The organism is Nostoc sp. (genome assembly GCF_036917395.1).
Taxonomy (GTDB): Bacteria; Cyanobacteriota; Cyanobacteriia; order Cyanobacteriales; family Nostocaceae; genus Nostoc.
Genome location: NZ_JBALDI010000070.1, coordinates 115,343 through 173,013 on the forward strand (window position 1 = coordinate 115,343; position 57,671 = coordinate 173,013).

A 57,671-nucleotide genomic window follows, 5' to 3' on the forward strand; every position below is an offset into this window, starting at 1 on the left:
TCTTCTAAAATTGAACCACCGCAAAAGTGCCGCTCTGGAAACTGAAATACCAACCCAGCCAATTGTTGTAGCTGTTCGGCTATCAGTTCTTGTTCCCGCCAGAAGAGTGCGCCAGTAGTAGGTTCGGCTAGTCCCGACAAAATTTCTAGTAAGGTACTTTTTCCCGAACCACTCGGGCCAATAATCAGACCTAACTGCTGGGGTGCTAATTCCAAGTTGATCGATTTGAGAATCGCTGTTGGGCACGCTGTCGGGTGATAAACTACATTTCGGAGATAGAGCATTTGTTAAAATTACCAAAAAGTCAGCAAATTACTGATTAGCTACACTGAGAGCATCTGGAAAATTCTGGAAAAATTTCTAGCGCATTACCCGGATTAACACCTTAATTTAGCAGCAAGAATAATCCACTTTTTCTCCATTGTGGCAGACTCACCCTTAAACAATGGCTACAACAAGCCTGGGAACATGGAAAAATTACCAAAGTCAACCTTTATATAAAAAAATTTTAGTTGAAGCAGAGGCAAGTTCACATTAACCATTTTTTGCATTCTAAGTAACACATACAACTATTTCAACCGCAATTCTTCTGAGGGTTAAAATGACTAAAAGGTTTTCTTCGCCTCGATTAGTAGTGTTTGCTAAACTCACTACCTTTGCTCAGACTGCTTTTGGCGCTGCGTTCGCTCTTAATCTCTGGGTAAATCCCTCCCTGGCTGGCGATCCATTTCGCAATCGCGAACCTCATCAAATTGGCGACCAAACAGAAGCAGCTTTTAAAGCGATTTTCCAACAGGGCAACTATCCAGCAGCAGAGCGTTATTTGCAACAAGCACTATCCAAAGAGCCAAATGAACCTCTAGCTTATGCCATGAATGCATCTTTAGCATACGGAAATAAGGATTGGGCTAAACTAAACACCTACAGTCAGAAAACTCTAGAAACTGGACAAAAACTGATTTCTAGCGATCCATTGCGTGGTAATTTATACACTGCTGTTGGTTATTTTTTAGAGGGTGCAGTAGTTATTACCCGTGAGGGTACAGTCAACGGTGTGCCGCAAGCCTTTAGTCGGTTACGGCAAGTTTATGAATATTTAGACAAAGCTGAAGCAATTTCTGCTAATGATCCAGAACTGAGTTTAATCAAGGGTTATATGGATTTACTGTTGGCGGTTAATTTGCCTTTTGCTAGCCCAGATCAGGCAATTGGACGCTTAGAACAAAATGCTGCTCCTCAGTATCTAGTGGATCGGGGTATTGCTCTTGCTTACCGAGATTTAAAACGGTATCCCCAGGCCTTAGAGTATGTTAATCGGGCGATCAAAACCACATCTGATAATCCAGAAATTTATTATCTCAAAGCCCAAATCCTGAAACAACTGGGACAAAAAGAAAAAAGCCAGCAGATGATCCAGGAAGCGATCGCTAATTTTGACAAAGCATTGACTAAAAAATCCCAACTCCCAAGCGATTTAGTCAAACAAATTGAGCGTGAACGCAGCAGGACTGTTAGCCTGAATAATCCTGGGTAATTGGGCATTAGGTGCAAAGGAGAAAAATTTTTCCCCTATTGTCTACTTTGATATGCTTATTTCCAGAAGAGTAGTTGAGATATTAGACCAAAATGGAGATTCAGTTCCGCGAAATTAATCCTTTTGATATCTGGATTTGGCTGAAATTCAGCACAAATCCTTCTGGGCGGGAAAAGCAATATGTAGAAGAAGTTTTCAACTCCTGGTTTTATCTAGGTAAATTAGGTGCATTTAATGCCGAAAATCTCCAGGTGCAGGACACTGGACTTGATCTCAGCTACATGAATTATGATGCACAAGGGTATGACAAAAGCCTGCTCGCATTGATGCACAACATCGGTGAGTTTGAATACCAAGGTCAATGGGGACGTTGTTGGTTTGACTTAGGAACCAGTGATGCGATCGCCTTGGATATTTTAATCAACGCCCTCACACAGCTAAGTGAGGAATATGTCACCATTGAAGAATTATACATTGGTGGCGAAAATCCAGATTGGCCGGTTGAGGATAGCGAAAGTCGTCCTCAATCTATTTATGATAATTAGTGACGACAAAAATGAATAAAGCAGGCGAAATTCGGGTAATAGCTTTGGGGCTAATTCGGGATGGCGAACGCATATTTCTTTCTGAAGGCTACGATCCCGTAAAGCAAGAAACATTTTATCGGGCTTTGGGCGGTGGGGTTGAATTTGCCGAAACCAGCCGCGACGCGCTACAACGGGAGTTTCAAGAGGAAATTCAAGCAGACTTAACGAATATTAATTATTTAGGTTGTATAGAGAACCTGTTTACATTTAATGGTAGGCAAGGTCATGAAATTATTCAGCTTTATCAATGTGACTTTGCTGATTCAAAATTTTATCAACTGGAAAGTTTAGTTTTTTCCGAATCAAAAACTCATAAACATAGGGCGTTATGGATAGATATCTCTCGCTTGAAATCTGGGGAATTCAAATTAGTACCTGAGGTATTTTTTGAATATTTATAAATCATCTGGAAATTTCAATGATAGATGCAACGCCAAATAGCCTGCCGCAGGCATGGTTCCAATAAAGGTCAATCCGCGTTAATTCTGCTTTAAATTTGGGAGCATTCCAAATAATTTGTCATTGCCAAACGCAGTCAAGCAAAGCAATCACAAGCGTAAGTTTTATAAGGTGTCAATTGGGTCTTAAATCGTTAGATAATTCTACAATACCCCTAGACCCATCAATCCTTACCCGTTGACCATCTTGCAGGAGCCATGTAGCACCTCGAACATCCATCACAGCGGGAATCCCATATTCACGAGCAACGATCGCACCGTGAGAAAGCCGTCCCCCAACTTCGGCAATTAATCCTCCAGCCCTTAATAACAAAGGTGCCCAGCCGGAATCTGTGTAAGGCACTACCAGAATCGTATCTCGGTCAATCTCAGGCACGTCTTGTAAATTTCGCAACACCTTCACCCTACCTTCAGCTTGGCCCTGACTGGCTGCAATACCTTGTAAGATTTGGTCAGAGTAGAGTGCAGAGGGAGCTAAGGGGTGAGGGGGTGTATTGCCATAGACTAAAAGGGGTACTTGAATGATCTCACTATCTTGGACGAATTGCGATCGCCTCAATTCCACTAACTCATCCAACTGCTCAATTAACCTGGAATCTTCACCCACAACTAGACGCCGCACTTCATCGAAGTCTAGAAAAAAGATATCTCCTGTTTTCTTAAGTAAGCCTGACTTTAACCAAATCTTCTCTAAAGCTACAAAACTCCAACGCAATTCAGCCAAAATCCGTGAATAAACTTCGGTAACTCGTCCTTTGATATCTACACGCCGTTGTATAAAAGAGCGTTTGCGTTTACCAGCAAAAATGCTATTAATCGCGTCTTTAGCGCCTGATTGTGGTTCGTTACCCTGCATTAACTGCACAAACATCTGCTTAATCATCTGGGGATTTTCCCGCCAAGTGGGAACGGAAATATCAGTTCCCACTTCACTTAAATAGCCGTAATCCTGAAGCAATTCGTCAAATTCTTGCAGGATCTTCTCTCCCTCTGGAGTTTGCTTTAACTGCTCAAATACTTGCTGTGGTTCAAACTCAAGCAATATCTGCTTGGCATCTGTAGCGATTGCACTCAGCGATCGCAATGCCGCTACCTCTGGGGTAACGCTGTTATCAATTTGCCCATCCTTCACCCGAAAAATCGCCTGCCGCAGGGCAGCACTTAAGGGGGCTAAAATGCTGTAATACGTCACTTGGCGCAGCAATTCTAGAATAAAGTCAATTCTTATTAACAGCTTGGATGGTTCCAAGTTATCTATATCTTCCTGCGCCAACTCCGACAACCCAGGAATAAACCGTTTTTGATAATCCCGCTTGAAGTCCTTTTCTAAATTTAATTCCCGCTTTAGCAACTTCCCTAATCCGGGCAAATTTTCCCAAGTTGACTTCCAAGACGGTTTACTGAATTTAGCTCCTCTGGTTAAAAATTCCAAACTTTCTGACGGCAGTCCCATGCGGAGAAAAATATCTCCTAAGAGGGATGCATTAAAGTAGGCTCTGGAATAGTGCAGAGTTGCTGTTTGGGTGAAGTCTAACCCCAAGGCGCGTTCGGCTTTGCGCTTGCCGTTGGCAAAGCCTCTGGAAGAGAAGCTATTGCTCAAAACTAAAGTAAAAAGTTCTCCCCAAACTCCACAAGTTAATGGACGATTAATCGACCATGTTAAAGGGTGAATTACTCCGGGAATCACTTCAGCGGCGATTTTGCGTGTCCAGATGGGTAGTAGAGTGGTGATCGGTCGAGATTGCAACACCCAGAGTGTTTGACCGTCGTAACTCCACTCTATATCTTGAGGAGTGCCATGATAACGTTTTTCGAGTCGGTAAGCTAAGTATGCAACTTGCTTGATTAATGCTTGTGGGACTCGTCCTTGGCCCTCTAATTGCACAGAAGATGAATTTTCTGTCTCAAGGACAAAAGCGCGATATTGTTCAGGTGTGACTTTTCCCGAAACGACTTGCGTCGCGCTTCCTGGAAGGGCTTCAATGATAATCGCATCACTTTGCTGAGTAATGGGATCGCGGCTAAAAGCTACGCCAGAATATATACTTTGGACTTGTTGTTGAATCAGCACTGCCATTGCTGTGTCATTCAAGCCGCGATCACGCCGATATTGCACGGCAGATGGCTGATTGTAAGAAGCTTGAACTTGGGCGATCGCTGATTGCAATGCCTGGGGGCTGGTAACATTTAAAACTGTTTCATACTGCCCAGCAGCGGAAGCCTGTTCTGAATCTTCTCCAATGGCAGAAGAACGCACTACCAAGGGAGATAATTCTGATGGCTGGAGAAATTCTGTCAACAGTTGAGGATCGTCAATCGGGGCCAGTACCCATCCCTTTGGAACTGGGTAGCCCCAGCGATTAATTTGAGATAATGTAGCCGCCTTTTCTCCGACTATGGCAGCATCCAACTCTTCATCTAGAGAAACCATCACGCGTTGGCGTAGCCCGTCGTAGACATCGCCGCGTAAAAATTCCAACATCGCCAGAGATTCTGTTTGTGCCTTTTGGGCTGGCAGGTTCAGATCATCAGGAATTTTTGTATAAATCCAGCCCATTAAACCAGCTAAGGCAATAGCAGCAAACATTCTGGGGATATCGCTAATGTGCAAAAGTGCCACAAACAGAGGAAAGAGAAGCAAAACCCCAAATTTGACTACCCGTCTCGATTGCAGAATTGTAAAGCTAATGATTGCAAAGAAAGATACAAATATTGCCACTAGTGGATCATGTACGACAAATCCCCAGACTACATTTGTCGTACCTGCGCCTCTGCCTACCCAGTATCTACCTATTACCAGAGCGATCAGGGCAATCAATTCCCAATGCGATCCCTCTGGGAAGAAAACGCGGGTGAGTAAGACTGCTGCAACTCCTTTAAAAGCTTCTGACAAGACTGCCAGAATTCCTACAAACCTACCGCCGTGATAAAAGGCAGCTGATACACTAATGTTTCCTGTACCAACTTGTGATAATTGCTTATGCGTAAGCGCGTAAGTGATCCATCCAATCAGGGGTAATCCGCCCAAGAGGGGGCAGGCAATTAAAATAACTAAGATACCCCAAGGTTCAAACATTCTGGATTTTGGATTTTAGATTTAAATTTTCCATCTAAAACCTCAAATCTCATATCTAAAGTTTTTCTGAAATTTTTGATGGTTAATAGGACGTTTTTATTTACTAGTTACTTAATGGACACTTGGCTAAGACGGAAACCGTTTAAGACAAGTGTCCTTCTAGACTACTAATGGTTTTAGTTTAGCGCATAGGCAGCTTGCAGCGCCCAGATGATCAGAGCAGCGATCGATCCCAGAAGCAACACGGTAGAGATAGTGACTACTTTTGGGGAATCTGCACCCTCAAATTTCATAATTCCTCGATTTAAGTCAGACACCGCTTTGTAATCCTCTTTTGTTGGGGCATGAGATATTTGTCCGTTTTGATTGTAGTCCTTCTATTTGCGGATGATGTTAAATTCCTAATATTATTTTGTTTAAGCTTGACAATTTTTCCATCACCATAATTACTTATTTCTTTAGAGGTATTAGTCTTATTTTTACAATGATCCGGTATGGGGCATAGGGCATGGGGAACAAGCAGAGGAGCAGAGGGCAAAGCTGAAAATACTAAGGATTTTGTAACTAAATTACAACAAGAAGCAGAAAAGCAGAGGGAAGGCTAGAAAATACTAAGGATTTTGTAACTAAATTACAACAAGAACTAGAAAAGCAGAGGGGAAGGCTGAAAATGATAGGGATTTTGTAACTAAATTACAATATGTACTAAAATCAAGGACTTGAGTCACAAAGAGAGCAATCATGGCATCCATCCGCGAGTTGCACGAACAGCTGGTTAAAAAAGAACGTTCTGCCGTTGAAATTACCCAAGAAGCTTTAGAGCGCATTCAAGCCTTAGAGCCGAAATTGCACAGCTTTTTATGTGTCACCGCAGAACGGGCATTAGAGCAGGCGGGTGCTGTGGATGCCAAAATTGCTGCAGGAGAAGAAATTGGGCTGCTAGCAGGAATTCCGGTTGGGATCAAGGACAATTTATGTACTAAGGGAATTCCTACCACCTGCGCCTCCCGGATTTTGGAAAATTTTGTGCCGCCTTATGAATCAACGGTGACGCAAAAATTGGCAGATGTTGGGGCGGTAATGGTTGGCAAAACCAACTTGGATGAGTTTGCGATGGGTAGTTCTACAGAAAATTCTGCCTATCAAGTCACAGCTAATCCTTGGGATTTGTCACGGGTTCCGGGCGGTTCTTCGGGGGGTTCCGCTGCTGCGGTGTCGTCGCAAGAATGTGTGGTTGCTCTCGGTTCTGATACTGGCGGTTCGATTCGCCAACCTGCATCTTTCTGCGGTGTGGTGGGCATGAAACCGACTTATGGTTTGGTTTCCCGTTATGGTTTGGTGGCTTATGCTTCGTCTTTAGATCAAATTGGGCCATTTGCAAACACAGTGGAAGATGCGGCAATATTATTAAGTGCGATCGCAGGTCATGATCCCAAAGACTCTACCAGCCTCAAAGTTGCCATTCCCAACTACGCCGCCAGCTTCAAACCAGATTTCAAACCCAGAGGTCGGCTAAAAATTGGTGTCATTAAAGAAACTTTTGGTGAAGGGTTGGACTCTGTAGTGGAACAAGCTATTACCAAAGCAGTAGATCAACTACAAAGTTTGGGAGCAGAGATTCATATAGTTTCCTGTCCCCGCTTTCGCTATGGCTTACCCACATACTACATTATCGCCCCATCAGAAGCCTCAGCAAACCTGGCTCGTTACGATGGGGTTAAATATGGTTACCGCGCTCCTAATGTAGATAATCTGCTATCGATGTACAATCGTACCCGTGCCACTGGTTTTGGTACAGAAGTTAAACGCCGGATTATGATCGGCACTTACGCCCTTTCGGCTGGCTATTATGACGCCTACTACCTAAAAGCGCAAAAAGTCCGCACTCTGATTAAACAAGACTTTGAAAAGGCTTTTGGCATGGTTGATGTGTTAGTCTGTCCTACATCTCCCACTACAGCATTCAAAGCAGGGGAAAAAACTACTGACCCCTTGAGTATGTATTTAACTGACTTGATGACTATTCCTGTGAATCTTGCTGGTTTACCTAGTTTAAGTTTGCCATGTGGTTTTGATGATCAGGGGCTACCGATAGGATTACAGCTAATTGGCAATGTGCTGCGAGAAGACCAACTGTTTCAGGTAGCTTACGCTTATGAGCAATCCACTACTTGGCATCTGCGTAAACCGCAAATATCTTGAAAATTGTCATTAGGCATTAGGCAATTCAATTTTGAATTTTAGATTGATGATTTTAGATCAAATTTCAATTCTTTAATCCAAAATAGTTCGACTGAGCGACTTGCTTTGAGCGAACGCAAGAGCGTCTCCAAGAGTTGCCGAAACGAGCCGAAGTCTAAAATTTAAAATTCTTACTCCCCTGCCCGCCTGCCCATTTATCAGTCTGATTACTGTTCACTGATTAGTGACCATTGACTGTTGACCATTGACTTCTGGAGTCAGGGATTCAGATGTAATTTGTGGTGGATTAAGTGTATATAAAAGACCAGCAGATGCAGCTACTAATAATAGAATGTAGGTAACAACAAGAGGTATGTATGTATTTGGTTTGTTGTCTAAATCCTTATAATCATCATTGGACTCTTGGCAGACTAGATTGCTTATAAGAGTATGTGATAAAGCATTTCCATCCAGTCCTAAAGCATCTCCATAGCGACGGATGAATCCTTGAACAAAAATAGGCTCAGGCAATTCTTCAAATCGTTCTTCTTCTAAAGCTTGCAAAATACCTGCTCGAATAAGTGTTTGAGCCGCTATTTCTTCTATACGGATGGATTTTTCTTGTCTTACTTGTCGCAAGTGTGTGGTTATTTCCTTTAACTGCTCTACTTGAGCTTGGTTTAAGAGCGTCACAGTCTTCTCCTGTATGGGCTAATTCTACTATTCATATAAAGACTTAAATTAGCATACGTATTTTTACTGGATAATTGATATTGGAGAAATTTTTTTATAATGGTTGGAGCCTAGATTTGAAAATACTAAAGCTGCTCATGCTAAGTATTTTCTCTGTTGAAATATATACTTTATAATTAAAAAATTAGGGCATGAAAGTTAATAAACTGCAATTTCTAATGCAACTATTTTCCCAACTGCTACTCTGGGCTGGGATAATTGCAGCGATCGCCTACTGTGCCATCTGTATATTTCTTTTTATTGGGCAACCTCGGTTCATTTTCTTTCCCTCTGCCGTCATTGAGAAGACACCAAAGTTTTTTAATCTCCCTTATGAAGAGGTTTGGTTACCTGTACCAGTTAAAACAAGCAAGGTAGAACACATTCACGGTTGGTGGATAGAAGCCAAGCAACCCAATGCTAAGGTATTACTATACTTACACGGTAACGGTATCAATATTGGCGCAAACATAGCTCATGCGAATCGGTTTCATCAACTAGGGTTTTCGGTATTGCTGATTGATTATCGGGGTTACGGTCGCAGTGAGGGTATGTTTCCCAACGAAAAGCGGGTTTATGAAGATGCAGTCACAGCTTGGAATTACTTGGTGCAGCAACAAAAGATTCCACCCAGCCAAATTTTTCTTTATGGACATTCTCTGGGGGGTGCGATCGCCATCGATTTGGCAGTAAAACACCCAGAAGCTGCTGGTTTGATTGTAGAAAGCTCTTTTACATCCATCCGCGATTTAATAACTTATCGAAACATGTTTTGGATGTTTCCTGTGGATTTAATCTTGACACAGCGGTTTAATTCCATTAAAAAATTGCCAAACTTAAAAGTGCCAGTTTTGTTCATTCATGGCGCTGCTGATTCGACTGTACCCTCTTTCATGACCCAAAAACTGTATGCCGTTGCTCCCGAACCAAAGCAACTATTGTTGGTTCCAGGAGCAGATCATAACGACACAGCAGTAGTTGCCGGTTTGCAATATTTGCAATGGGTAGAGTCTTTTGTACAACAAGTGCAAGCTAGTAGCTATTTGAATTCCTGAGCATTCATCAGCTTCAACTAGCTTTGCGTTGGTGCAGCCCGCCGCAGGCATCGCTTATGGTGTTGGCACAGTTGCTTACTTCAAAAATCTTCATCAAAATTCTATTCCGATATATCGCGATATATTCCGATGTATCGTATAGTAGAGAAAGTTGATGTGAGATTCATTTATGTTTAGACACTTTCGGTCACGCTTTGGCGCACCTGCATGGGCAGGAGTTAACGAAGACGATTCATTGCTTGTCAGGTCTTGGTTTGGGCATGGCAAGCATGATGGTAGAGATCATGGCAAACACTTCGGCAATGAAATGTTTGGTCGTGGTTGGGGAGATGAACATCGGACTCGTCGGGGTGACATCAAGTTCATCCTGCTGGAATTGTTATCCGAGCATCCTAGTCATGGTTACGACCTGATTAAAGAGATGGAAACTCGTTACGGTGGTTTCCGTCGCCTCAGTCCTGGCTCAGTGTATCCAACACTCCAATTACTGGAGGAAGGTGGTTATCTCAAGAGCGCACAGGAAGGTGGCAAGCGGATTTACACGATTACGGATGAGGGTAGACAATTATTGGCAGAACGTGCTCAACAGGAAACTTCAGACTCTCCTTGGGATACTGTCAAAAGTTTCGTGACAGGTAAGCCTCAAGAGTTTATTGAGTTACGGAATGCCGCAACAGAATTAGCTGCTGTTGTGGTGCAGGTTGCTCGCAGTGGCAATATGGAGCGAATAAATCGGGTGCGTGAGCTTTTAGAGCAAGTTAAACGGGAAATTTACGCGATTCTTGCTGAAAAATAAGTAGAGACAGAAAACTACGCTTTTGCTTTTAAGGTGTCTCTACTCTGAAAGTTCTAAATTTTGCGCTCAAACATTAGAAGCGATCGCACTTAAATTTGGCTCAATCAGTGAGTTCAGGAATGTCCACAACTGCAAATCAGTAAAATCTGGAATTGCCATAAATGCGCCGACTTCCTGTAAAAGTTGGGGATCGTGGGTGGAGGCGATGCCAATAGTGCGGATACCTGCGCTCACGGCTGCCCAAATACCAGAGGGAGAGTCTTCTAAAGCGATCGCTTCTTCTGCTGTAATCCCCAACTTCTGAAGCGCAACTAGGTAGGGCGCAGGGTCAGGTTTACCTGCAATACAATCATCCGCTAAAACAATTGTATGAAAAGCTTCTTTGATTCCCAAAACTTCTAGCATAAATTCTGCATTTAATCTAGGGGCATTAGTTACCAATGCCCGTTTTAACTGATGTGTATCTGTCCATGCTAGTAGTTCAGAAAATCCACTCAGCGGTTTGAGATGCGGGGCGAGTTTGCGGAAAAGCGCCTCTTTTTCGTCTGCAAATTTTTGCCCTTCTGCTACTGATAATTGTGGCAGAATGTCTTTGACAATTTCTGGATTTAGCCGCCCACTAATTTGGGATTTATAAAATATTTCGTCAATTTCAATGCTGTAATTTAACAGCATTTCCTGCCAAGCTTGGTAGTGTATGGGGTCAGTGTTGACAATAGTGCCGTCTAGGTCAAAGAGAATTGCAGCCAGCATGATTTTTTGGTAAAATGTAAATAATTGTTAACTTAATTTAAATAGTTTACATTGTTTTTTTGTCCTGAGTGATTGTTCCTTTGTTAATACAGAGCAAAAAGTCGTAAATTAATCTGCTAAATCCTAAAATCTATACTGGATAGGGCATGTAAGGGCAGACAGGTAGAGCCTCTCAAATAACTGCCGTATAATTGATAACCTTCTGTGTAAGCAAATGCTAGCCGCTACAAACTCTTTTCGCGTTGATGATTTACTAGTGCAGATTTACAACTCTGAAGTCGAAATGGCCCAAGATGTTGCCGAAATCGCGCAAAAGCATTTACAGCAAGTTCTCAAGCAACAGGATACAGCCGCTGTATTGTTAGCAACAGGTAACTCCCAACTCAAATTTCTTGATGCTTTGATTGCATTGGGTGGTGTAGATTGGTCACGGATTATTCTGTTCCATCTAGATGAATATTTGGGAATTACTGCTGACCATTCTGCCAGTTTCCGGCGCTATCTACGAGAACGTGTAGAAAAGCGGGTTATTCCTAAGAGATTTCATTATATAGAAGGTGATGCATGGCAACCAGTAGCAGAGTGCGATCGCTACACTAAATTACTGCAAGCACAACCAATTGACTTATGCTGTCTTGGTGTTGGCGAAAATGGACATTTGGCTTTTAACGATCCAGCAGTAGCAAATTTTCAAGATCCTTACAGTGTGAAACTAGTGAAACTGGATATAGTGAACCGTCAGCAACAAGTAAGCACAGGTCACTTTCCGAATCTAGAAACTGTCCCACAATATGCTTTTACTCTCACCATCTCGACAATTTGTTCAGCTAAAAAAATTATCTGTTTGGCTCCAGAAAAACGTAAAGCGAATGTGGTAAAAGAGATGTTACAAGGAGCTATAAATACGGATTGTCCGGCTTCTATTCTCCGTCAACAACCCCAAGCAACGTTATTTTTAGACGAAAATTCTGCTAGTTTGCTGTCGTGAGGGAGTAGGAAGTGAAGCGGGTAAGAAGTTACTAAATTTACCCCAATGTTGTTATACTTCTTGAGTAAGTAAGTGGGCGTGAATAATTAAAAGTTTGTAGTAAGGGCTGGAGCCACTTACTATGAGCCAAGGTATCGAATGCTGCCATCAACAGAAAGTGCATCCCCCTCCTACCAGCAATCCAAAAAAACCCCAAGACCTTTTCTTAGTATGCGGACTCCAAAGTTTAGGGCAACATTGTGTTGCAGTCCTAAAGGAATACGATGTTAAAGTCAGTGCCATTGACGATGTGCAGCCGGAACATTGGGAAGTCCCAGAAGTAGCTAGCTTACTAGAAAAATTAATCATCGGAGACTGCCGCCAGCCAAGCGTTTTAGAGCAGGCAGGTATAAAGCAGTGTCGTTCAATACTTTTAGTGACAAGAAATGAGCGGATGAATATAGAAGCTGCATTTGCAGCACGGCGTCTTAATCCGCATGTTCGCCTGATTGTACGTTCTGACAAACAAAATTTCAACAAACTTTTGTACGAAAATTTAGGCAATTTTGTTGCTTTTGAGCCTACCCATCTCTCAGCTTATGCCTTTGCTCTAGCAGCTCTTGGATCTGAAGCTATTGGATATTTCACTTTAGAAGGGCAACTATTGCAAGTAATAAAGCATCAGGTACAAGCGAAGGATAGTTGGTGCAATGGCAAGCCAGTACATAGACTCAATCTCACAACTCGCCGCATCTTGAGTCACACACCTATTTTATCTGATCCACTCAGAGAATTGTTTGAGTGGGACCCAGAAGCAGAAGTTCAGGTAGGAGACACACTGGTTTACATTGATGTTGCATACGAACTGGCTTTATCTGAGCAACACCGGAAATCTTATAGCCAAAGGTGGCAGTGGCAACAGTTTGTTCAAGGCATCACAGCAAAGAATCTCAAGGATAAAATAGCGCAATTTTGGCAATCTTACTACCAAAGCCAAAATCAAATCCGGCGAATTGCAACAATCTATGCAATTACCGTACTCATCCTGTGGCTCATTGGAATAATTCTTTACCGCTTGTATTATCCTCACATCAGCCTGCAAGAAGCTTTCTATGCGACAGCAGTCTTGCTCTTGGGAGGATACGGAGATTTATTTGGCGGTGTTGAGTTTACATCACAATCACAACCCTCAGACTATATTCCGTGGTGGTTGCGGTTCTTTAGTCTGGGACTCACATTGACAGGCCAAGCTTTTGTGGGAGTATTATATGCACTGGTGACTGATGCTCTTGTCACTTCAAGATTCCAGTTTTTCAATTCCCGTCCTCCGATGCCACAACGCAACCATGTGGTGATTATTGGCTTAAATCGTTTGGGACAGAGAGTGGCTGCTCTTTTGCAAGAACTCAACCAGCCGTTAGTAGGAATTCATACTACCACTCTCGACCAAGACACTTTACCCGATATGCCCCTTATCATTGGCAATGCTAGCGAAGCATTAACTAAGGTGAATCTTTCCCGTGCTAAAAGCATCGTTTTAGTTGGGGACGATAATATGGAAAATCTGGAAATTGGTTTGATGGCTCATGCAATGAACCCCGTCACTAGCTTGATTATCCGCTCTCAAGATCGTCATTTTAGTGATAATATAGTCCCTCTGTTTCCCTATGCCCAAGTTCTGTGTGCTGCGGCTTTGTCGGCGGAAGTCTTTGCTTGTGCTGCCTTTGGAGAAAATGTTCTGAGCTTGTTTCACTTGAGCGAGCAAATAGTCATGGTAACGGAATACAAGATTGAAGATGGCGATACCCTGAATGGGTTGCTTCTATCTGAAATAGCCTATGGCTACAGTGTTGTGCCCATTCTCTACCAGAAATATCAGCGAGACAATTATTCCTTGATGCCCTGGTATGATGTTAAGCTTTATGCTGGCGATCGCTTGATTGTTTTAGCCACAAGCAGTAGTTTGCAGCGAATTGAATGGGGTGAAATGCTGCCTCGCCTTTGGCAGGTGCAGATTGAAAAAGCTCTGACTAGAAATGCTATGATGTATGGTGCTGAAGAAATAGTTTTGATTACGGGATGTAGTTCTGCTACTGCTAGGCAATGGATGAATAATTTGCCTGGAGTGTTACCAATACAACTTTATAAACATCAAGCTCAACGTCTTGTGCGTGAGCTAACAAAAATACAAGTTTTGGCAAATGTAATCTTCATTGGGCAAGGTAGTAGCTCGACTTGAGCAAACGGGTGTGTAATTGTAGGGGCGCAATATCAATGGATTGTGCCCCTACGCGTGTGGTCTAACCGCTGTAATAGCCTGAAGTTTACACAAACGCTGGTTGTACGTCTTTTAGAGTTTAGAACGAGGAGAACCTGTTACTTCATTAGGATCGCTATAAGCCCGGATTTTATCACGATTACGAGGCAGAAAACCAAATAAACCGCCTAGACCAAGTAAACCTAGCCAACCCCAATCGAAACCGCGATCGCTAGTTGGTTCAGAAGTTGTGATGGCTGTATTCCTGTTAGTACCTGTAGTGTCAGTACCTGAGCTAGTACCACTGCCTGTAGTGTCAGTACCTGAGCTAGTGCCACCACCTGTTGTGTCGGTGCCTGTTGTACCACTACCTGTTGTTCCACCACTGCCTGTTGTGCCACCACCTGTTGTGTCGGTGCCTGTTGTGCCACCACTGCCTGTTGTGCCACCACCTGTTGTGTCAGTGCCTGTTGTGCCACCACCTGTAATTCCACCACTGCCTGTTGTGCCACCACCTGTTGTGTCAGTACCTGTAGTTCCAGTGCTATTCGTTCCAGTACCTGTTGTGCCAGCGCCCGTTCCAGTACCTGTTGTGCCAGTGCCTGTACCAGTACCTGTTGTGCCAGCGCCTGTACCAGTACCTGTTGTGCCAGCGCCTGTACCAGTACCTGTTGTGCCAGCGCCTGTACCAGTACCTGTTGTGCCAGTGCCTGTACCAGTACCTGTTGTGCCAGTGCCTGAGCTAGTGCCTCCACTGGAGCTTCCACTGCTGGAGCCTCCGCTGCCTGAGCTTCCACTGCTGGAGCCTCCGCTACCTGAGCCTCCACTGGAGCCTCCGCTGCCTGAGCCTCCGCCGCCGGAGCCGCCTCCGCTTTGGGCAGAAACAGAAGGAGGTAAAGACAAAGTAGCGAAACTGATGGCAAAGACAGTAGCCAAAACAGTTTTAGAGAAATTAATAGGCTTCATGGTTATGGTTCCTTTTTTTCTAGATTTCTGTGATTGATTTTCAAGACCGATATTAGTCTACTCAATCCACTGCTAAATTAGGTAAATTTTGGCAAGACACATTCAGAAGTGTTTCACCTAGTTTCTTTAGGGAAAATTTAAAGCATTTAAAGCTCACACAACAACTTACAATTCATCATAATCAAACTAATTCATAATCAGTAATTACTAATTTATGATTGTGAACCCATGACTAAACTTGCTTATTCACAACAAACTCAGGTAGGATTGCTATACAACCCTTTAATTATTCACACTCCCCTACTTAATAAGTACAAGCAAACGCTAAGTTAAATAGAATTTTCACCTCAAGAAATATTATAACTTTATTGACATTAGCTTTTAGTTAATTGGATACAAATAAACTAGGAATTTTAAGCAGCCAGATACTGCGAGTGGTTGAGACTGTATTTAACAAGACTCTACAATAATATTTCACCTGAGAACTTATAACTTCATACTTCAGATGTGTCTTACCTTAGACTTCAGGAATATTTTTAACCCGATCTACAGGTGATGGAAGCCGAGTGCGATCGCGAGCTAGACTTACAACGGCTGGAAACCTTATCTTATCCAATTATTACACCTGATGCGTTGCTCTTACAACACTGGTTGCCTTGGGTTATTGAGCCGTTTAAAATCCGTCTTCAAGAACATCAGCAAACTCTACAGATAAATCTCCCTTCAAATCTCCTGTCGCTGTTATCAGATGGCATTAGCTTAAAACGAATCTTAGTATAATTGTTCAATAACGCCTATAAATACAAACCTGCGGGTGATGAAATTGTCCTAACTGTCCGTCACAATTCCTCGGAAGCGCCCGCAAAAACTATTATTACTACCAGTAATTCAGCAGATATTTCGGGAACAGAGTTACCACGAATCTTTGAGAAATTTTATCGCCTCCCCAATCCAGACATCTGGAATCAAGGTGGTTCGAGATTAGGTTTATCTATAATACAGAAATTAGCCGAACAACTGCAAGGAAACATTTAAGTCTAAAGCGGCAATGGATGGATGATATTTACCCTCACATTAACTGACTTATAAGTTTATAATAGCAATTTAAGGTGGATAAAGTTGCTAATATTAATTCTCTAAGAGACGGCACAAAATCAGGCTTTGTAAGACTTGGGGCTTGAGCAAATGGTTCTATACAACCTCACAGGTAATCGGTAGAAACTTAATAAATGCTGACTTTAATTATAAAATTAATTACTAAATAATTCATTTTTATAAATTATTGTTACTTTTACCGATTACACAAAAATGAGATAATTAAAGCAAATTATTAAATTCCGAAAAATGTCATTAACTATATCTTCCACACCTCAGGGTTTTAGTGCATTTATTACTAATTTGGGAATCAGAGATGCAACTGATGATTTTGTATTTATTAAATCATCAGTTCCTTGTGTTGCTGATGGAGTCTTCACTCAAAGTCTTTTCGCTGGACCAAGTGTTACTATTAGCCGCAATAACTTAAAAGATTCACAAGCACAAGGAATTGTCGTTATATCTAAGAATGCAAATGTAGCTAATGGTTCTGCTGGTATCGCTGACGCTCAAGAGGTTTTGCAATTGGTTGCAACTGAAACTGGAATTGCTGAACATAATATTGTGATAGCTTCTACAGGTGTAATTGGCAGACGTTACCCGATTGAAAAAATCCGAGCAGGTTTATTAGGATTGGGGAAAAAATTGACTGCTGCTGATTTTCATGCCGCAGCCCGTGGTATTATGACCACCGATACAGTAGCGAAATTAGCCACACGGCAAATAGGAAATGCCAAGCTGGTAGGAATTGCCAAAGGTGTCGGCATGATTGAGCCTAATATGGCTACCCTCCTAACTTTCTTTTTTACTGATGCTGCAATTTCTGCAAATAGCCTTCGTTCTATTTTTCGCTCTACTATAGATAAAACCTTTAACTGTCTGAGTGTAGACACTGATACTTCTACTAGTGACTCCGCCGTGATTTTAGCTAATGGAATAGCCGGTGAAGTTTCAGAATCAGATTTTGCGAGTGCATTGCAAGAAGTTGCACAAGAATTGGTGCTGAAAATTGCCCAAGATGCAGAAGGTGCTACCAAGATTATTCAGGTGACTGTAGATTCGGCGATTAACTATGCACAAGCTAAAACAGTAGCTAAAGCAATTGTGAATTCACCATTAGTAAAAACTGCCGTCTATGGAGCAGATCCGAATTGGGGACGAGTTGCTATGGCTATAGGCAAATGTGAAAATGAACAGCAGATAAATCCAGAACAAGTTATTATCAGTTTTGATAACGTGAAAGTTTATCCTAATAGTTTAACTAATGAAAATCTGGAACAGTTGCGGCAAATTATGTCCAAAGATCAAGTAGATATTCATGTTAGCCTTAATATTGGCGAAGCTTCTGCAACTGTATGGGGTTGCGATCTTTCAGAGGGTTATATAGAAATTAATGGCAAATACTCGACTTGATTAACAATATTTTATTACTCTCGTGAGAGGATAATCAATGTATTGTCAGCTTAACCTACTAAGGGTATTTGATTGGGTTCAACAACAGTTACATGATTCCATGTAGATTATCTACCAGATTTTTCTCTATACCCTGCCTAGCCAAAGTTTAACGTGAGTTCGACTAACCTCTCACTGCCTTGAACTAAAGTTCAAATCTGTGCCTCTAAGACTCCCAGAAGAACGGTTTTACGTAGTAAAATCTCTTAGAGGTCTTGTAATTAAGCTAATTAGATGGACACTATATGAGTCGTCGAATTCACGTAAGAAGAACTTTGGCGTCAGGCAAAAATGAGGCTACGTGCTTTATATTCTAAATAATTCCACGGGCATGATATTAGTCCTCATCTAGAGATGCATAAATGGCATAGGTACATCAATAGCTAAAAGTAAATCTCCACTTACCAATTGCTTTGTCAAAAAAGTTGACGTAGGTAGTTTTTATGTATTATAGTATAATACATAAAGAATGAGTTAGATTAAAAAGACTTCTTACCCAGTACAGCACGGTGGAAATAAAATTACCATTTGTACGCAATTAGTTGATATTACGAAAAAACTTTTTCAAAATCTCATACTTCACCCAAAATAACTCGATTAACGCTGCATAACTGACAAATATGGATTTTGACTATTTTAGAAGCAATGAAGGTACTCCTACAAATAATACCCGGCAAAGCTTGCTTGCTAGTGGTTGGCGACCGTTTAACCGAGAATTAGACTGGGAGTTTTTGTGGCAACTGTTGTACAGTGACTCCCGGGAATTAACTCAAAAAAGTTTGAATTTAGCGAGTAATGTTGCTGATATTTTGGGACGAAATAATTATGCTTGGTGGGCTAATTTATTAAATATTGTATCTGATAATACCCGCTACGAAGTTGAAAAGTTTTGGAATTACATTACGCCAGATCCTCAATCACCAGATCATCGCTACAAAGATGTTTTGAGTACGGAAACGCCCATCGTCCAATTTGTCAGTCGTAGTAGCATTCCCATTGATTATGTTCTTAACCGACTGCAAGAAATTACTGTACTGCGAGTTTTACATGTGTTGGGTAATCCCGACATCATTACTCAGTATTATTCAGAAAGAGATTTTTATTTTCCTATAGATAAATTTGTGAACTGGGAACGTTTAGACGTTATCAATACTGTTTATGCTTACTGGTCGAAGGATGACGTTTGGTTGCAAATTGACCCCTACGATCGCGGACGACGACAATATACTTTAATGGCGAAAAATCTGGCACCATTAATTAACAAAGCAACTTACGACCTAGCAGTTATGCTGAGTGGATATCAAAGTCGTGTAGGCAAAGTTCACAGTCAATTTCCCATTCGCACATTTCCCGCAGATATCCAAAACTTTACTGATTCTGTACAGCAGGCGATTCTTAATCAAAACCAGTTAGCGGTTGTTGTACATGGGCAACCAGGTACAGGTAAAACAGTCTGGACACAGGCAGTAGCAAAAGAAATTCTTGTACCTTTAGGATATGTAATTTTTATTTTAGATCATGATGCGATCGCTAACTTTGTCCCACCAACTTACATAGAGCGTATTTGTATCGTTATTAACGAAGCTGATAATCTAGCGCAAAATCGTGCTTCTGAGGTAGCGCAATACAATAACAAAACCGAACACATTCTGAGTTTACTGGATGGCACTTTGTATCAGAGTGTAATCGATGAGTCTGGTATTCAGATGCAGCAACGGTTAGTTGTTTTGATGACTTGTAACACTACTGAAAGATTAGATCCAGCCATGTTACGTAAGGGCAGGGTGGATTTAATATATGAGTTTACGCAACTATTTGTTTAGAGACAGGACCTACGCAAAATAATGAAAAAACGAACCGCATTCGCGCAGCGTCTCGTAGAGAAGGACGCATTCGCGCAGCGTCTCTAAGAGTTGGACACAAAGGAATAAGAGTTTCAGAGAGTTATGCGTAAGTCCTAAGAGAAATAGAAATGAGGTTTTCCAATTACCGTGAAAAGTCAGGTCAACGCTTATGGTTTATCGCTCATGGTTAATTTGTGTCTTTCTGTAAACCATTACTTATTGCTAGAATCTCCAACCTAAAAAAATGAAGCTTTGATACTCGACGACGGAGTTTAAAGACATCGTTAACGGAGCTAAAAGACTCGTTCACCAGTTTAAAGACATCGTTAACGGAACTAAAAGACTCGTTCACGAGTATCAAAGACTCGTTAATGGAGCTAAAAAACTCATTCACGAGTATCAAAGACTCGTTAACGGAGTTAAAAGACTCGTTCACGAGTATCAAAGACTCGTTAACGGAGTTAATGGCGCTTCAACTTTTAAGATTTCTACTGCTGTTGCTTTTGTTGCCGTAGCAGCAGGGGTAAAAGTTGCCAAGCATGGCAGGAGAAACTGATGTTTTAGCAGTTTGTGTCAAAGGTATTGATTTAAGATTACAGGTAATGAAAAACTAGATTTGTGCGGAATTAATTTTCCCCTGCTATCAAGGAGTAATAATGGTTTTAAGTCAATATCAACGTGCTGTAGGCGTATTTACTCATCGTCGAGATGCAGAACAAGCACTATATGAGTTGAGAGATTCTGGCTTGGCGATGGAAAAAGTATCTGTAGTTGTACAGAATGTAGACCGCAATCATGAGATTGCCGATGATCAAATTAAAGAGCGCACTGGTGATAAAACCGACGAAGGTGCAACAGTAGGAGGGCTTTCAGGGGGCGCTGTTGGTGGGTTGACTGGTTTATTAGTAGGTCTTGGTACTTTAGCAATCCCTGGAGTTGGGCCAATAATGCTGGCTGGGGCAGCCGCAACTGCTTTGGTTACAACCCTTGTTGGCGCAAGTATTGGTGCTGCTACTGGAACTTTTGCTGGTGCATTAGTTGGTTGGGGAATATCGGAAGAACAAGCTAGAGCATATAACGAGCGAGTAGAGGATGGACATTATTTAATAATCGTGGATTGTACATCTTTAGAAATTGCTACAGTAAAAGCAATTCTACAGCGTTGGGGTATTGAAGAGTTTGGCATTTATGAGCATTTCAACAGTGAGCAATTACCTACAAATTATTTAACCACGACAACTGCTACTACTATTCCTAATAAAAGTGGGATTTTGACTAAGTATGCTATTAGTTACTTTGATAATATAGAGAATGCTGAAGCGGCAATTAATGATATGTATGTCGCAGGTTTTCCAGCAAACCAGATTTCCTTAATTAGCAAAGACTTTTCTCAATTGATTGGGTCAATAGATGTTAATTTAAGTGAGCGCTTTGACGCTATAAGGCTAGGAATAGGAGATGAGTGGGCACGCTTTTACAACGAGCAAATTGCTCAAGGCAATTACATACTCATCGTTAGTGGTACAGACAATGAGCTTGAGCAGGTTAGTTTAATTCTGGGCAATTATGGGGTTCAGGAATGTCAAATTTATGACCCCATGTTAATTCGTTCTTGAAAAGGAGTACTGGAAAATTTAACAGTTTTGTTAGAGCAAACAAATATACAGCTATACTTTCAAAATCTTACTGTCTTTAGCTGTATCTGTTACAGCTTATAACTTAGGCAGAAAGCCAAGTATTTCAAGCATGTCCGAAGTAGAGTAATTAATAATATTCCACCCGGAAACCGGGCGAATATATGGCTAATACCAATTATCTATGAGGTTGTATAGAACAAGGGGCTTAAGCCCCTTGTCTTACCAAGCCTGATTTTGTGGGGTTTCACAAAGAATTGGTATAAGCAATAGTGCTGGCTAAATTACTTGATCTAAATCTTCTCAGAAATTTAGAAATGTAATTAATAGCCTTCTATTGTATAACCAGCAGATTGAACTATCTGTTTAATTGTCTCTTCCGAAGCCGCAGCGTTTACAGTTACAGTTTTTGCATTAACGTCCACATCTACTTTGGCATCAGATTCCATAGTCAAAATAGATTTAGTTATTTTCTTGGCGCACTCATCACCTTTGATATCCGGAACTTTTAATTTAATCGCCATTACTTACCTCATTACGTCAGATGGAATTTCTATTTCATAAATATAATAACAGTTAAAATAGGGAATGTAAATCTTACTAGAGTGAGGAAATTAGGCATCCAAAAGCTAGTAATAAATAATAGCTATACTTAAATAATTATTGGAATAATTTGTAGGCAATAAATGAAATAAATGCCAAAATCTATAAAGTGATTTATGAAAATCCACTTAGTACTACTAACTTCTAAAAACCCGCTTTTTTCGTTTATTTTGAAGACTCCACTAGAGATTGCAGATTTTCCTATAGACGTTCCTGTTCAACATAGTTATTCATACACCACTACCTGAACATACAAACGTTTATACGTAAGTCACAAAACTTTTTATCTATAGTTTTTAACTTATTTTTATGCACCAGGTACTTATGCCTAACGTTCAAAGCATATATATATCCAAAAAACAGCTATCTTATGGCATATATCTACTGTGGGCTTGATAACAAAAACCTTCAGTAATGCAGTTGTGGCAGGAGTGTTGAACGGTTGACCCCTATGGTTTTCAGTGGATGCCGTTATCCACTTCCTTATTCTGCTTCGTTGCGTTGAGGAAAGGGACTGCCGCGATTTACTTGAAAATAGGGCGGTTGCAAAGAAAGCGGGATGATTTAGCAACTTCCAAAATTCTTCCCTGCCTCACGGCAGTTGCTATAACGCTCTTAACCCGCGCAACGCACTGCCTCCCCTGCAACGCCGAAAATAGTATAGGATATTGGGCTACCTATTTTTTTTGAGTTCCTGCATACTTCTCACGACCTTTGTAACTAAATTTCTGGGTGTAAATCTGACGCTCTCAGTCAATATCTTATTTCTCATCCCAGGAACGACAACAGTTTTGTTTGTCATTAAGCCGTGATAACCAATCCTAGCAACAGTTTCCGTCTCCATCATTCTCTTAATGCGAACAATCTTTGAATCTTCTATTGCAGCTGTTTGTTGAAATTCCGATGCTGGTGGCCCTGGACAAAGAACAGTCACGCTGACACCTGTGCCCTCTAATTCATTAGCGATCGCTTCTGAAAATGATAAGACATAGGCTTTAGTAGCGAAATAAACTGCCATTAAAGGCCCTGGTTGAAAAGCAGCGGATGAGGCCACGTTTAATATTTTTCCATAGTTTTGCTCGATCATATCCTTGAGGAATAACTTAGTTAAATGAGTCAGACTCCCTATATTTAGCTGTAGCATTTTCAGTTCAATGGTGAGGTCTGTTTCGTTAAATGCTCCATAAGTACTAAAACCAGCATTGTTAATCAGCACATCGATTTTGATGGATGCTTGCTGTAGTTCTGTGAAAATTTCTTCTGGTGATGTTGGGATAGATAAATCCTTAGCAAAAATTTTTACAAAAATGCCAAATTTTTGCGGAAATTCATCTATAATTTCATTAAGTTTTTCTTCATTATTATCCACTAACACCAGATTATAACTATGACGAGCAAAAATCTGGGTTAATTGATAGCCGATGCCACTAGCCGCTCCTGTAATTAGAGCAGTTTTTTTTCGCCGACTTTCAGATGTTTGATTCATGTTACAAAAATGACTAATTTGAGTTAATGAATTTAACTTTTATAAAAGTAGCTACAGCAATATATAATATTTGCTGTAGCTATTTTTATGGTGACAAAGAATGATGCTATCCACCTGAAATGAGTATGTTTCAATCCAGCATATTAAGCGCAAATATAAAAATCTGTATCCATATAAACAAGAGCAAGAATATTTCATATCGTCATCAATGCCACAGCATAATTCCGTTGCTATAATTGACGTGCAAGCGGCACAAGAGCGGATTTTGGGGATTGCCCACCGCACGCCTGTGCTGACTTCTAGAATTGTTAACGATCGCACCAATAGTCAAGTGTTCTTTAAGTGCGAAAACTTTCAACGCACCGGGGCATTTAAATTTAGAGGGGCGTACAATGCCCTAGCCCAACTATCGGTAGCACAAAAACAAACAGGCGTTCTCACCTATTCATCAGGAAATCATGCCCAAGCGATCGCCTTAGCTGGACAATTACTAAATATTCCCACCACCATTGTCATGCCTGATGATGCTCCCGCTGTTAAGCAAACTGCGACTCGTGGCTATGGTGCAGAGGTAATTTTGTACAATCGCCAAGAAACAAACCGGGAAGAATTAGCCCAAAATCTAGCACAGGAGCGCTCTTTGACACTCATTCCCCCTTACGATCATCCCCATGTAGTCGCTGGACAGGGGACAACTGCTTTAGAACTGATCCAAGAAGTTGGTCAATTGGACTTAGTATTAGTTTGTTGTGGCGGTGGCGGATTACTTTCCGGTTGTGCGATCGCAGCCAAAGCATTGTTACCCAATTGTAAAGTAATCGGGGTAGAACCAGCACTTGCCGACGATGCTACCCGCTCTTTTCACACCAAAATGCTGCAAACCGTCAAGAATCCTGATACCATCGCTGATGGTGCCCGGACTCCTAGCCTTGGTCAAATTACTTTCCCCTTAGTGCTGCATTACGTCGATAATATGGTGACGGTATCTGAAGAAGCGATTCTTCGCACCATGTTTTTCTTGTGGGAACGTCTGAAAATTGTAGTTGAACCCACTGGAGTACTTGCAGCAGCAGCCTTACTCGAAGGTGTGGTGACAGCACCAGAGGCGAGGATTGGTGTGATCATTAGCGGTGGAAATGTTGATTTGTCACAAGTTGGTAAATTGTTTTCTGTAGGATTGTATTGAACCGAGTGTATACTGCCCAATTTATCAAGTGTCTGTTAACCCAGAAAGCAGAGCGTGGTTTCTATTTTTACGATCCAAATGGTCATAACCTGGAAATATTAATCTGTGCATAGATGTTTGGTTGACACATCTCATGCTAGATTACCCGCTTTTGCCAACGGGGAATTTGAATGATAAACTCTGCGCCCTGTCCAGGCGCAGAAATGCACTCTATTGTACCGTGATGTTTGTCTACTACGATTTGATAAGTGATTGATAATCCTAAACCAGTACCTTGTCCTACAGATTTAGTAGTGAAAAAAGGATCAAATATTTTTTGTCTAACACTATCACTCATACCTACCCCATTATCCTTAATGGAAATGACGACTGAATCAGCATTGACTATTTGGGTACGAATTGCGATCGCGCTAGAATTGCTCTTAATTTCCTCTGCTTTTCTTTCCTTATTTAACTTTTCCAAAGCATCAATCGCATTATTCATAATATTCATAAATACTTGATTTAGTTGCCCAGGATAACATTCAACTTTTGGCAAATTACCGTAACTTTTGATAATCTCAAATGCAGGCTTACCTGGTTTGGCTTGGAGACGGCTTTGCAAAATTAATAAGGTACTCTCAATTCCCTCATGAATGTTAACAGGTTTCATGTCGGCCTCATCTAACCGAGAGAAATTACGCAATGTCAGCACAATCTCCTCAATACGTTGCGTGCCAATTCTCATAGAAGATAAAATTTTAGGTATATCTTCTTTAATAAAATCAACATCAAATTTTTCTAAAAAATTTTTAATTTCTGGTGCAACATCAGGAGAGAAATTTTGATAAATATTAATTAAATTAAGTAAATCTTGTGTGTAATCCTCAATGTGATCTAGGTTGCCATGAATAAAACTTACAGGGTTATTAATTTCATGAGCAATACCAGCAATCATTTGCCCAAGACTGGACATTTTTTCTGTCTGAATAAGCTGGCTTTGAGTTATTTTTAATTCGTGTAATGTTTGCTTTAATCGCACATTATTTTCATTTAATTCCCTAGTTCTTTCCTGTATCTTATCTTCTAAGTTGGCGTAAAGTCGTGCATTTTCTAAAGAAATAGCTGCTTGTGAAAATAGGATTTTTAATATTCGTATTCTATCGGAAGTAAATGCTCCCACTGTTAAATTATTTTCTAAATAAAGTAAACCAATTAATTTGCCTTGATTAACGATACAAGTACAGATAATCGATTTAATTTGATAGTCAATAATATACGGATCTATCGTAAAACTTCCTTCGTTAGTGGCATCAGATAAAAATACATCTATTTGGGTTCTTGTGACATAATTAATTACAGATATAGGTAATTTTTGATAACTTTCTACTGGTATAGATTGACAAACAATTAAATTACCTTCGACTAGACTTGCTTGAGCTTCAACAAATAATCTTCCTCCTTTATCTAGAAGCAAAATACCAGTCTGAGCGCCAGCATTCTCAATCACAATTTCCATTAATTTTTCTAGCAAATTTTCCAGTAGAATTACTTCTGATAAAGCTTGTGATGCTTTAAGAACTGTGAGTAAATCTAGTCCACTTGACTTTTCATTGATAGTGGAAATAGTAATAGTATTACTTGTAAACCCTACTTGAGAGTGCGGGGAAATTTTAGTAATTAATTCTGGGTATTTTAATTCCAAATCCTTAAATTTAGCACCTGCTCCCCAACGACGATAACCATAATGTGCTTTTGTCATGTATAAGGAAGCAAATTCATTTCTTCCTAGACTGAGATAAAATTCTGCTGCACATTCATAAGCTAACGCCTCTTCATGAATATATCCAGAATTATGAGCGCCTTGAATTGCACAATCATAGTGTTCCATCGCTACTAATACTTGTCCTAAAAGTCGTGTTTTTTCTGCTTCTACTAGTTCATATTTGTGCTGATTATTTACAGGTGCGTGAGCCGCCCATTCTTTTAATTGTTTTTGATTTTCTTCCACTTTCTCCATAACAGTTTTTAGATCTGTTTGGAAAGTAGTATTTAAACACAGAGCCAACAATGCTAGAGAATAATAAAACTTATATTGAGGTAGAAAAGCAGTCCCACTAGCTGCAACTTCATACTGTTGTGCTAATTGAGCATTTTTAACAGACTGATCATAATCTTTAAAGAAATAACTTAAAATACTTTTGGCAAGATAAGCATAAAAGATGGCTGTAATATTCCCTGCCATTCTCTGCATTACTGATTCATTAAAACTCTCACCCTCTAAGTAAGATGTATTATCCTGTGTTTTAACTAATTCAATTACCATCTGTTTTAAGATAAGCAAACAAACAGTAAAATGTTCTTGCTGTATTTTGTGTGCTAAATTAATATATTGTTCTAGTTTTTTTTCTAGAATATCTAAATTTTCTCCAGCCCATAAAGGATGCCAACAAACTAATAAGCCATTGTAACCCACATACTCAATATCCCCTGTATCTAAACCACTTTGAACACCATCTTGTAAAGGTTCTATAGTTGCTTGAATATGTTCTTTCCAATGTCTAACAAAAATATTAAATAATCCATACACTTTAGATTTAATTTCTCTAGCGTTGAATTGCTCTAAAATCTGCAAAGATAATTTACCAAATCGATATCCTGATTCAATATCTTTAAGAGGCCCACATAAAATTAGCCCATAAAAACCATAGGCATAAGCTGCAAAAGATGAATTGCCATACTGCACACATAAATGAACCATCGTAAAAGCAATCAGTGGTAAAAGTGCAGGATCTGCTAAATAAGCGGGAGGCATGGCTGTCATTAGTATCCTCATCGCAGCTAGCTTATGAGCATCAGTCATTTCTGGCAGATTGACTAATTCTTCAATTGTTAGCTCTGCTGGTGGAGTTTGAAACAATGAAACTCCCAGTATCTCTAGCACCTGCAAATCTAAATCTAATGCTTCTCGCATTCGATTTTGAGCAACATAAAACTGAATTTTTTTCTCATATACTTTAACAGCATCAAGAATATTTTTACTGTTACTTATGACACTGATAAATAATGCTTCCGCCTGCTCAAAATTTGTATTTAAATATTCTGCTTCTACGGTTTCTACATGAAGGTCAAGAGTTAATTCATAATAAGTTTGCCAACAATCAACTGCAAGTAAATTTAGACCTTTTTTAAGAAACTTTACAGCAGATTCGTAAGCAGCAGAATCCTTAGCTTTACGTCCAGAAATAAGATTTAACTCAGCTAGTTTATATCTTTCTTTTGGAGAAAAAAGTAGTTCACTACCGATATTTAAATGGTTAACAATATCGAATATTTTTTGTTCGAGTAAACTTTCGTCAATATTCTTTAATAGCAACCTACCAATACTTAAGTGAATCTCCTTTTTCTGCTCATCGGGTATCAACGCATAAGCTGCTTGTTGCACACGATCATGAAGAAACTTATAATCAATTACAAAAATATCAACATTATCTAATAGCTGTGGTAGTTTATAACTATCACTTAAAGGTATAACTAAACCAGCTTGTAGTGCTTCCCAAATATCTAATACTGTGTCATTATCAGATTTTTCGTTAACACAAGAGAGTATATTTAAATTAAATCGATTGCCAATACAGGCAGCTATTTTTAAAATGTTTTGTGTAGTGTTTTTGAGTTTTTGAATTTTACCTATCATTAATTCAACAACATTATCAGTAATTTTTAGTGTCTGAATGTGCTGAATATTCCATTGCCATTGACCAGTAACAAAGTTAAAAAAAAGTAGATTTTCTTGATGAATAAATTTGATTAATTGATTGATAAAAAACGGATTACCAGCAGTTTTATTGAATATTAATTTTGCTAATTCTTTAGATCCCTCTAAATTAGATTTTAATGTGTCGCTAACTAATTGAGAAACATCAGCAATTTTTAGATTTTGACAATGAATAATCTTAACAGAGCTACTATTTTTTTCAATTTCCTGCAAAACTAACATTAAAGGATGACTAATATCAACTTCATTATCTCGATAAGCTCCGATTATCAATAAATATTGAATGTCAGTATCTGTAGCTAATAACTGAATTAATTTTAATGAAGCTAAATCTGCCCATTGTAAATCATCTAAAAATATAACTAATGGATTGTCTTTTTGAGCAAACAAATTGATAAACTTTTGAAAAACCAAGTTGAAGCGATTTTGTGCTTCTGCTGAAGCTAGTTGTGGTACTTCTGGTTGTTTACCAATAATCAGTTCTAGTTCAGGGATAACATCAATAATAATTTGAGCATTTGGAACTAGAGCTTCTAAAAGTTTTACTTTCCAAGTTGCTAGTTGTACTTCACTCTCTGTCAGTAATTGCTGCATTAACTCTTGAAATGCTTGAATCAGGGAAGCATAAGGAATATTGCGCTGAAATTGCTCAAATTTACCAGCAATAAAATAGCCTCTGTTTTTAATAACAGGTTTATGGATTTCATTCACTAATGCTGATTTACCAATCCCCGAATAACCCGCAACTAATATTAATTCTTTATTTCCTTGATTAATCTTTTCAAAAGCAGTCATTAAGATATTTATTTCTGCTTCTCGTCCATACAACTTTTCGGGAATTTTTAGTTGGCTAGACTGATCCTGCTGACCAATCGAAAATTCGATTATAGAATTAGTTTGCTTTAACTGATTGAGACAGTTTTCTAAATCAGCTTTAATCCCAAAAGCACTTTGATATCTTTCCTCAGCAGTTTTGCTGAGGAATTTCATAATAATTGCAGAAATTACTTGAGGGATTTCTGGGATTAACTGATCTACTGTTGTAGGTTGTTTGGCAATATGACAATGAACTAACTCCATTGGATCAATTACTTGAAACGGTAATTGACCTGTGAGCATTTCATAAAAAGTTACACCCAACGAATAGAAGTCTGTACGGTAATCAACTGTTCGGTTCATTCTTCCTGTTTGCTGTGGAGACATATAGGCTAGAGTTCCTTCAAGCAAATCAGGATTACTGAGTTTGGGTTTTTCTTCAAAAAGCAGTGATGAGATAGAAAAATCAATAATTTTAACTTGATGATTTTCTAAATTAACAATAATATTCTGTGGTTTAATATCTTTATGAATAATATATTTTTGGTGTAATTCACCTAAAGTTTGGGTAATTTGAATACCTATATTGAGAAAATCAAGTAACTCTATTTTTTCTGCCTGGATAATTTTGGAAAGGGAAGTACCATCAAAGTTTTCTAACACAATGGCAAAACCATTGTTGTATTTTTCTAGGCTATGAGCTTTAATAACTCCTGGAATATCTAAATTTTTGAGCAGTTCATATTCATGTTTGAATGCCGCTATATCTTTTAGCTCAGGGTATTCTGTTTTTAAAAGTTTAATAACTACTAGTTTACTATCTTTATTTCTACTGGCTCGATAAACAGTAGTTTTGGTTCCTTCATAAATTAATTCTATAATTTGGTAATTAGATAATGTAATCATTTGTTATATTAATAATTGAAGCAATTTCTAAAATTGAATAAATGATGATCCTAATTATTTATATAATAAATACATTTTTAAATTTGGTAGAAAATAAACATTAAAAATGTATAGAACCACCAAATAATCTAGGTTTTGGCAACCTAAATAATCCTAATTTTTGTTGATTTTGTCAAAATGCACTTCATTAATTTGAATATACCTTTATAACCAAGAATCCCACTCACCAATAATTTTTTTGGTGTATTTTATATGGAAGCATTGGTGTAGAATAGCTCGTGTTGCTTGCATTGCAGACATTACCGTAGCTTCCACGCAACCAGAATTGTAACCGTTGTTAATCCAGTCCCCAGTTAGGTAAAGGTTATCAAACCCAGATTCATCAGTTTTGAGTCGATACTTGGTACTTCCAGGTACAGAAAGTACATAACGTTCTGATGGGTTAATGTTAATTCGCCAGTATTGAGCTTTAAAGCGTTCTACTCCCTGACGGTTCTGAAAATCTACTAGTAAATCCCAATTCAAACCTTGGGGATTTTTGGGGTGAGTAGGATTAGCCCAAAGGTGTCCGATGTAATTATTGAGGAAGTGAATTGCTTGTTGCTCTACTATTTTTTGGGCTTTAGCTGGAAAATCATATTCTGTGTGGGGAGGAATACCTGGATCTGCAATTACGCCGGTGAAATAAGCTACACTGTAAGGATAATGCTGAGAAGGCCAATTTTCTCGTACTATTAACTCGCTCATATCTGCATAAACATCAAGTGGTTCAATATAAGCTCCTAGCACGTGACTAGATTGTTGCCATCCTAATTGTTGTAAGGTAGGCTTAAGCCATATTTGTCCGCCTTGAGTAGTTACTGTCTTAACTTGAGTTAACATATCGTACCATTTTTGATGCACTGGATTTTTTTTGGCATGGAGCAATTCACCGCAAATAGAGGGTAAGGCGGCTATAGAAATTCCCAGCAACACAATATCGAAATCATCGCCTTTGGTGAGGGTAATTTTGTCTACATTCTGCCAAGGTGTCCAATATGACTCAAGGTTAATTTCTTGGTCTTGGAGTTTTTGGGCTTCTTCATCGACAATCTGATCATAAAGAGGTTCACTAGGCCAGCAACGAATGTCTTTAACTTTGATGAGTGGTTGATATTCTTGGTCTGGGTTTTTTAAATTTACTTGGCGAGCCAAAGTGATACTTGCAATTGATTGCTGATCTTTATCCAAATGCAACTGCTTGGCAACATGGAAGAACTTGAATTTTACACCGCGACGCTTTAGCACTTCATATAGTGGAGTGATCACTACCTCCGCCATCCCTGATTGCATTTTCCACATGATTGCGCCATTGTATTTGAACAACATAGTGGTGAGGATACGGATAGCTGTTCCTGCTGCTAGTTGCGGTTCATTGGTATTGCCTTCTGGAAAACCATACACTAAATCGTATAAGACACGAATAAATGCTGATTTAACACTTGATTCCCTAGCTCCGTGTTTTCGTAGCCAGTCTGTGTAGTTGTACTCATCTAAACTGTCTAGGGAACGAAAATGAATTACCTCATCTACAAATAAACCCCGAATGTTTGCTAATGCTAGGTCGATGAGTGTTAAACGCCAAAAGATGTCAGGATTTTGCCCACTTTTAGATTCTATCTGAGGGATCAAATGTTCTTTAAAACGGTCTATTAGCTTAAGAATTAACTGGTGATGTTCACGTCTTTGAGTTTTGGTATTTTCAGGCAGTGATTGAGCTAGATTGTAGGCAAGATTTAAGAATATTCCTTCAGAATTAAAGTCTAGGTCTTGGAAGATATCGCCAATGTATTGGTTGATATTGTTAAGCCATTTTCCCCAAAAACTAGGCTCTTGGAAAAATAACTGAATCAACTGGCTAGGAAATTGCAAGAGACTACTATCTGATAAAAATTCCATTATCTCTTTGCCTAATGCTATTTGTTTGGCAAGAGATGCTGAGGAACTTTTGTAAAGATGGAACTGGTCGTAATTCTCAATTTCTGCGTAAGTCTGAATGACGAATTTGATGGTGCTGCAAATATGTTCCCAAAGAGAAGAAATATCGCCACCTTCCCAAGGAACTAGAGAATTGGTAGGGAAGTTAAAAGGCAAAGTTACCCAATTTTGATTGATGTATTCTTCTAAGACGATGAAACTGTGGGGTTTGAATGCGTCTTCTATGGTGCTGAAAGGCCCGTTGCCACCAAGTTCGTCATAGCATTGCTTGAGTAGACGAAAGGCATTTTCGTAGAATCCAAAAAAAATGTGCAGTCCATGTTCTTCGATGCGGTAGTCTGGTTGATAATCAGGTGCATGGGGTTTGATATTGCGTCCAGTTGCACATTTACCACCTAAACGCCAACCTGTTTGATAAATAGTAATGTCGTAGAGACTATCCCACCCTGGTTGACTGGTTAATTCATAGGCGGTGGTTAATGATGCTATTCCACCGCCTAAGATAGCGATCTTTTTTGGCTTAAAAATTTCAGACATGTTTGTTTTTGTTTACGTGGTAAGGGTGAAGAAGGAAGCAGAAGACAGAGGAGATAATTTAATCAGTACGGGCGAAACCTTAGCTATCCGCTAACAGCATTCACTAATTTTTCTGTGGTGCTTGCCAAACGGTTTGCCCATCTTTGAGGGTGAAGTCGAAATGCAGCACAAAACCAAGCTTTACTGGGATATTTACTGATTCACTACCTGCGGAATAACCTTTATATAGTCCTAAATCTTGGACGATTGGTTGGCTAGCAAAATTATTGATTTTTAATTGAAATTGATCGCCAAAACCATTAAAGCCAAAGAGTTTACCGCCATAGAAGGTTTGTAGTTGCATGGGGGATTCAATCAGTGCTTGATAGCAGGCTTTTTTGCTGTTTTCTACGTCGCGGATTTGTTTGAGGGTAACCAGAGGGACGACTCTGTTTAGGAGATATTCGAGGAGGTTAAAGGGTAACTGTAAGCCAGGAATGGCAATCTCGTCATTGTTGAATAATAAGTTAGCGATCGCTCTGACTGCTTCTTCAAAAGTGTCCCATGTTTTGATAGCTTGATGTTTATCTCCTGTACTGATGCGTTGAACTTCCAGCAGGCGCGCATCTATAGATTGACTTGTAGGAGAAAATTCTTTAAATACTAAGGTATCTACGGTCAATAAATCCGGTTCTTGATTTAAGTCAGGAATCTGAAATGTGCCAAGTTGTTTAAAGAAGCCGTAGACTTCTCTACCAGAAATTAGGATGGGAGAATTATTCACGTACAAGTAAGGCATGAACCAAGCTAGGCGTTCGGCAATGAATAAAGGCCCGACTCTTTTACCTACTACTGTTAACATCCAAAAGATAGCTTCTTCTTCATGCACAGTTCCTTTGTCATAGTCGGGTGGATAGATAGAAGTTAAAGAATCTATCTTGTTGAACGTCAAGATGAGATAGTTCATCGCTGGGCGATATTCAATCTCTCCGTTATTAGGATCATTGAGATATTTATCACACACTTCTTGCAACTTCGCCATTGAACCTTCAACGGCAAAGGCATACATTTTTGTCCCTTTGATTTCGTAGGGTTGATTAAACGCCTGTCCATCTGCTCGTTCTATATATTTGGGGTATGGTAATTTGTTACCACCTCCCCAAAAGTAATTTTTGAAAAAACTACTCATATCTTGTTCCATATTTTTGCCTTTTACCGCTAAATCTTGGAACAATTGATCTGGTTTTTGTTGTATTTGGGTAAGGTAATTTGTGAGTTTTTGGGGTTCTTGAAGTAGGGCAGTAAATTCACTAACAGCGCCTAAAGCCGTATGGAAACTTGTTTGCATTGTCTGCAAAGGGTTGTTGGTGTTCATAGGGTTTCTCTAAGTTACTAAGTTATTTTTATACCAAGTTATTTGTCATTCATATGTACAGAGATATGAGAATATTAGATACCTCTGTATTTCTGTACTATTGTGTCAAAGGAGTTTTAATTTGTCCTTACTAAAACCCGATAATCTGTTAAATAAATGACAATCATTCTTCAGCAGAGGGTCTTATTTGAAGTGTTCCCTTTACACTGGCTTTTCTAACAAATTGCTCAGACAGCGAATCTTGGCACAAGGTTTACTACCAACGCGACCAGTGTCAATCCAATAGCCAATGTCAAGAGGGCTTTCGATGTTCTTGGGGGGTTAGATGGTTTGGGGCGATTGGCTACAGCATTGGGGGAGAGGGCGCGATCGCACGGATGCATTTGCCCAAAGTAAAACTTAATCAAGTGCTATAAGTGACATTTATAGTCTAAAAGTTGTGTTGATGATCAAGTAGCGATGTCTACGACGGGCTACGCCTACGCTTACTTACCACAAAAATTTGCTTAAAAAAGCAGGAAAATCAGGGTTTTTGCGAATAATATTTACATATGTTAATATTGTTAATTTTGTTTAAGTACAGATATTCAGTATGGTTGCTATAAAGACTGTTCTCAAAGATTCAGAGCAAGTCACTCGGTTGTTTTCTCATCTCGAATTTGATGGAAAGAAACTCAATCATCAACCGGGTAGCGTATTGGGGAGTACTGCATTGATTGCGGGAACCACCATTGGGGCTGGGATTCTCGCCTTACCAGCTGTTACCCTGCCGTCTGGTATTGTGCCATCCACATCTGGGCTGATTGCTGTTTGGCTCTACGCTTTAGTTTCAGGGTTATTGGTTGCAGAAGTGATCTTAAACACGATGCGAACAGAAGGGTGTCCGAGTATAGGTTTTTTGGGAGTTGTTGAGAAGATCCTTGGTAAGCTGGGAGGGCGAATTGCTGGCGGCGCATATTTATTTATGCACTATGCTCTCTTGGTGGCATACATCGCTGAAGGTGGAGAGATTTTAGGATCTGCGGCGGCAAAAGTCTGGGATGTGCAGATATTGCCAAAGTGGGTGGGTACAACGACTTTCACGCTCTTATTTGGTGGCATTATGTATCTTGGGCGAGAAAAGTTTATTGAGAAATTAAATAGCGCCTTTGTCGGAATTGTTATCGTTTCCTTTTTGGGACTATTATTTCTGGTAGGAGGGCACATTCAGAGTGCCCAATTATTATTTCAGAATTGGAGTGCCCTTGGTAGTGCCATTTCAGTAATGTCTGTGGCGCTATTTTTCCAAAACGTTGTGCCGCTGGTTGTGACGCAACTCGAAGGGGATGCCCACAAAATTCGTCAGTCCATCTTTATTGGTTCTGTGATTCCTCTAATTATGTTCTTGGCGTGGAATGCCGTAATTTTAGGAAGCGTCAGTCCTGATATCCTACATGACACATCTGATGGTAGAACTGTTTTTGATCCGTTGCAAATTCTCCGAACAGGTGGTGTGGGGGAATGGTTAGGAGTGCTAACATCCATTTTTTCAGAGTTTGCGATCGTTACATCATTCATTGGATTTGTATACGGGTTGCTGGATGTGTTCAAAGATATTTTCCTAATTACACAGGGCAAACTTTCTAGTCGCCTATCCCTCTATTCGCTGGTTCTTTTCCCTCCTATGACTCTGGGAACCCTCAATCCCACCATCTTTTTTACTGCCTTAGATTACACTGGAACATTTAGTATCTCAGTTCTCGGTGGAATTATTCCGGCGTTAATGAGTTGGAAGCAACGTCAAGAACAAGAAAACTCAGATAGCATAAATCAATCACTCGTTCCTGGTGGGAAGGTGACACTCATTGTGATGATTGGAGTGGCATTAGCCATGATGGGAAGACAAATTCTGCCAATTGCCATACAGTCAAACCATCAATAAAAATTTATGTAGTATAAAACCTTTTAAATGTATTATATGGATGATAAACATAATCAAATGAGTGATTCTCGCCTCGTCAAAATCAGCAAATATCTCAGTAAATATCTGCGACATACACCGGATGCAATTGGAATTAAACTTGCTCCTGCTGGTTGGGTTGCTGTTGATGAACTACTTACTGCTTGTGCTAAAAACAAGTTTCCGATTAACCGTCAGGAATTAGAGGCGGTAGTTGAATCCAACGAGAAACAACGGTTTTCTTTTGATTCTACAGGGACTCTGATTCGTGCGAACCAAGGACATAGTGTAAAAGTCGATTTACAATTAGAATCTGTTGTTCCCCCAGATCAGCTTTATCACGGCACGGGACACAAATCTGTAAAGGCAATTATGCAAACAGGACTTTGCAAAATGTTACGACATCATGTCCATTTATCGCAGGATATTGCAACAGCACAAACTGTTGGTGCAAGACATGGAAAAGCAGTAGTTTTTGTTGTATATGCTGCGGCAATGCATCAGGCGGGTTACATTTTCTATTGTTCTGCTAATGGTGTTTGGTTAGTGGATCATGTCCCACCTGAGTATCTACAAAAAATTTGAATTTTAATAAGTTGTTAAGATTTATTTAGAAATCTCAAAAAAGGAACTGTTTCCTTGTTTTGAGTATTTGATAGCATTGGTTCTACCCACAGCTTCTGCCAGTATTTGTGCTTGGCGCGATCGCTCTGAGCTAATATGCCAAAAAGCATATTCCACGGTTAAAAGGCTTGGTTACACGGGATTATGGCTTTTTTGTGCCCAAGGCTTGCGTCATAGATATAGAGTTATCAAAATTATCGTTAGTTCATTAAACTGACGCGAATCATTGCTTAAATTACTGATTAATTAGTGCATCACCAAATAGAGAAAATTATGGTAACTAGGCTCGAACCATTCAAATCATCTCGATTTATCAGAAAACCGATTTTAGCAGATGTCGATTTTTTGACTTTTTGGAAAAGATTGACCAATTTGCTGCTGATACGGGCAGAAAAATTTTTTCAATGGTCTGGTTCTGTTGTAAAACTGCTCAAAATGTTCCTTGAATAATTCCGCCATCTACTTGCAGCATGACTCCATTTACAAATGAGGCGGCTGGTGAACTCAGAAATACCGCGACATTGGCAAACTCTTCTGGTGTCCCTATACGACCTAAAGGAACTGTCCCATTGACTCTAGCAATTTCTGCTGCTTTTGTTTCACCACTTTTAGCAATGCGGGCGTTGATTAATTCTTCTACTCGTTCTGTATATGTCCAACCTGGTAAGATGCTGTTGACGCGAATTTTATCGCTACCGAGTTCTTGGCTGAGAGTTTTCGTTAAACCAATCACCGCTAATCGAATCGAATTAGACAACACCAGATTTTGGGCTGGTTGTTTAGTTGAGGTTGAGGTGATGGTCAGAATCGCTGGTGCTGTAGATTGGCGTAAGTAAGGTAAAGCGAACTTCACCAAGCGTACCGCACTCAGCAAAGTCAAGTTGATCGAAGTTTCCCAAGTTGCCAAATCGATATCGTCAAAAGTGCCAGCGGGTGGGCCTCCGGCGTTGGTAACCAGGATATCCAACCCGCCGAATTTCTCTACTGTGGCATTAATCACTAGCTCAATATCTGCTTGACTGGTAACGTCTGCACGCAGAGATAGCACTTCTGTACCTGTTTCGCTTTCAATCTCCGCAGCTGTTTTGTCAATTAACTCGCTGCGGGCGCAGATGGCAATTTTTGCACCCTCACGGGCAAATTGCCTTGCTGTAGCTTTGCCCAAACCTTTACTAGCAGCTGTCACTAAGGCGACTTTGCCACGGAGTTGCAAATCCATAATCTTGATTCTTCTTGTTTACAGTAACTTGAAGCCGAGGTGATTGAGAACTTCACGCAAGCGATCGCGTCCTCTCAAAGCCTCAACAGTTGCGATGCGCTGGGCTGAGTGTTCTGACCAATCGCCATCAACATTCATCTTTTGTTCAGTATAGAATTCTTTGATGATATCGTTGTAATGAGCGATCGCTTCTTCTTGATCTGCCAATTTATAGGTTTCACGGTGCAGTATCGCTGATTGTGGCAACCTTGGCTTAATCGCTGCTTCTACCTCAGGATTTGCATAGCCGACACACAGCCCAAACACAGCATACACAGAGGAGGGCAAATTCAATATCTCTGCTACCTCTTGGGGGTGGTTACGGATTCCGCCGATATATACTGTTCCTAAACCGAGTGACTCAGCTGCTACTGCTGCGTTTTGCGCCGCCAAAGTTGCATCGATTGTTGCCATCACAAACATTTCCAAGTATTCCAGGGCATCATGAGATATGCCGCGACTGTCAGCTACGTAGCTTAGACGCGCCAAGTCTGCTAACCAAACCAAGAATAATGGCACTTGCTTAATATGTGCTTGGTTTCCCGCTAGCTTAGATAACTCCTCTTTGCGCTGTTGATCTTCGACTGCTACCACACTCCAGGTTTGCAAATTAGAGGAAGTTGATGCAGATTGGGCGGCTGCAATTAGTAACTCCAGAGTTCCTGGTGGTAAAGGATCAGATAGATAAGACCGGATTGAACGGTGAGATAGTAGTGCTGTTAGGGAATCATTCCATTCAATTTCGGGATTGAAGGGAATTTCACCGTAGCGCGATCGCAGTAGTTCTGTAGGATTAGTCATAATCAATTCCAAGATTTACATTTCAAAAATTGTCAGTTGAATAAAAGACTTTAGGAGCTTACAGATGTCATTAGTGTCAATTTAAGGTTTAAAATCTTGTTTCCAGATACCAAGAAGGAAATGCTCTTTATTGGGCTGCTGGCGCTTGAATACGAGGCAGAGCCTCACAGAGGGCATTCCTAGCCGGAGACTAGGAACGAGGCACTAGGAACTAGGCTATACTCTATAGCCTACTCATTGTACTAGTTTAAGTTTTTGGTGAAAAGGCAGCATATTCTTCTTTTGTCAACACTGCATCCTTGACATTTACCTTTTTGGGAATTAACTTCAATTTATAATATGTATCCGCAACACCTTGTTGGAGATTTATTAGATTGTCGTCAATTGGGACAACACCAAAAGTGCGTCTATTAGTTGCTTTTTTCATCGTTTCTACATCAATTCCCAACACAGGTGCTAGAGTTTTTGCTACTTCTTCTCGATTCTGTTTAGACCATTCTTCTAGATTTTGAATTTCCTCCACTATTGCCTTGACAGTTTGCGGATTTTCCGTGACAAATTTGCGAGTCATCAAATAATATCCTCCCTGTTTATTGATTCCTGTGCCATCAATTAGGACTCTGGCTTTAGTTGCATCTTGAGCCGCTGCATAGAAGGGGTCCCAAATCACCCAGGCATCTACACTACCCTTGACAAATGCAGCGCGGGCATCAGCTGGTGCTAAATATTTAGGTTCGATGTCAGTATATTTCAATCCCGCTTTTTCTAAAGCTTGGACTAACAATAAGTGAGCGCTAGAGCCTTTTTGAAAGGCAACTTTTTTACCTTTGAGGTCAGTAAGTTTTTGAATTTGTGAATTTTGAGGAACAAGAATTGCTGAACTAGCCGGAGTAGCCGCAGTACCAACAACGTAAGTTAGTGATGCTCCAGCTGCTTGGGCAAATATTGGCGGTGATTCTCCTACAGGACCGATGTCAATACTACCCACATTCATGGCTTCTAGGAGTTGAGGACCCGCTTGAAATTCAGTCCACTTTACAGTAATCCCTTCTGGTGCCAAACGCTTTTCTAAAACACCTTTAGTTCTAAGTAAAATAGTCGATTTTTGATAGCCAAATCTTACCACTATTGCTTTACTCGAAGCCGAATTGCTAACAGATGTGGCACTGGGATTAGGGGAATTAACAGTAGGTGTCGATGAGCAGGCGGCAAATAGCACGCTTAGACAAAGACCTGCAACAAAAGCCCCCGCAATTGGCAAAGGAGAAGAAAAGAATAATTTATGTTGGTTGTTAAATGGGATATTCCTGATTTTTATCAACGATATCCACTTGGTAATTAAGCGGCGAAAGATTAAGTGAATCATCAAAATGATTTCTCTGAACTATGTTTATACTATAAACTTATAGGTTTACCGGAGTATGTAGATAAATTTAGGTTAAATTGATATAAAAATAGCGGGAAGTAGGGTAAATTGATACTTCCCTGCTTATTGCCTAAGTGTCAAAAAACACAGTACTAATTCAGCAAATCAGGTTCTTCACGGATAATCCTGTCGTAAAGTGGCTGGAAGCTGAACCATCCACTTATATGTGACCCCACTTGAGTTTGCGTTAAGCGGGCTGTTTCGTGTTTGATAGTAGTAGGTCTACCCGCAGCTTCTGCCAGTAGTTGGGCTTGGCACGATCGCTCTAAGCTAATGTACCAAAAGGCAGCTTCATCTACTGTATGTCCCACAGTTAAAATGCTATGGTTACGTAGGATTATGGCTTTCTTTGGCCCCAAAGTTTGCGCCAGTCGCTGACCTTCAGAAGTTTCTAAAACAACACCTGTAAAATCGTCAAATAGCGCATGGTCTTCGTAAAAAGCACAGGAATCTTGAGTTAAGGGGTCAAGGAGACGACCTAAACTAGACCAGGCTTTACCATAAAGTGAATGGGCGTGAGCCGCTGCGATCACATCAGGTCGAGCTTCATGAAGCTGAGAATGAATGGCGAAAGCAGCTTGATTTACCTCAGCATCGCCTTTAACCACCTCACCTTCTCTATTAACTAAGATCAGGTCAGAAACTCGGATATGACCGAAGTATGTTCCAAATGGATTGACCCAGAAATGGTCTGTAAACTCCGGATCACGAGCTGTAATATGGCCGGCGATTCCCTCGCTGAACCCAAACTTACCAAACAGGCGAAAGGCAGCGGCGAGACGTTGCTTGCGGTGCAGGCGTTCGTCTTCAACTCGCTCGAATACTGGGGGTTGTGGTCTATCGGACTTGGGCATGTTCTTTTTCCTCTTCCTCTTTACAGGGAGCGTTGGAATATCCAGAGCGAAAAGATTTGACGCTATGAGATTCTGGGATGAACTGGTGACGCAAGATGCAGCCAGTATCATTACCCAGAAGATGGATAGATACAGATGCGCTCTGGGATGTGGTTTTGACGGCGTGGATATCACCATCTGGAGGTAAGAGGCCGTAGATATCCCCTGGTTGAAGCGATCGCACTTCGGTTACTTGTAATTGTGCGTGTCCTTCAGCATCACCATTATCTACACGGTGATAGACTGTTTCTTCTTGATTACCTTTGTATAAACCAATCAATCCCCAAGCCAAATGGTCGTGGACGGGAGTTGTTGAACCTGGGGGAATCACCAAGCTGAAGACTGAGAGGGAACGGTCTTTGGCGCGATAAAGTAACCACTGACCAATACCGCCGCCCATTTTGCTTTCGGGATTGATTTGGGCAAACTTTTCCGGGAGCCATTCCTGTTGGGCAAGCAGTTCTTGAAAATAGGGTTCTAATCTAGCTAGAGTTTGAGTGCGATCGTCAGCAGTGCTAGCGCTAATTTCACGTACTGTTGCTACAAAGGATCGTAGTTCCTGGCTCTCAATAAACCATTCGTCTTCTGCTAATGGTTCTAAGATGGTGTGGTTCGTCATTTATATTCCTCGGTTTGGGAGGCAACTAACATTTACTAATTCGTAATTCGTAATTCGTAGCTAAGAATTCAATTACAAATTACGAATTATTTTAATGGCAGGGTGAAACTTGAAGCCAAGTTGCTCAAGTTTTAGACGAGAAAGAGACTCCTTCAGAATGATAGTAAAGGGATATCGCTGGAATACGGTAGCTTTACCTTGTGACAATAGCAGCCTAGCACGGCTGATGCGTACAGGATATAAGGGTTGTTGGTTGGCATCGAGAATCAATACTTTGGTCATGAATGATATTCCTTACGAAAAAGAGGTTGTTAAGGGACTATCAAAAAATCAATCATCCAATCTTGATCTAAGGGATTTCCAACAAATAAATTATTCAATCTTGTGGAGTAGCCAACATGAGCGCCTTTGGCTACAGGCGACTTTTCTGACTATCCTACAATAAGTAGTTGAATATTTTTTATTTGTTTTTTATTTGAAAGTCCCTAAGCAACAACAGGTGCTTGTCGCTCTCGCCGTTGCACTTCTGCCCGGACTAGCGGAATGACATCACGACCATAAGCGATCGCATCTTCTAATGGATCAAATCCTCGAATCAATAAAGTAGTTACCCCCGCCTCATAGTAATCCACAAGGGACTCTGCTACTTGCTCCGGTGTCCCAACCAGGGCTGTAGTGTTACCATAAGCACCAGTAACGGCAGCAATTGGCGTCCACAAGCGCTTATCGAAAATTTCGCTTTCTTGGGCAAACTGTAACAAACGATTAGAACCTACTGCTTGCGGTGGTACTAAATTAAAGTAGGGAGTTATCGGTAGCTGATTTTCGGTTTTTGCAGCCCGAATTTCCTTAACACGCGATAGAATTAAGTGCGCCCGTTCCCAAGCCTTCTCCTCAGTATCACCTAGAATCGGTCGCAAAGATACACTAAACCGTGGCGATCGCTCTGGTGGTGTTACGGCTTTTACTTCACGTATCCGTTCCTTAACCCCCGCAATCGGTTCTCCCCACATGGCGTAGACATCACTATGCTTTGCACCCACAGGTACTGCTGCACCAGAAGCACCGCCAAAGTACAGGGGTATATGGGGTTGTTGTAAAGGCTTCACATCTGAGTAAGCATCTTTCACCCAGTAGAATTCGCCCTCATAGTCGAAGGGAGTATCACTTATCCATACCCGGCGCACGATGTCGAGGTACTCATCTGTACGGCGATAGCGAGTATCGTGGTCAAGCCAATCCCCATCGCGTTGCTGTTCGGCATCGCTGCCACCTGTAATAATGTGTACGGCAATGCGACCATTAGTAAAATGATCCAAAGTTGCTGTCTTGCGTGCGAAGAGTGTAGGAGCCACAAAACCAGGGCGGTGGGCGATTAAAAACTTCAACCGTTCTGTTGCAGCCGCCGCGAACGATGCCACAGTTAAGCCATCAGGGCCAGTTGAACCATAACCAACCAGTACCCGATCAAAGCCACCATCCTCATGTGCCTTAGCAAACTTGCGGACGTAGGCGGCATCTATGGAACCGCCGGTGATCGAAACTGTCGGCCCATCTAACTCAGATATTTCTCGCGTTCCAATCATTCCAATAAATTCAATCGGCATAGTGCATCTCCTTAAAAATTACAAACTTTATTTGGGCATTGGGCATGGTTGTTCCCCTTGTCCCCTTGTGCCCCCTGCTTCCCTACTCCTACTTAGCCGTGGGGCAGATAGTAGCAGCAACATCTACCCTTTTCGGTAGAATTTTTTGCTCCAGCATCCAGTCAGCCGTCTTCTGAATTTTGGTAACATCATCAGCATTAGGTGTGGCGAGTAGTTGTGGCCCTTGATTCTCAGTTACCCGCTTGGCTACGGCTGGGGAGATTTTGATGTCCTTGACCAGAAATTCGGCTGATTTTGCCGTATTTACATTTAACCAATCGTATTCCTCGCCTAAACCCCTGAAAGCTGCTTTCACCGCCTCTGGAGATTTAGCCGCAGCCTCATTACGCACAAGCATTACACTGTAGGTGGGAGCTGGATGGGTTGTGGTGATTCTCCTAGCACCATGCTCTAATTCGGCAATTGAGATATAGGGGTCCCAAACTGCCCAAGCGTCCACAGATCCTTGGTAGAGTGCAGGTGCAGCATCAGTTGGAGCTAAGAAAACACGCTGAACTTTATCTTTAGAAATGTTCTCTTTTTCCAATACTTTTAATAACAGGTACTCACCTGCGCCAGCCTGATTGACAGCAACTTTTTTACCTACTAGGTCAGCAGGCTTACGGATAGAAGAGTCGCCACGGACTACGATCGCACTGTTCAATGATTCCGGTCTGGGACGCTGAACGGCACCAATGCATAGCTCTTGACCAGCGGCGATCGCTGACAATCCAGGAATGTCTCCGCACCCGCCTATATCGGCTTGATTAGCACTAATTGCTTGGAGTAAGGTAGCACATCGGTCAAATGGGCCAGCCCATTCAGCTTTGATATTCTGAGCCGCAAGCCTCTTTTCTAACTCTCCTCGTTGACGTGCAATTGGCACCACACCTCCCTTTTGGTATCCCAGGCGAATCAAACTAGTTTTCTCTTGAGTCTGGTTACTGACATTTTGGGCAGTGGTATTAGTATTTGCAGAGTTCCTTGGAGCGCAGCCAGAAATCACCAAACCTGGCCAGGAACTAGCAACCAATAAGGCACTAAAGGACTTTACTGAGCGTTGTGGCAATAAAAACAAGAACTTTTTTAACTGATTCAACAACTTTTTTATTACTCCTGTTATTAAAAAAAGATAAGAATGAGAGTCTAGAGGTCAACTCCAGCACTCTTGTCTTTACGGCTCATTAGGGATTTCCAAGGAATAAATCATCCAATCTTGTGGGGTAGTCTCACAATCAGTAGTTGAACATTTTTTATTGGGAAGTCTCTTAGCTGTGATATTGGTTTCTAAAAATACGGCAACTTGGTCGAATAACCGTTGAATAAACTACAAGCAGAAATTATCACATCCAAATTTAAAAAGCAAGTCGATTGTCACCAGTTCCAGGTGCGAGGAACGCGAAAAAGTGGAATTGTCCATCTCATCTAGATGTGTATCGTTCGTCCAGAATGCTAAAAAGCGTTGGATTCGCTTTACTCAGAGTTTTATTGACAACGTTCTTAACTCGTTGGAATCCCAATTGAACCAACCAGCAAAACACACACGAGAAGCTAAACCTAGCAACCTGTCTGGGAACTCAATATGACGGTTAAAAACCACATACATCTACAAAGACAAAACTTGCTGTTGCAGGTTCGTCAACTATTGATATTGTGCCTCCTACAATCACCTGTATTTCACGCATTTGAAAATTGCTGTAAAGTACAAGCTTCGAGATCGGAAATGGAATGGTGAAGATTTGAGGTAAAGCGATCGTCTTGCTAGCGCGGGTTATGCTATTGCTTAATACCAGGAAAAACTAGTATTAGTACACAAAAAATAATTTTTTGGGAAGCTGCTCAATCCAAGTCTGTAAACATGATCATGCTGTGTATAATCAGATAAATATTCTTTAGCAAAAGGATATGTTGTAAAAATAGTTAGTTATGTTGCAAAAAATTTTAAGGGCATCTCACTTCAAACATTCCATTAGTACTAGAATTATTATTCATTTTTGTTGATAGTATAAACTTCACTCAAAACCTATACTTGCATTCTCTATGAGTGAACTTTAGCTATTGCTAAATATTGGGCAAATTACTCTTGAAAGTCTGCTCTATTTATAATATTTTATTTATCTTCTAATTCATAAAATGATTAAGACTTACCCTCTAAAAAATTCTTCAAAAAACGGATAAAACTTGTTTGCCAACAATTCAAACTTTTCTCCAATACAATCGGGACGAGCTATTTTATAACCTCTACCATCGTACCAATCAGGATTCATAGCTGGAGAATAACACAGATAAGCTGTTCCCGCTTTGTAATACCCTGATATAGTTAAAGTCTTGATTTTAGGCAAATAATTTACTTTAAAATTTTCTAAAGCATGGCTTTCAGTTTTGAAAGTTATAGACAAATTATTATCCCCAATGTTTTGATAGTCTTGATCTAATGATTTCAAATAGATTAGTGGCACAACTAAAGCTGCATGAACCTTGCCAATTCTTCGAGTCGATAACTGAAATTGAGTCTCGCTAAAAACCAGACCAGCAATCTTAGCAGACTCTGTTTGGAAGTCTAGTTGTACTGTGTAAAAAAGCTTTTCTAACTCTAGATTCAACATAAATTTACCTTTTTATATTAGATTAATATTTAATAAATATTAAAGTTTTAGAATCTTAGATTTTCGCTTTATTTATCTTATTTTATGATAATCATTTTTAATTTCTTAGACATAAAAAATTAAAATTTGAGTTATTAATTTTTGTTTCAAACATTGAAAAGACGTATTTTTTAAAAAAATTAATTACTGATTAGTTTTCATTTTATAAATAACCAAGTTGATAATTTAACCATTATTAAAAATTAGAAAATAAACTATTTGAGTAACTTATAAACTCACCGTTTATGCAATCAAAACCTGAAATGATTAATTTATAATAAAGCATTGAAAGTATTGTTGTATTAGTTTTTTATTTTGGTATTGCATAAATGCTGGATGAATTAATGGTTAAAAAAAAGGTTATTGCATACCAAAGTTTCACAAAAAATGTTGCAAATAATCTAGATTTGCTCAGAGCGATCGCAGTATGGATTGTCCAAGTCTCTAAAGTCTATATATCCCAAGGACTAATGCGTTTAATTCATGTGTGACAAGGGTTTTAGCCATTTTGCTTAATTCTTTATTTCCCAAGTTAATTACACAAACGGTGAGTTCCAAAGTAATTGAAATTCACATGGTGATAGATATATCTACAGTCTCTGTCACACTTATTACGGAAATAATTCGTCATTGCCCATAAAATATTCTGGATGTCAGCGTTAATTATCAAAACGGGGTATTTGCTTGTAAATGCAGGGTTTTTTCTAACTGCGGATGCTCGAAGCGAAGTTCTCTAGCGTGCAGATGTAACCGACTGGTAACTGCACAGCATCCATAAAGGCGATCGCCTAAAATAGTTACCCCAAGTCCTCTTACATCAGCTGCATGAACCCTCAATTGATGAGTGCGTCCAGTTAGTGGCGTAAATTCTACGCGGGTGTAGTCTTCTTCTCTCGCCATTACCTGGAAATGTGTCAAGCTAGGTTTACCGTGCTGCCAATCAACTTTTTGATTAGGGCGATTTTCAGGATCTGCCCACAATGGCAGTTCAATTGTACCTTGGTCAACTGTCACAGCACCGGAAAGGATGGCTTCATAAACCTTGTAAACCTGGCGTTGCTGAAACTGCTGGCTGAGTTGCCGATGGGTTTGACGATCGCGTGCCAACAACAAAATACCAGATGTTTCCTGATCTAGGCGATGCACAGATGCAAGGGTTATACCATCCGGTAATAAATGACGTAAGCGACTCAAAACACTATCTTGGCGATCGCGATAACGACCAGGTACCGAAAGTAGCCCAGCAGGTTTGTTTACAGCAATCAGCCATTCGTCTTCATAAATAATCGGGATCTCTGCTTTGGTAGGGGAAAGTGGGCTAATTGTGTATACATCCCTGTTTGGGATTGAAATAGGTTTCAACCCTGAGAGCAAAAACCCCATTAATGGCTGACATCGCTCGGCACATGCTCCATAAAATTCTCCCTGAATTTTATCCTGATTTACAGAAGACGCACCCCACCAAAATTCCGCCATTGCCAGTGGTTTGAGATTATGTGTTGCCGCATAATGGAGCAGCTTTGGGGCACAACAGTCTCCTGTGCCAGTGGGGAAGCCTCCTGGCATCAATTGTTGCAATGATTGCGATCGCCCGGAAAAATTAGTCAGGCTGTATGTAGCGTGCATCTGAGCTTGTAATTGACAAGACAATGTTTTACGCTGTTGTTTCAGTTCGCTAATTCGCGCATCCGTCACTGCAATTAACTGTTGAAGAGGCTGTAATACTACATTTTGCTGACGTTTAAGTTGTCGTCGCTCAATTCCCTGCTGACGACTCTCTTCGTCGAGTTGTTCAAGAGTAAGTGGATCGCAGATTTGCTGACGTTTTTCCTGTCGTTGATGTTTGCAATGGCGATGGCGATCGCTCATTGCTTGCAATTGCTGCTCAAACTCATCAAATAGGGTTTGGTACTGCTGGCGTTCGGTCAGTTGCTTCAAGGTAAGAATTTCTTGCTTAATCGCGTCCAACTGTGCCAAAGTACGGGCTTCCTCCAAAGCAACTTCGTCTCTTCCTGGAATTGGTGGCACCCAATCCTCAACCACACTGCAACCATTCAAAAGACCAGAAAAGGCTTTGAGTACCCGTTGTTCGCCATTAGGCAGTTCAACCAATAGTATTCCATACATCTTGCCTTCACGAGAATAACAATCATTGTTGGCAAGCTGTTGCATTAGTCCGTGGGCGATCGCTTCAGCCATTGAGGTACGGGGTAGTTTTAGGCAATCGCCACTTTGGAGACAACGCCCTTCATAGTAATAGCTAGGAGATGAGTTGCTGATAGCATTGCAGTCGATGAAATTTGAAATATGCAGAACTACCATACTTGGAACAAACCCTGAAATAAAAATTTAAATAGTCTGAAGTTATAAAAATAGGTACTCAGTATATTAGAACAAGCTTTTAGAGATTGTCTCGTTCCTAGTCTCAGACTGGGAATGCCTAATATGATGTCCGTTTGTATCGAAATTATTCCTCTTTCCTCTCCCTCTGCGCCCTCAGCGTCTCTGCGGTTTTTTAATCATTCAGATACTACCGGATTTGATATAATACGAGGCTGCTGCCTCAAGACTAGCAGCACCGTAATGAGGAGCATTTCCAGCCAGTGGCTGGAAACGAGGTTTTAAAGCGGTTTGAGCTTAAGTTTGATCATCTCACGCGGCTCCACCATTTACACGGATGTTTTGCCCAGTGATCCACCTAGCTTCGTCGCTAGCGAGAAATGCTACTACGTCGGCGATTTCTTCCACCTCTCCCAGTTTACCAAAAGCAGCCATTTGGGCTACACGGTCTATATGCTCTTGTGTTTTGCCTTCTCGAAACAATTCTGTATCGGTGGCGCCAGGAGAAATAACATTAACTGCGATCGCCTTTGCACCCAATTCTTTAGCTAGTACCCGCGTGATTTGTTCAACAGCACCCTTGGTTCCAACATAGGCACTATAAGTTGGCAGCATCATCACCGTAGTTGATGAGGAAAAGTTGATAATCCGTCCCCCTTCTGCCATGTGTTGCGCGGCTTGTTGGCAAGCAAAAAAAGTGCCTTTGACATTAGTGGCAAAAATTTTGTCGAAATCTTCTTCTGTTACCTGAGTAATTGGTTTATAGAAGATGATTCCGGCATTATTGACCAAAATATCGAGTTTACCGAAGCGTTCAAGTGTTTGCTCAAATAACCGTTGGATGTCGGGTACTTTGCTAACATCAGCTTGGATAGCGATCGCTTCTACTCCCAACTTTTCAATTTCCGCAACAACTTCCTGTGCTTTGCCTGCATTACTTGCATAGTTAACGACAACAGATGCGCCGTTACCTGCTAGTTTGAGTGCGATTGCTCGTCCAATTCCCCGCGATGCACCAGTGATAATTGCAACTTTTCCGGCTAAAGATGCCATAAATTAATCTGATTTTATTTTGGTTCACCCAAGTGATTATCTGCTGTTAAAGTACTGTACCAAGATTAAATTTAGCGATCGCTTACCATCAAACAGTTATCTCACTGCCGACGATAAGCTTGAGGTGCGCCGCATTTATCAGGTCTGAAAGATATATCGGTACAAACTCGTAGATAAACTCCTGTCCACTTAAGCTCTCCAAATTTACCAGAAAAACTATTAGAAAATTTTCGACCGTTTCTACTAGTCGTATTTCCAGTCATACGTTGCCGTGAAGAATCGGGAGCAAAATCTCGAAAGCCCTGAGCCTCAATATACACAGGCTTGCCTTTTTTCGACTTTAAGGTAATTTTGTAATTAAAGTTTTTTGTACCAGTCCAGTTTATTGTGCCGGTAGCGCTACCATCCGAAGACGAAATTGAAATCTCTTGGGCAAAGGCAGGTAAGACAGGTAAGACAGATGGAATTACGAGTAAAGCTAGCCCAACTACAGTAAAGGAAAATGATTTCAAACGCATTTTCTGTGTCCTTTTATGTATTGAAGGTATAAATTCATCGTATCTATTCAATAGATATCTCCAAACTTCTCTTTACCCATTGACAAATGGTTAATGATCTTAACCATTTGTCAATAAGTAATGATGCTTAAAATTCAGTCAAAAACGCAAATTTTCAGCCTGCTATGCTGAACACGAGTGCGTCTGGTAGAGAAGGCCAGCTACGCCTACGCGTCATATTTAAAGCATCGTTCATGCTTGCGTTAAAGCATAGTATAAAGCTTAATTAGTTACTCGATAGCATAGATAATTTACAGTGTAATCACTATTAACAAAATGAGTTATATCTTAAATTTTTATGAATGCTCTCCTAAAAGGGGAGAGGTCAGAGTGGATTGCATACAAACGAGCGATCGCTATAGTTAACGCTCTTGCGCGGACATTGGTAGGAGACAAGAGTGAGGACTTCTCCTCTGCTCTCTTATCTCCCCACTCCCCTTACCCTTAATTAAGATTCTGGAACGATCGCAACACCATCCCTGAGATTGAGCAATCCTGAGATAATAACTTGATCTTCTGGCTGTAATCCTTCAATAACTTGGTAATTATTACTTCTGATCTCGCCTAGCTTCACTCGCCTTTGCCGAGCTACTTCTTGGGATATACCTTGGGGAGATTTTTCCGTTTCAACTACATAAACAAAAGTGTCCCCAGCGATACGAGTCATTGCTGTTGTGGGAATTAAAACTCCGGGGCGCTGATTCCAGAACACTCTAGCCCTTACCAATTGATCTGCACGTAACTGACCATTAGAATTGTTAAAAAGTGCTTTGATCAGTATCCCTTGTGTTTGATTACTGGCATTAGGTGCAATAAAAAATACCCTACTTCTACCAAGCTTCTCACCTTGTGTGTTCATGACCTCCACCGGCATTCCCTTACGCAATTGGGGCCCTTGCTGTAGTGGCACAGAGATATTAACTTCTAAAGGTCGATTTTGGGTGATATTAACTAATTGTGTGGAAGTGTTAACTAAATCACCTACTTTCACGGCGATGTTGCGAACTGTGCCACCAAAGGGAGCGATAATTTTGTCGGACTGGAGCGGGACTTGTTGGTTTGGAATATTTACATTAGCTTGCTGCAAGGCTTTTTCAGCCTGCAATATGTTGGAGCGTTGTGCTTGAATCCTGGAATCAATTGCATCAAGACTAGTCTTAGCAGTGGTGAGCCGATCAGCAAACTGATTGCGAGTCTGTCGAGACACGGCTCCTTCTTGAGCTAGGGTGACAAACTTTTCGTAGTTCTGCTGGTACAATTGCAGATTCGCAACGTAGGATGGTCGTTGTGCTTCCAGAGATTTGAGTGTAGCGCGGGCATTTTCCAGTTGGACTAAAAATCCTTGAGGCACAGCATTGTTCCCACTGACACCTGCTTGTGGCGTAGGATCTACTTGGAGAATTGCTGCTCCTTGGGCGACTAAATTTCCCGATTTGACAAATATCTGGGTAACTTGGCCCTGAATTTTCGGCTGAAGCGTCACTGAGCGCTGGGACTTTAGGCTAGCAATAAAATCTGAACTTTCCTCAATTATGCCGCTTTGTACTGTCGATATTTTTACTCTTACCCCTTGAGATTGAACATTAGCAGTTGAAGGTGCTGAATTTTGCAAAGTGAACAAACGCCAAACTATAGCTGTTCCGCCCCCTAATAATAGTAGTGCAGGTAAAAATAACCAAAGCCACCGCCGTTTTCCAGAAGGTGGCTCAAATGGGGTTTGTGGAGGTTTGTCTCCAAAATCATTTTGAGGCTCAGGGGATGTCATGGCTGATGAGGAACTTAAGGAACAAATTAACTAGAATCAATCAAAATTGCATCTGTTGATATTGAAATTACTGATTGAGCATGAGGTTTTGTAGCAAATTATGTGTTACCCCATCCAAATATACAGTTTTGATAATTCTGTCTAAATCTACCGAAAGGTGAATTCCTAATTTTCCATAGACCATCACTGATCAAAATGACTTGGATTAATCAATCGAATGCGAGGTGCTATTTTAAGCACCTCACAATACATATTGCTTAGTAATGGTCAAACGTTAATGACGATTAAACAACTACAAAATTGTTTTGAGTTAGTGACAATCCAGTTGATAATTGTGCAAATTTTACCTGAGTAAACCCAGATGCACTACCGTCAAGGTCAAAGAACAATGCACCTGTAATGTCATTGTAAATAAATCGCTCTTTGCTAGTGGTTGCAGATGTTCCGATGGTAAACTGATTAGCTGAGAGTGAAGCTGTTGACAACCCACCAAAACCATCAGCTGATACCTGAATCAGGTCTTTAGTGGCGTCGAAGTTATAAAGGGTATCAACACCTTCGTGGGAATTATCGAAAGCAAAGGTATCAATATCGGCCCCACCTGTAAGGTAGTCATTGCCATCGCCTCCAGAGAGTAGGTCATTGCCATATGAATTGCTAGCATTCAAGGTATCGTTACCTGCACCACCATTGAGGGTATTATTGCCCCCCCCATAGAGACTGTCATTGCCATCGCCCCCAAAAAGCAGGTTGCCTGATGAATCATCAGCAGTCAAGGTATCGTCACCAGCGCCACCGTTGAGGGTGTTTTTGCCAGATGAGTTAGAGACATTAAGAGAATCATTGCCATCACCCCCAAAAAGCAGGTTATTGCCTGTTGAACCGCTTGCAGTCAAGGCATCGTTACCTGCACCACCGTTGAGGGTATTATTGCCAGATGAGCTAGTATCGGAGTAGATGAACTCACTTCCTGAAGAACCATCGTCAGAGATGTCAAGGAAATCATTGCCATCGCCCCCAGAGAGTAGGTTATTGCCTGTTGAACCGCTTGCAGTCAAGGTATCGTTACCTGCACCACCATTGAGGGTATTATTGCCAGATGAGCTATAGTCGGCAACGATTCCTTCGCCCGGGACGCCGAGCCTGTTGCCAGAGGTGTCAAGAAAATCATTTCCATCGCCCCCAAAGAGCAGATTATTGCCTGATGAAGAGTTAACATTCCTTGACGAAGAGTTAGCAACATTCAAGTTATCGTTACCAGCACCACCGTTGAGGATATTATTGCCTGATGATCGATTGTCGAAGTAGCCGTACTCATTTCCAGAACTACTACCAGAGATATCTAGAAAATCATTGCCATCGCCCCCAGAGAGTAGGTTATAGCCTGTTGAACCGCCAGCAGTCAAGGTATCGTCACCTGCACCACCGTTGAGGGTATTATTGCCCGTTGTAATACCATAAATGTTTGAGCCGGACACATAATCACTGAGGATAAAGCCAGAGATGTTTAGAAAATCATTGCCATCGCCCCCAGAGAGTAGGTTATAGCCTGTTGAACCGCCAGCACTCAAGTTATTGTCACCAGCACCACCATTGAGGGTATTATTGCCCTGTGATCTCGTGTCCCTTGGATCGCCTTGGCCGTAGAGCACGTAGCCAGAGATGTCAAGAGAATCATAACTGTCGGTTCCAATGATATCTGCCATAATTTTTACCTACCTAAATCGATTTTTTCAGGAACTTCACTTGTCAATTTGCAATTTGTGTTGTTTTACAGCTATTTTCAGGTAAATAGACCAGGCGGTAGGGACGCAAGGACTTGCGCCCCGACGACAGATGTGGTTCAAATACTTGAATTCTGCTGTAAGGCAGAAATAACTTGGTTCAAAATTAATATTTTTGGCAAACTTCATCCGTTACCCTTAAGGAAGAGTAATATTTCTCGAAGATTCACCTTTGGACTGACTTGTACGTAGCACAGAATTTAACTTGTTAATATTTCTGTGATCCGGTTACAAAATTGCTTTTATGAGGTTAAGTGCTAGATATTACAGTCAGACATTACCATTTACCGTGTTTGTACAACAATACCTTTACAATATATTTATATTTACTTTATCGGAATGGAATATTTTGAAGCGACTCAACAGAGTTCAAATTAATCTGATTAATCCCTATTTAGAAAGCGGTAGGTGCGATCGCGCTGACGGCAATATGCACCAAATATATTTTATGAATTTTGCTCAATAATAGAACAAAGCTGAGATTTCTCAGAAGTGAAAAAAATACTTATTTAAAAAGCTAAGTAAGTAGGAAAAGTAGGAAAAGTAGGAGGTTTCCAAAAAACCTTGACAAACTATCAACTAACCTGTTAAATCAAGTCCGAGTAATTAGTTATGATTCCCACAGTCGTTGCACTCCAAGCTTTAATCCCCTCCCCGCTCTTCGTTCGGGGAGACAAAGCTACGCTTTGGCGGGGTGGGGTTCTTCAGGTTTAATAAGTAATTAAGCGGACATAATATTAGCTATGAATAAACTTTCCTTCCAGGTTTTAATTTTTTCTAACGCTCTTTTATTATCTGAAAAAATAAAATATTTGTAGCGACTGTTTTAAAAGTCAAGCGATGCCAAAGACGGGCTTTGCGCTGTCGCACCTATGAACTTGATCGCGGTACGACAAAGTTTGAAGTACTCCAACACGATTTTTAAGTACCTCAACACGATTTTCAAGTACCTCAACACGATTTTTAAGTACCTCAACACGGTTTTTAAGTACCTCAACACGACTTTCAAGTACCTCAACACGATTTTCAAGTACCTCAACACGACTTTCAAGTACCTCAACACGACTTTCAAGTACCTCAACACGACTTTCAAGTACCTCAACACGACTTTCAAGTACCTCAACACGACTTCGAGGTATCTGTTGCTTTATATATCCTTGGACTCCATAAACCTGTCAGTTCACAGATAAGGGCACTCTACTGCCGAGGCAAGGTCGGATCAAGTTATCCGGAAACTTCTCAACGTCTCCCCTCTATCAGGTTTCTGCGATGCGATCTGCTTTGCACCAACGCTAGGCTAACGCCTCGCTTCGCTAACGTGATCGCTTTCAGCCCCGAATCATCCCTACTCAATCTTCCAATTAGGCGTATAACCAGAAGTAACTTGGCTATACATTTGCAAGACCGATGCAAAAATACGTCCTGAGAGTTTTGCGATCGCCCATAGCGCTCTTGTAAAATCATTTTCAATTGTTGAGAATTCGCCTAGGAAAAAGTTTATGGCAGATAAGTCCGGTCAAGACCCCTCGGAAATCACAGTGGCAACGGTTGATGAAGAACGAAAAGGCACAACTTTCAGCGGTACGGTCATCCTTGGTATAGATCCTGAGGGTGGGGCAGTCGTTCTCTTTAAAGACTTTTTAATTGAAGATTATAAAGGCGAACTTACCGCAAATCTTGCAACAGATGGCAATATAACGAAAAGCATTGATTTAGGCGAACTCGATCATAAAAGCCCCACTTTTAAGCTGCCAATTCCGCTGGGAACGGATACATTACCCTACAATACAGTCGTGTTGAGCGACAAAAAAAGCAAGAAAAAAATCCTGACGATCGATCTATAAAATTTGTAACTTAGCTCGTAGTTCAGCCAAATTCGATTGCCCTCCTGTATAGATCTCAAATGGGTTCTATAAGGGGGGATTACAAGATTTTTTATTTCCCCCCTTTATAAGGGGGGATTAAGGGGGGTAATTCGACTTGTGTATACAAGATAACCTTGGTAAGAGGGGACGGCTTAGACATTGAGATCAAAAGTGCGATGCCTGCTCTGGGCTATGCCATTGCCTGATATTGTAAGTTGGGTTGAACATTCGTGTTATCCAACAAAATCAAGGATTCTTGGTGTTGGGTTTCGTTCCTCAACCCAACCTACTCCTAAATTTATAAAAACTAATGACAACAAAGGTTTGTGATTTTTATCTCGTGAGAGTTATAGAAGAGTGCTAAAAGGCTGACTATCCAATCGGCCTTAACTGGTTCATGTTGTATTACTTTGCACCAGTATTTAAAGATGCGCTGTCTTCTGGTGCGTCCGTTACGTGTAGCTTGTTTCCCGTTGGCGCAGCCTCTCCAAGAGTTGGGTACGACGGGTTACGCCAACGCACATATACCACACAACAGCATAAGTGCGATCGCGTTGCCCACGCAAGCATCGCACTCATAGACAGCACTTTTGTTCAACTAACTACAATAACTATTCCCACACTCTCATTTGCCAATCTATCCACCGCACACACCGCATAGGTTCCCGCTAGTTGAACGGTAGCAAAGGTTGTGCCAGCAGACAAAATTCGTTGAATTGTCCAAGTATCGCCAGTTTGCCGATAAAGTGTCCAAGAACGAACTGGCTGATTATCACCAGGCTGCCAACTCAGTTTACGGTTATTCACTTGTAATTCAATCGGTGGAGGGGGTGGGGTTGTATCCTGCCAAGACAAAATTGGAGGTAGCGCAGGTTTGTTATAAAGCAGACTTTGGAATTTATCAGCAATGCCCAGACTATTTTCCCTCAAAACAGCGAGATTAAAGAAGATATTCCCCAGTGACAACTGTCCAGCTTGGCTACGGCTAATTTTCACCTGCTTTTCAATCTCATCACTCTCTCGACTCTTGTTGCTTGGTTCTGTCAAATTATTACCAGCGTAAACGTGTCTTTGCTTTGTATTTACCTGTGTCCACCACTTTAGCAACGCAAAATAACTTTGTTGTGGTTGGTCTGTGCGCCAATAAAGTTGAGGCGCAATATAATCAATCCAGCCTTCTTCTAACCATTTCTTCGAGTCAGCATACAGCACGTTGTAAGCATCTAACCCAGTAATCCCAGCAGGTTGTCCGGGGCGATAAATCCCAAAGGGACTAATACCAAATTTAACATCGGGTTTGGTTGCTTTAATTCCCTGCCAGAGGCGTTGTACCATTTTGTTAACGTTGTTCCGTCGCCAGTCGCCAAGGTTGAGTGTACCACCAGCTGCTTTATATGCAGCATAGGTTTTGTTATCAGGGAAAGACTGTCCCTCGATGGGATATGGATAGAAATAATCATCTAAGTGAATGCCATCAACATCGTAGCGCTTCACTACGTCGATAATTACGTTGTAAGCTCTGTCCTGAACTATTTTCAGTCCTGGGTCCATCCAGCGTTGAGTTTTCCACAAATAAACGCTTTCTGGATTGGTAACTGCTATGTGAGGACGAACTGTTTTGGCTGGGTCGGTGGAAGTGCTAGCGCGGTAGGGGTTAAACCAAGCATGAAGTTCAATATTGCGCTTATGACATTCTGCGATCGCAAACGCTAAAGGATCATAAAATGGTTCTGGTGCTTTACCCTGAGTTCCTGTAATCCAAGCACTCCAAGGCTCTAATTTAGATTCATATAAGGCGTCTCCTTCTGGTCGCACCTGAAAGATGAGGGCATTGAAGTTTAGCGCTTGTAATTTACTAATAATCTCGCTGAGTTCAGCTTTTTGTTGGGCAACAGAAAGTCCCGCAATGGATGGCCAATCACCATTCCACACAGATACTACCCACGCCCCCCGGAATTCTCGACTATGATTTATCCTAACGCTACCGACAGGTGTGGGTATTGGTATTGGTATCGGTATTGGCGTTGGTGTTGGTGTTGGCGTTGGCGTTGGTGTCGGTGTCGGCGTTGGTGTTGGTGTTGGCGTTGGCGTTGGCGTTGGTGTTGGTATTGGCGTTGGTGTGGGTATTGGTATCGGTATTGGCGGCTTCACAAGATAACTAGAGGCAATTTTTTCTGCTTCACCTAAATACACCAAAGCTTGATAAATAATTACTGCCACATCTGCACGGGTGGCTGCGAGATTGGGATTGAGTAATTTCACATTTGGGAAACTAGCCACCAATCCAGCGCTGGTGGCAATAGCTATGTGATTTCTACCATACCCAGGAATCTGAACAGAATCTTGATAAATTTCTGGGAGTGCTGAGAGGAGGTCAGGTTTTACCTTAGTGGCAATTTCTAAGCCTACTACCAAGGAAACTAAAACTTCTACTCTAGTAATTCGGT

General features: G+C 40.8%; 47 protein-coding genes (2 of these 47 running past the window's edge). 19 read left to right on the plus strand and 28 right to left on the minus strand.

Annotated elements, in window-relative coordinates:
* On the minus strand, positions 1-284 hold the 5' portion of the coding sequence (locus tag V7K46_RS23810) for an ABC transporter ATP-binding protein (RefSeq protein ID WP_335117459.1). 391 nt of this gene lie to the left of the window's left edge; only the first 284 of its 675 coding nucleotides appear in the window; the start codon lies at positions 282-284; the stop codon falls past the left edge of the window.
* A 317-nt stretch (positions 285-601) separates the two neighbouring features.
* Between V7K46_RS23810 and V7K46_RS23815 the strand changes: the two genes are divergently transcribed.
* The 3 genes from V7K46_RS23815 (at position 602) to V7K46_RS23825 (ending at position 2,522) form a co-directional block, all read left to right on the plus strand.
* Complete coding sequence (locus V7K46_RS23815) at positions 602-1,534, plus strand: Sll0314/Alr1548 family TPR repeat-containing protein (RefSeq protein WP_335117461.1); 933 nt, start codon at positions 602-604, stop codon at positions 1,532-1,534.
* 92 nt (positions 1,535-1,626) lie between these two features.
* Entirely contained in the window at positions 1,627-2,079 is a 453-nt protein-coding gene (locus V7K46_RS23820; RefSeq protein ID WP_335117463.1) for a DUF3531 family protein, read from the plus strand.
* 11 nt (positions 2,080-2,090) lie between these two features.
* On the plus strand, positions 2,091-2,522 hold the full coding sequence (locus V7K46_RS23825) for an NUDIX hydrolase (RefSeq protein WP_335117465.1): 432 nt from the start codon (positions 2,091-2,093) through the stop codon (positions 2,520-2,522).
* A 172-nt stretch (positions 2,523-2,694) separates the two neighbouring features.
* Here the strand turns inward: V7K46_RS23825 and V7K46_RS23830 are convergent, their stop codons facing one another.
* Positions 2,695-5,655 (minus strand): glycerol-3-phosphate acyltransferase, encoded by a 2,961-nt coding sequence (locus tag V7K46_RS23830; RefSeq protein WP_335117467.1) that lies wholly within the window; start codon positions 5,653-5,655, stop codon positions 2,695-2,697.
* A 176-nt stretch (positions 5,656-5,831) separates the two neighbouring features.
* Positions 5,832-5,972 (minus strand): hypothetical protein, encoded by a 141-nt coding sequence (locus V7K46_RS23835; protein ID WP_041565237.1) that lies wholly within the window; start codon positions 5,970-5,972, stop codon positions 5,832-5,834.
* A 424-nt stretch (positions 5,973-6,396) separates the two neighbouring features.
* On the opposite strand from V7K46_RS23835, the gene gatA reads away from it, so the two are divergent.
* Positions 6,397-7,857 (plus strand): Asp-tRNA(Asn)/Glu-tRNA(Gln) amidotransferase subunit GatA, encoded by a 1,461-nt coding sequence (gene gatA, locus V7K46_RS23840; protein WP_335117469.1) that lies wholly within the window; start codon positions 6,397-6,399, stop codon positions 7,855-7,857.
* Positions 7,858-8,070: 213 nt separating this feature from the next.
* Here gatA and V7K46_RS23845 read toward each other — a convergent pair whose 3' ends face one another.
* Entirely contained in the window at positions 8,071-8,529 is a 459-nt protein-coding gene (locus V7K46_RS23845; protein WP_335117471.1) for a helix-turn-helix domain-containing protein, read from the minus strand.
* A 191-nt stretch (positions 8,530-8,720) separates the two neighbouring features.
* Between V7K46_RS23845 and V7K46_RS23850 the strand changes: the two genes are divergently transcribed.
* Both V7K46_RS23850 and V7K46_RS23855 read left to right on the plus strand, forming a co-directional pair.
* Positions 8,721-9,623: an alpha/beta hydrolase gene (locus V7K46_RS23850; protein WP_335117473.1), complete on the plus strand. Its 903-nt coding sequence runs from the start codon at positions 8,721-8,723 to the stop codon at positions 9,621-9,623.
* A 169-nt stretch (positions 9,624-9,792) separates the two neighbouring features.
* Positions 9,793-10,419 (plus strand): PadR family transcriptional regulator, encoded by a 627-nt coding sequence (locus V7K46_RS23855; protein WP_335117475.1) that lies wholly within the window; start codon positions 9,793-9,795, stop codon positions 10,417-10,419.
* A 66-nt stretch (positions 10,420-10,485) separates the two neighbouring features.
* On the opposite strand, the gene V7K46_RS23860 is transcribed toward V7K46_RS23855, so the two are convergent.
* Complete coding sequence (locus V7K46_RS23860; protein WP_335117477.1) at positions 10,486-11,172, minus strand: HAD family hydrolase; 687 nt, start codon at positions 11,170-11,172, stop codon at positions 10,486-10,488.
* A gap of 214 nt (positions 11,173-11,386) precedes the next feature.
* On the opposite strand from V7K46_RS23860, the gene V7K46_RS23865 reads away from it, so the two are divergent.
* The gene (locus V7K46_RS23865) at positions 11,387-12,160 is read left to right on the plus strand and encodes a glucosamine-6-phosphate deaminase (protein WP_335117480.1); all 774 of its coding nucleotides are present in this window, start codon (positions 11,387-11,389) and stop codon (positions 12,158-12,160) included.
* 121 nt (positions 12,161-12,281) lie between these two features.
* On the plus strand, positions 12,282-14,378 hold the full coding sequence (locus V7K46_RS23870) for a potassium channel family protein (RefSeq protein WP_335117482.1): 2,097 nt from the start codon (positions 12,282-12,284) through the stop codon (positions 14,376-14,378).
* 111 nt (positions 14,379-14,489) lie between these two features.
* Here the strand turns inward: V7K46_RS23870 and V7K46_RS23875 are convergent, their stop codons facing one another.
* Entirely contained in the window at positions 14,490-15,362 is an 873-nt protein-coding gene (locus V7K46_RS23875; RefSeq protein WP_335117484.1) for a hypothetical protein, read from the minus strand.
* 552 nt (positions 15,363-15,914) lie between these two features.
* On the opposite strand from V7K46_RS23875, the gene V7K46_RS23880 reads away from it, so the two are divergent.
* From V7K46_RS23880 to V7K46_RS23905, 5 genes are all read left to right on the plus strand, one after another.
* Positions 15,915-16,142 (plus strand): hypothetical protein, encoded by a 228-nt coding sequence (locus V7K46_RS23880; protein ID WP_335117486.1) that lies wholly within the window; start codon positions 15,915-15,917, stop codon positions 16,140-16,142.
* The gene (locus V7K46_RS23885) at positions 16,143-16,397 is read left to right on the plus strand and encodes a sensor histidine kinase (RefSeq protein WP_335117488.1); all 255 of its coding nucleotides are present in this window, start codon (positions 16,143-16,145) and stop codon (positions 16,395-16,397) included.
* 309 nt (positions 16,398-16,706) lie between these two features.
* Positions 16,707-17,870 (plus strand): bifunctional glutamate N-acetyltransferase/amino-acid acetyltransferase ArgJ, encoded by a 1,164-nt coding sequence (gene argJ / locus V7K46_RS23890; protein ID WP_335117490.1) that lies wholly within the window; start codon positions 16,707-16,709, stop codon positions 17,868-17,870.
* A 659-nt stretch (positions 17,871-18,529) separates the two neighbouring features.
* Entirely contained in the window at positions 18,530-19,732 is a 1,203-nt protein-coding gene (locus V7K46_RS23895) for an AAA family ATPase (protein WP_334969003.1), read from the plus strand.
* 677 nt (positions 19,733-20,409) lie between these two features.
* Positions 20,410-21,369: a hypothetical protein gene (locus V7K46_RS23905; protein WP_335117492.1), complete on the plus strand. Its 960-nt coding sequence runs from the start codon at positions 20,410-20,412 to the stop codon at positions 21,367-21,369.
* Between the two features lie 341 nt (positions 21,370-21,710).
* On the opposite strand, the gene V7K46_RS23910 is transcribed toward V7K46_RS23905, so the two are convergent.
* Together V7K46_RS23910 and V7K46_RS23915 are read right to left on the minus strand one after the other, a co-directional pair.
* Positions 21,711-21,911 carry a heavy-metal-associated domain-containing protein gene (locus V7K46_RS23910; protein ID WP_335117494.1) on the minus strand — a complete coding sequence of 67 codons (201 nt, stop codon included), beginning with the start codon at positions 21,909-21,911 and terminating at the stop codon, positions 21,711-21,713.
* A 752-nt stretch (positions 21,912-22,663) separates the two neighbouring features.
* Positions 22,664-23,476, minus strand: coding sequence for an SDR family NAD(P)-dependent oxidoreductase (locus V7K46_RS23915; protein ID WP_335117496.1), 813 nt, complete (start codon positions 23,474-23,476; stop codon positions 22,664-22,666).
* Between the two features lie 208 nt (positions 23,477-23,684).
* Between V7K46_RS23915 and V7K46_RS23920 the strand changes: the two genes are divergently transcribed.
* Entirely contained in the window at positions 23,685-24,662 is a 978-nt protein-coding gene (locus tag V7K46_RS23920) for a threo-3-hydroxy-L-aspartate ammonia-lyase (protein ID WP_335117498.1), read from the plus strand.
* Positions 24,663-24,798: 136 nt separating this feature from the next.
* Here the strand turns inward: V7K46_RS23920 and V7K46_RS23925 are convergent, their stop codons facing one another.
* From V7K46_RS23925 to V7K46_RS23935, 3 genes are all read right to left on the minus strand, one after another.
* Positions 24,799-30,141: a trifunctional serine/threonine-protein kinase/ATP-binding protein/sensor histidine kinase gene (locus tag V7K46_RS23925; RefSeq protein ID WP_335117500.1), complete on the minus strand. Its 5,343-nt coding sequence runs from the start codon at positions 30,139-30,141 to the stop codon at positions 24,799-24,801.
* A 204-nt stretch (positions 30,142-30,345) separates the two neighbouring features.
* Positions 30,346-32,655: an NAD(P)-binding protein gene (locus tag V7K46_RS23930; protein ID WP_335117502.1), complete on the minus strand. Its 2,310-nt coding sequence runs from the start codon at positions 32,653-32,655 to the stop codon at positions 30,346-30,348.
* A 103-nt stretch (positions 32,656-32,758) separates the two neighbouring features.
* Positions 32,759-34,009: a hypothetical protein gene (locus tag V7K46_RS23935; protein WP_335117504.1), complete on the minus strand. Its 1,251-nt coding sequence runs from the start codon at positions 34,007-34,009 to the stop codon at positions 32,759-32,761.
* A 592-nt stretch (positions 34,010-34,601) separates the two neighbouring features.
* Here V7K46_RS23935 and V7K46_RS23940 point away from each other — a divergent pair.
* Entirely contained in the window at positions 34,602-35,930 is a 1,329-nt protein-coding gene (locus V7K46_RS23940; protein WP_335117506.1) for an amino acid permease, read from the plus strand.
* Between the two features lie 57 nt (positions 35,931-35,987).
* Positions 35,988-36,533 (plus strand): RNA 2'-phosphotransferase, encoded by a 546-nt coding sequence (locus tag V7K46_RS23945; RefSeq protein ID WP_335117597.1) that lies wholly within the window; start codon positions 35,988-35,990, stop codon positions 36,531-36,533.
* Positions 36,534-36,554: 21 nt separating this feature from the next.
* Here V7K46_RS23945 and V7K46_RS23950 read toward each other — a convergent pair whose 3' ends face one another.
* From V7K46_RS23950 to V7K46_RS23995, 10 genes are all read right to left on the minus strand, one after another.
* A complete protein-coding gene (locus V7K46_RS23950; protein WP_335117508.1) occupies positions 36,555-36,689 on the minus strand; it encodes a hypothetical protein in 135 nt (44 codons plus the stop codon).
* A 313-nt stretch (positions 36,690-37,002) separates the two neighbouring features.
* Positions 37,003-37,791 (minus strand): SDR family oxidoreductase, encoded by a 789-nt coding sequence (locus tag V7K46_RS23955; RefSeq protein ID WP_335117510.1) that lies wholly within the window; start codon positions 37,789-37,791, stop codon positions 37,003-37,005.
* Between the two features lie 18 nt (positions 37,792-37,809).
* A complete protein-coding gene (locus V7K46_RS23960; protein ID WP_335117512.1) occupies positions 37,810-38,631 on the minus strand; it encodes an NADPH-dependent oxidoreductase in 822 nt (273 codons plus the stop codon).
* 247 nt (positions 38,632-38,878) lie between these two features.
* On the minus strand, positions 38,879-39,997 hold the full coding sequence (locus tag V7K46_RS23965) for a sulfonate ABC transporter substrate-binding protein (protein WP_335117514.1): 1,119 nt from the start codon (positions 39,995-39,997) through the stop codon (positions 38,879-38,881).
* A 152-nt stretch (positions 39,998-40,149) separates the two neighbouring features.
* A complete protein-coding gene (locus tag V7K46_RS23970) occupies positions 40,150-40,911 on the minus strand; it encodes a class II aldolase/adducin family protein (RefSeq protein WP_298917093.1) in 762 nt (253 codons plus the stop codon).
* Positions 40,895-41,569 (minus strand): cysteine dioxygenase family protein, encoded by a 675-nt coding sequence (locus V7K46_RS23975; protein WP_335117517.1) that lies wholly within the window; start codon positions 41,567-41,569, stop codon positions 40,895-40,897. Before V7K46_RS23975 ends, V7K46_RS23970 begins: the two co-directional genes overlap by 17 nt.
* A gap of 72 nt (positions 41,570-41,641) precedes the next feature.
* Complete coding sequence (locus V7K46_RS23980; RefSeq protein ID WP_335117519.1) at positions 41,642-41,851, minus strand: RRXRR domain-containing protein; 210 nt, start codon at positions 41,849-41,851, stop codon at positions 41,642-41,644.
* Positions 41,852-42,054: 203 nt separating this feature from the next.
* Complete coding sequence (locus tag V7K46_RS23985) at positions 42,055-43,176, minus strand: LLM class flavin-dependent oxidoreductase (RefSeq protein ID WP_335117521.1); 1,122 nt, start codon at positions 43,174-43,176, stop codon at positions 42,055-42,057.
* A gap of 88 nt (positions 43,177-43,264) precedes the next feature.
* A complete protein-coding gene (locus V7K46_RS23990) occupies positions 43,265-44,317 on the minus strand; it encodes an aliphatic sulfonate ABC transporter substrate-binding protein (RefSeq protein ID WP_335117523.1) in 1,053 nt (350 codons plus the stop codon).
* A gap of 1,042 nt (positions 44,318-45,359) precedes the next feature.
* Positions 45,360-45,821: a hypothetical protein gene (locus V7K46_RS23995; protein WP_335117525.1), complete on the minus strand. Its 462-nt coding sequence runs from the start codon at positions 45,819-45,821 to the stop codon at positions 45,360-45,362.
* A 368-nt stretch (positions 45,822-46,189) separates the two neighbouring features.
* Between V7K46_RS23995 and V7K46_RS24000 the strand changes: the two genes are divergently transcribed.
* On the plus strand, positions 46,190-46,351 hold the full coding sequence (locus tag V7K46_RS24000; RefSeq protein WP_335117527.1) for a hypothetical protein: 162 nt from the start codon (positions 46,190-46,192) through the stop codon (positions 46,349-46,351).
* A gap of 175 nt (positions 46,352-46,526) precedes the next feature.
* Here the strand turns inward: V7K46_RS24000 and V7K46_RS24005 are convergent, their stop codons facing one another.
* The 5 genes from V7K46_RS24005 to V7K46_RS24025 all read right to left on the minus strand — a co-directional run bounded on the left by V7K46_RS24005 (position 46,527) and on the right by V7K46_RS24025 (position 53,281).
* Entirely contained in the window at positions 46,527-48,182 is a 1,656-nt protein-coding gene (locus V7K46_RS24005) for an RluA family pseudouridine synthase (RefSeq protein WP_335117530.1), read from the minus strand.
* 330 nt (positions 48,183-48,512) lie between these two features.
* Positions 48,513-49,253, minus strand: a complete 741-nt coding sequence (locus tag V7K46_RS24010) for an SDR family oxidoreductase (protein ID WP_335117532.1) — start codon at positions 49,251-49,253, stop codon at positions 48,513-48,515.
* Positions 49,254-49,354: 101 nt separating this feature from the next.
* Positions 49,355-49,771 carry a hypothetical protein gene (locus V7K46_RS24015; protein WP_335117534.1) on the minus strand — a complete coding sequence of 139 codons (417 nt, stop codon included), beginning with the start codon at positions 49,769-49,771 and terminating at the stop codon, positions 49,355-49,357.
* 487 nt (positions 49,772-50,258) lie between these two features.
* A complete protein-coding gene (locus tag V7K46_RS24020; RefSeq protein WP_335117536.1) occupies positions 50,259-51,575 on the minus strand; it encodes an efflux RND transporter periplasmic adaptor subunit in 1,317 nt (438 codons plus the stop codon).
* Positions 51,576-51,859: 284 nt separating this feature from the next.
* Complete coding sequence (locus V7K46_RS24025) at positions 51,860-53,281, minus strand: calcium-binding protein (protein WP_335117539.1); 1,422 nt, start codon at positions 53,279-53,281, stop codon at positions 51,860-51,862.
* Between the two features lie 322 nt (positions 53,282-53,603).
* Between V7K46_RS24025 and V7K46_RS24030 the strand changes: the two genes are divergently transcribed.
* Together V7K46_RS24030 and V7K46_RS24035 are read left to right on the plus strand one after the other, a co-directional pair.
* Positions 53,604-53,825 carry a hypothetical protein gene (locus tag V7K46_RS24030; RefSeq protein ID WP_335117542.1) on the plus strand — a complete coding sequence of 74 codons (222 nt, stop codon included), beginning with the start codon at positions 53,604-53,606 and terminating at the stop codon, positions 53,823-53,825.
* A 1,033-nt stretch (positions 53,826-54,858) separates the two neighbouring features.
* Positions 54,859-55,203, plus strand: coding sequence for a hypothetical protein (locus tag V7K46_RS24035; RefSeq protein ID WP_335117545.1), 345 nt, complete (start codon positions 54,859-54,861; stop codon positions 55,201-55,203).
* Between the two features lie 426 nt (positions 55,204-55,629).
* On the opposite strand, the gene V7K46_RS24040 is transcribed toward V7K46_RS24035, so the two are convergent.
* Complete coding sequence (locus V7K46_RS24040; RefSeq protein ID WP_335117547.1) at positions 55,630-55,803, minus strand: hypothetical protein; 174 nt, start codon at positions 55,801-55,803, stop codon at positions 55,630-55,632.
* 15 nt (positions 55,804-55,818) lie between these two features.
* Positions 55,819-57,671 carry the 3' portion of a glycoside hydrolase family 10 protein gene (locus tag V7K46_RS24045; protein WP_335117549.1) on the minus strand. It continues 304 nt past the right edge of the window, so only the last 1,853 of its 2,157 coding nucleotides appear in the window; its start codon lies off the right edge, out of view; it ends in the stop codon at positions 55,819-55,821.

Excerpts from the sequence above, each read along its gene's own strand:
- V7K46_RS23820 (WP_335117463.1), top strand. The coding sequence starts at position 1,627 with ATGGAGATTCAGTTCCGCGAAATTAATCCTTTTGATATCTGGATTTGG.
- V7K46_RS23955 (WP_335117510.1), bottom strand. The coding sequence starts at position 37,791 with ATGGATTTGCAACTCCGTGGCAAAGTCGCCTTAGTGACAGCTGCTAGT.
- V7K46_RS24000 (WP_335117527.1), top strand. The coding sequence starts at position 46,190 with ATGCTGGATGAATTAATGGTTAAAAAAAAGGTTATTGCATACCAAAGT.
- V7K46_RS23860 (WP_335117477.1), bottom strand. The coding sequence starts at position 11,172 with ATGCTGGCTGCAATTCTCTTTGACCTAGACGGCACTATTGTCAACACT.
- V7K46_RS24035 (WP_335117545.1), top strand. The coding sequence starts at position 54,859 with ATGGCAGATAAGTCCGGTCAAGACCCCTCGGAAATCACAGTGGCAACG.
- V7K46_RS23875 (WP_335117484.1), bottom strand. The coding sequence starts at position 15,362 with ATGAAGCCTATTAATTTCTCTAAAACTGTTTTGGCTACTGTCTTTGCC.
- V7K46_RS23915 (WP_335117496.1), bottom strand. The coding sequence starts at position 23,476 with ATGAATCAAACATCTGAAAGTCGGCGAAAAAAAACTGCTCTAATTACA.
- V7K46_RS23940 (WP_335117506.1), top strand. The coding sequence starts at position 34,602 with ATGGTTGCTATAAAGACTGTTCTCAAAGATTCAGAGCAAGTCACTCGG.
- V7K46_RS23965 (WP_335117514.1), bottom strand. The coding sequence starts at position 39,997 with ATGATTCACTTAATCTTTCGCCGCTTAATTACCAAGTGGATATCGTTG.
- V7K46_RS23825 (WP_335117465.1), top strand. The coding sequence starts at position 2,091 with ATGAATAAAGCAGGCGAAATTCGGGTAATAGCTTTGGGGCTAATTCGG.
- V7K46_RS23925 (WP_335117500.1), bottom strand. The coding sequence starts at position 30,141 with ATGATTACATTATCTAATTACCAAATTATAGAATTAATTTATGAAGGA.
- V7K46_RS23985 (WP_335117521.1), bottom strand. The coding sequence starts at position 43,176 with ATGCCGATTGAATTTATTGGAATGATTGGAACGCGAGAAATATCTGAG.
- V7K46_RS23930 (WP_335117502.1), bottom strand. The coding sequence starts at position 32,655 with ATGTCTGAAATTTTTAAGCCAAAAAAGATCGCTATCTTAGGCGGTGGA.
- V7K46_RS23895 (WP_334969003.1), top strand. The coding sequence starts at position 18,530 with ATGGATTTTGACTATTTTAGAAGCAATGAAGGTACTCCTACAAATAAT.
- V7K46_RS23905 (WP_335117492.1), top strand. The coding sequence starts at position 20,410 with ATGGTTTTAAGTCAATATCAACGTGCTGTAGGCGTATTTACTCATCGT.
- V7K46_RS23975 (WP_335117517.1), bottom strand. The coding sequence starts at position 41,569 with ATGACGAACCACACCATCTTAGAACCATTAGCAGAAGACGAATGGTTT.
- V7K46_RS23830 (WP_335117467.1), bottom strand. The coding sequence starts at position 5,655 with ATGTTTGAACCTTGGGGTATCTTAGTTATTTTAATTGCCTGCCCCCTC.
- V7K46_RS23910 (WP_335117494.1), bottom strand. The coding sequence starts at position 21,911 with ATGGCGATTAAATTAAAAGTTCCGGATATCAAAGGTGATGAGTGCGCC.
- V7K46_RS23960 (WP_335117512.1), bottom strand. The coding sequence starts at position 38,631 with ATGACTAATCCTACAGAACTACTGCGATCGCGCTACGGTGAAATTCCC.
- V7K46_RS23980 (WP_335117519.1), bottom strand. The coding sequence starts at position 41,851 with ATGACCAAAGTATTGATTCTCGATGCCAACCAACAACCCTTATATCCT.
- gatA (WP_335117469.1), top strand. The coding sequence starts at position 6,397 with ATGGCATCCATCCGCGAGTTGCACGAACAGCTGGTTAAAAAAGAACGT.
- V7K46_RS24025 (WP_335117539.1), bottom strand. The coding sequence starts at position 53,281 with ATGGCAGATATCATTGGAACCGACAGTTATGATTCTCTTGACATCTCT.
- V7K46_RS24010 (WP_335117532.1), bottom strand. The coding sequence starts at position 49,253 with ATGGCATCTTTAGCCGGAAAAGTTGCAATTATCACTGGTGCATCGCGG.
- V7K46_RS23850 (WP_335117473.1), top strand. The coding sequence starts at position 8,721 with ATGAAAGTTAATAAACTGCAATTTCTAATGCAACTATTTTCCCAACTG.
- V7K46_RS23815 (WP_335117461.1), top strand. The coding sequence starts at position 602 with ATGACTAAAAGGTTTTCTTCGCCTCGATTAGTAGTGTTTGCTAAACTC.
- V7K46_RS24030 (WP_335117542.1), top strand. The coding sequence starts at position 53,604 with ATGAGGTTAAGTGCTAGATATTACAGTCAGACATTACCATTTACCGTG.
- V7K46_RS24040 (WP_335117547.1), bottom strand. The coding sequence starts at position 55,803 with ATGAGTGCGATGCTTGCGTGGGCAACGCGATCGCACTTATGCTGTTGT.
- V7K46_RS24015 (WP_335117534.1), bottom strand. The coding sequence starts at position 49,771 with ATGCGTTTGAAATCATTTTCCTTTACTGTAGTTGGGCTAGCTTTACTC.
- V7K46_RS23970 (WP_298917093.1), bottom strand. The coding sequence starts at position 40,911 with ATGCCCAAGTCCGATAGACCACAACCCCCAGTATTCGAGCGAGTTGAA.
- V7K46_RS23920 (WP_335117498.1), top strand. The coding sequence starts at position 23,685 with ATGCCACAGCATAATTCCGTTGCTATAATTGACGTGCAAGCGGCACAA.
- argJ (WP_335117490.1), top strand. The coding sequence starts at position 16,707 with ATGTCATTAACTATATCTTCCACACCTCAGGGTTTTAGTGCATTTATT.
- V7K46_RS23935 (WP_335117504.1), bottom strand. The coding sequence starts at position 34,009 with ATGAACACCAACAACCCTTTGCAGACAATGCAAACAAGTTTCCATACG.
- V7K46_RS23865 (WP_335117480.1), top strand. The coding sequence starts at position 11,387 with ATGCTAGCCGCTACAAACTCTTTTCGCGTTGATGATTTACTAGTGCAG.
- V7K46_RS23870 (WP_335117482.1), top strand. The coding sequence starts at position 12,282 with ATGAGCCAAGGTATCGAATGCTGCCATCAACAGAAAGTGCATCCCCCT.
- V7K46_RS23855 (WP_335117475.1), top strand. The coding sequence starts at position 9,793 with ATGTTTAGACACTTTCGGTCACGCTTTGGCGCACCTGCATGGGCAGGA.
- V7K46_RS24020 (WP_335117536.1), bottom strand. The coding sequence starts at position 51,575 with ATGACATCCCCTGAGCCTCAAAATGATTTTGGAGACAAACCTCCACAA.
- V7K46_RS24005 (WP_335117530.1), bottom strand. The coding sequence starts at position 48,182 with ATGGTAGTTCTGCATATTTCAAATTTCATCGACTGCAATGCTATCAGC.
- V7K46_RS23995 (WP_335117525.1), bottom strand. The coding sequence starts at position 45,821 with ATGTTGAATCTAGAGTTAGAAAAGCTTTTTTACACAGTACAACTAGAC.
- V7K46_RS23945 (WP_335117597.1), top strand. The coding sequence starts at position 35,988 with ATGAGTGATTCTCGCCTCGTCAAAATCAGCAAATATCTCAGTAAATAT.